38 protein-coding genes and 1 tRNA gene (1 of these 39 running past the window's edge) are annotated in these 57,671 nt (G+C 43.4%); 20 read left to right on the top strand and 19 right to left on the bottom strand.

The genetic code is table 11. The features are described from left to right. Nucleotides 1-275, bottom strand: the beginning of a protein-coding gene (locus tag WCM76_09550; GenBank protein ID MEI6765873.1) for a 4Fe-4S binding protein. Its footprint begins 595 nt before the window's first position; only the first 275 of its 870 coding nucleotides appear in the window; the start codon lies at nt 273-275; the stop codon falls past the left edge of the window. 109 nt (nt 276-384) lie between these two features. Between WCM76_09550 and WCM76_09545 the strand changes: the two genes are divergently transcribed. Then, nucleotides 385-1,059, top strand: a complete 675-nt coding sequence (locus WCM76_09545) for a hypothetical protein (GenBank protein ID MEI6765872.1) — start codon at nt 385-387, stop codon at nt 1,057-1,059. Between the two features lie 64 nt (nt 1,060-1,123). On the opposite strand, the gene WCM76_09540 is transcribed toward WCM76_09545, so the two are convergent. Beyond that, a tRNA-Arg gene (locus WCM76_09540) sits at nt 1,124-1,197 on the bottom strand. Between the two features lie 65 nt (nt 1,198-1,262). Here WCM76_09540 and WCM76_09535 point away from each other — a divergent pair. From WCM76_09535 to WCM76_09465, 15 genes are all read left to right on the top strand, one after another. Further along, nucleotides 1,263-2,054 (top strand): lysophospholipid acyltransferase family protein, encoded by a 792-nt coding sequence (locus tag WCM76_09535; GenBank protein ID MEI6765871.1) that lies wholly within the window; start codon nt 1,263-1,265, stop codon nt 2,052-2,054. Between the two features lie 77 nt (nt 2,055-2,131). Then, entirely contained in the window at nt 2,132-3,784 is a 1,653-nt protein-coding gene (locus WCM76_09530) for a C45 family peptidase (protein ID MEI6765870.1), read from the top strand. Then, nucleotides 3,768-5,015, top strand: coding sequence for a DUF2062 domain-containing protein (locus tag WCM76_09525; GenBank protein ID MEI6765869.1), 1,248 nt, complete (start codon nt 3,768-3,770; stop codon nt 5,013-5,015). The genes WCM76_09530 and WCM76_09525 overlap by 17 nt, the downstream gene beginning before the upstream one ends. 93 nt (nt 5,016-5,108) lie before the next feature. Beyond that, complete coding sequence (locus tag WCM76_09520) at nt 5,109-8,969, top strand: 1-acyl-sn-glycerol-3-phosphate acyltransferase (protein ID MEI6765868.1); 3,861 nt, start codon at nt 5,109-5,111, stop codon at nt 8,967-8,969. Nucleotides 8,970-8,986: 17 nt separating this feature from the next. Next, the gene (locus tag WCM76_09515) at nt 8,987-10,483 is read left to right on the top strand and encodes an NAD(P)/FAD-dependent oxidoreductase (protein MEI6765867.1); all 1,497 of its coding nucleotides are present in this window, start codon (nt 8,987-8,989) and stop codon (nt 10,481-10,483) included. A gap of 3 nt (nt 10,484-10,486) precedes the next feature. Continuing rightward, on the top strand, nt 10,487-12,148 hold the full coding sequence (locus WCM76_09510; protein ID MEI6765866.1) for a C45 family peptidase: 1,662 nt from the start codon (nt 10,487-10,489) through the stop codon (nt 12,146-12,148). A 128-nt stretch (nt 12,149-12,276) separates the two neighbouring features. Continuing rightward, nucleotides 12,277-13,554, top strand: a complete 1,278-nt coding sequence (locus WCM76_09505) for a radical SAM protein (protein MEI6765865.1) — start codon at nt 12,277-12,279, stop codon at nt 13,552-13,554. 8 nt (nt 13,555-13,562) lie between these two features. Beyond that, nucleotides 13,563-13,952 carry a hypothetical protein gene (locus tag WCM76_09500; GenBank protein ID MEI6765864.1) on the top strand — a complete coding sequence of 130 codons (390 nt, stop codon included), beginning with the start codon at nt 13,563-13,565 and terminating at the stop codon, nt 13,950-13,952. 77 nt (nt 13,953-14,029) lie between these two features. Next, complete coding sequence (locus tag WCM76_09495) at nt 14,030-14,449, top strand: acyl-CoA thioesterase (protein MEI6765863.1); 420 nt, start codon at nt 14,030-14,032, stop codon at nt 14,447-14,449. Further along, entirely contained in the window at nt 14,449-15,186 is a 738-nt protein-coding gene (locus WCM76_09490) for an enoyl-CoA hydratase/isomerase family protein (protein ID MEI6765862.1), read from the top strand. The genes WCM76_09495 and WCM76_09490 overlap by 1 nt, the downstream gene beginning before the upstream one ends. A gap of 7 nt (nt 15,187-15,193) precedes the next feature. Continuing rightward, nucleotides 15,194-15,535 (top strand): hypothetical protein, encoded by a 342-nt coding sequence (locus tag WCM76_09485; protein ID MEI6765861.1) that lies wholly within the window; start codon nt 15,194-15,196, stop codon nt 15,533-15,535. 13 nt (nt 15,536-15,548) lie between these two features. Then, on the top strand, nt 15,549-16,241 hold the full coding sequence (locus WCM76_09480; protein ID MEI6765860.1) for an enoyl-CoA hydratase/isomerase family protein: 693 nt from the start codon (nt 15,549-15,551) through the stop codon (nt 16,239-16,241). Then, a complete protein-coding gene (locus tag WCM76_09475; GenBank protein MEI6765859.1) occupies nt 16,228-17,349 on the top strand; it encodes a 3-oxoacyl-ACP synthase in 1,122 nt (373 codons plus the stop codon). Before WCM76_09480 ends, WCM76_09475 begins: the two co-directional genes overlap by 14 nt. A 106-nt stretch (nt 17,350-17,455) precedes the next feature. Beyond that, nucleotides 17,456-19,030 carry a radical SAM protein gene (locus tag WCM76_09470; GenBank protein ID MEI6765858.1) on the top strand — a complete coding sequence of 525 codons (1,575 nt, stop codon included), beginning with the start codon at nt 17,456-17,458 and terminating at the stop codon, nt 19,028-19,030. Nucleotides 19,031-19,043: 13 nt separating this feature from the next. Beyond that, nucleotides 19,044-20,624, top strand: coding sequence for a radical SAM protein (locus WCM76_09465; protein ID MEI6765857.1), 1,581 nt, complete (start codon nt 19,044-19,046; stop codon nt 20,622-20,624). A gap of 3 nt (nt 20,625-20,627) precedes the next feature. On the opposite strand, the gene WCM76_09460 is transcribed toward WCM76_09465, so the two are convergent. Next, nucleotides 20,628-21,641 (bottom strand): ATP-grasp domain-containing protein, encoded by a 1,014-nt coding sequence (locus WCM76_09460; GenBank protein ID MEI6765856.1) that lies wholly within the window; start codon nt 21,639-21,641, stop codon nt 20,628-20,630. Between the two features lie 134 nt (nt 21,642-21,775). Between WCM76_09460 and WCM76_09455 the strand changes: the two genes are divergently transcribed. Next, nucleotides 21,776-22,348 carry an HD domain-containing protein gene (locus tag WCM76_09455; GenBank protein ID MEI6765855.1) on the top strand — a complete coding sequence of 191 codons (573 nt, stop codon included), beginning with the start codon at nt 21,776-21,778 and terminating at the stop codon, nt 22,346-22,348. On the opposite strand, the gene rlmD is transcribed toward WCM76_09455, so the two are convergent. The 11 genes from rlmD to WCM76_09400 form a co-directional block, all read right to left on the bottom strand. Next, entirely contained in the window at nt 22,335-23,738 is a 1,404-nt protein-coding gene (gene rlmD, locus WCM76_09450; protein MEI6765854.1) for a 23S rRNA (uracil(1939)-C(5))-methyltransferase RlmD, read from the bottom strand. The two genes, WCM76_09455 and rlmD, sit on opposite strands and share 14 nt — an antisense overlap. Nucleotides 23,739-23,756: 18 nt before the next feature. Further along, nucleotides 23,757-26,819, bottom strand: a complete 3,063-nt coding sequence (locus WCM76_09445) for a DUF2207 domain-containing protein (protein MEI6765853.1) — start codon at nt 26,817-26,819, stop codon at nt 23,757-23,759. A gap of 18 nt (nt 26,820-26,837) precedes the next feature. Next, the gene (locus tag WCM76_09440; protein MEI6765852.1) at nt 26,838-27,389 is read right to left on the bottom strand and encodes a LemA family protein; all 552 of its coding nucleotides are present in this window, start codon (nt 27,387-27,389) and stop codon (nt 26,838-26,840) included. Between the two features lie 145 nt (nt 27,390-27,534). Beyond that, nucleotides 27,535-28,794, bottom strand: a complete 1,260-nt coding sequence (locus tag WCM76_09435; protein MEI6765851.1) for a GWxTD domain-containing protein — start codon at nt 28,792-28,794, stop codon at nt 27,535-27,537. Beyond that, a complete protein-coding gene (gene rmuC / locus WCM76_09430) occupies nt 28,781-30,157 on the bottom strand; it encodes a DNA recombination protein RmuC (GenBank protein ID MEI6765850.1) in 1,377 nt (458 codons plus the stop codon). The genes WCM76_09435 and rmuC overlap by 14 nt, the downstream gene beginning before the upstream one ends. 72 nt (nt 30,158-30,229) lie before the next feature. Further along, the gene (locus tag WCM76_09425) at nt 30,230-31,117 is read right to left on the bottom strand and encodes a metallophosphoesterase (GenBank protein ID MEI6765849.1); all 888 of its coding nucleotides are present in this window, start codon (nt 31,115-31,117) and stop codon (nt 30,230-30,232) included. Nucleotides 31,118-31,563: 446 nt separating this feature from the next. Next, a complete protein-coding gene (locus tag WCM76_09420) occupies nt 31,564-33,051 on the bottom strand; it encodes a T9SS type A sorting domain-containing protein (GenBank protein ID MEI6765848.1) in 1,488 nt (495 codons plus the stop codon). Between the two features lie 98 nt (nt 33,052-33,149). Beyond that, nucleotides 33,150-35,993, bottom strand: coding sequence for a T9SS type A sorting domain-containing protein (locus WCM76_09415; GenBank protein ID MEI6765847.1), 2,844 nt, complete (start codon nt 35,991-35,993; stop codon nt 33,150-33,152). 214 nt (nt 35,994-36,207) lie between these two features. After that, nucleotides 36,208-37,092, bottom strand: coding sequence for a lipoyl synthase (gene lipA / locus WCM76_09410; protein MEI6765846.1), 885 nt, complete (start codon nt 37,090-37,092; stop codon nt 36,208-36,210). A gap of 13 nt (nt 37,093-37,105) precedes the next feature. Further along, a complete protein-coding gene (locus WCM76_09405) occupies nt 37,106-37,855 on the bottom strand; it encodes a hypothetical protein (protein MEI6765845.1) in 750 nt (249 codons plus the stop codon). A 111-nt stretch (nt 37,856-37,966) separates the two neighbouring features. Then, nucleotides 37,967-38,095 carry a hypothetical protein gene (locus WCM76_09400; GenBank protein MEI6765844.1) on the bottom strand — a complete coding sequence of 43 codons (129 nt, stop codon included), beginning with the start codon at nt 38,093-38,095 and terminating at the stop codon, nt 37,967-37,969. Nucleotides 38,096-38,492: 397 nt separating this feature from the next. Here WCM76_09400 and ung point away from each other — a divergent pair, with 397 nt between their 5' ends. After that, nucleotides 38,493-39,173: a uracil-DNA glycosylase gene (gene ung, locus WCM76_09395; protein MEI6765843.1), complete on the top strand. Its 681-nt coding sequence runs from the start codon at nt 38,493-38,495 to the stop codon at nt 39,171-39,173. A gap of 87 nt (nt 39,174-39,260) precedes the next feature. After that, a complete protein-coding gene (locus tag WCM76_09390) occupies nt 39,261-40,967 on the top strand; it encodes a BamA/TamA family outer membrane protein (GenBank protein MEI6765842.1) in 1,707 nt (568 codons plus the stop codon). On the opposite strand, the gene WCM76_09385 is transcribed toward WCM76_09390, so the two are convergent. After that, nucleotides 40,958-42,856, bottom strand: coding sequence for a menaquinone biosynthesis decarboxylase (locus WCM76_09385; protein ID MEI6765841.1), 1,899 nt, complete (start codon nt 42,854-42,856; stop codon nt 40,958-40,960). The genes WCM76_09390 and WCM76_09385 overlap by 10 nt on opposite strands. A gap of 96 nt (nt 42,857-42,952) precedes the next feature. Here WCM76_09385 and tpx point away from each other — a divergent pair, with 96 nt between their 5' ends. After that, nucleotides 42,953-43,465 carry a thiol peroxidase gene (gene tpx / locus WCM76_09380; GenBank protein ID MEI6765840.1) on the top strand — a complete coding sequence of 171 codons (513 nt, stop codon included), beginning with the start codon at nt 42,953-42,955 and terminating at the stop codon, nt 43,463-43,465. Nucleotides 43,466-43,641: 176 nt separating this feature from the next. Here tpx and WCM76_09375 read toward each other — a convergent pair whose 3' ends face one another. The 4 genes from WCM76_09375 to WCM76_09360 form a co-directional block, all read right to left on the bottom strand. Further along, the gene (locus tag WCM76_09375) at nt 43,642-45,996 is read right to left on the bottom strand and encodes a T9SS type A sorting domain-containing protein (GenBank protein MEI6765839.1); all 2,355 of its coding nucleotides are present in this window, start codon (nt 45,994-45,996) and stop codon (nt 43,642-43,644) included. A 148-nt stretch (nt 45,997-46,144) separates the two neighbouring features. Further along, nucleotides 46,145-51,649 carry a T9SS type A sorting domain-containing protein gene (locus WCM76_09370; GenBank protein ID MEI6765838.1) on the bottom strand — a complete coding sequence of 1,835 codons (5,505 nt, stop codon included), beginning with the start codon at nt 51,647-51,649 and terminating at the stop codon, nt 46,145-46,147. A gap of 1 nt (nt 51,650) precedes the next feature. Further along, nucleotides 51,651-52,082, bottom strand: coding sequence for a hypothetical protein (locus WCM76_09365; GenBank protein MEI6765837.1), 432 nt, complete (start codon nt 52,080-52,082; stop codon nt 51,651-51,653). Between the two features lie 292 nt (nt 52,083-52,374). Further along, nucleotides 52,375-57,660, bottom strand: coding sequence for a T9SS type A sorting domain-containing protein (locus WCM76_09360; protein MEI6765836.1), 5,286 nt, complete (start codon nt 57,658-57,660; stop codon nt 52,375-52,377). Nucleotides 57,661-57,671 lie beyond the last annotated feature (11 nt).

Raw genomic sequence — 57,671 nt, 5'->3', positions numbered from 1 at the left:
GCATAGGCGTCAAAAAATATTTGCGGAAACTGAAAGTTCACCCCAATGACCAATCCCAGCCAAACTAAGAGGAATGAACCAATGGTAAATTGCAGGCACCATCTTATTAGCTGGCGGAATTTCGGAAAATACAAAACCAACGCCCGGGTGCCGAAGTCCAGAAAGCCTATTCCTGTGAACAGGTAGAAATACATCACATTTCTGAATGCCCAGACAACTAATCCAATAATCAAAAAAACACCGAAACTTACGAGGGGAATTTTAAATTTGTTCAAATTCGTTAAATATATTATTCCTCAAAGATAATTGAAATCAAATTTAGTCGTTAATTTAGCATTCCGTTTGAATATGAAATAAATAAACACCTACCTAATCTCTGTTATTATGAATGTACTCAGAATTTATTTACTTGTACCGGCCATTGCATTGTTGTCGGTCATTGCGTTAACATCGTGTCACAGCACTGAAAAAAAAGCTATCGTAAATACTGATTCGATTGCGGCTGCTGCAAAGGATTCTGCTTCACTGAAGCAGTCAGGAACCCTTGATGGTGCTAAACAGCTGATGGCAAGATTTATGGCGAAAGGAGCCGACTATGCCGCGCTTACAAATAGTCTTAAGCCAACTATTGAGGACGCGAAAGCCATCTTTATTAAAGCGGAAGATGCTGAAATTGCATTTAAATATGCAACAAAAACATTTAAAAAAATCAACAAGAAAGGTGATTTTATTAAACCGAAAGATTCAGTTCAGCAGAATTTTGTTATCCTTTCTGCAACAGCAAAAGAGCTAAAAGAGAATACAGGCAATGCGAAAGAGTTTACCGGTGGGATGTTAAAAATTGCGCCTAAATTGAAAGACGATATTTCTTTTTTCGAAAGAAAATTTGTGAAGAAAAGTCCGAAAGACGGTATGAATTTCAATGGATTGACATTTGTGAATAATCATTGGGTAATGTTTTTCAAATTGTGGAAACCGTTTGAAGAAAATAAAAACCCCAACAAACCTTCCGGAAAAAAGAAGGACAAGAAAAAGAAGAAGAAAAAGGCAGACAAATAGATTTCTGTGTAAGGAGTAAATAAAAAGGGTTTCAGTTAATAATTACTGAAACCCTTTTTTCTTGTGACCCCGACAGGATTCAAACCTGTAACCTTCTGATCCGTAGTCAGATGCTCTATTCAGTTGAGCCACGGGGCCTTTAGCGAGTGCAAAGATAATACTTTTTTGTAATTTCACCAGCGAAAATTTTTACCTGCGTTTTCATGAATGTTAATGCTAATAAGAACAGCGCTTTTCAGTATATTTTGAGCCTGATTTTGGGATTCATTTCCTTCATGCTTTTCTGCATTGTCAGCCAGTTTTTTACGTTGAAGATTTTTATTCCTATGCCTTGCTCCCGTGAGAAACGCAAGCGCATCAATAAAAAATTTTTGCAGCTCTTTGCGAAATTTATGGTGCGTTCCAACTTAAATGTAAAACTAGAGATTCGGGGCAATGAAAATTTGGTGTTTGAGCGCCCTGTATTCATTATTGCCAACCATCAGACCTTACTCGATTCGCCCTTGATGCTGATGCTGAATTCCCGCGTCGTACTGATTACTACCGACTGGCTGAATAATACCTCTTTTCGGCTGTTGCTGCGGAAATATGTAGAATTGGTCGCCGTTTCTGATGGAATAGAACATGGATTAGCACAGGTTACAACGGCCATGAAAAGGGGAGACTCGGTACTCGTTTTCCCCGAAGGACCACGCACAGCTCAGGGTATCGGCCGATTTCACAAAGGCGCTTTTTATATGGCCGAAAAACTCAATGCGGATATTCTTCCCGTTGTCCTGCATGGAAGTCCCGGCATACATGGCAAAAAGTGGTATTACCTGAGGCGGGGACGCATGGTGATGAAAATTTGTGAGCCAATCAAACATGACGACGAACAATTCGGGTTCGGTTATGCCGAGCGAACCAAAAAGATTGCGACTTTTTTCAGGGATGAATATGAGAAGATTGACCGCGAGGGTTTACCTCCTGATTCTGTTGCAATAGCAAGCAGTTAAAGGTTCTTCGTTATTACCTTCACCTTTCCGCCATATTCTCGGCTGTTTTAGTTAATTTTGCCGGAATTATTTTTCCTATGCTGCTTTACATTATATTAATACTGCTTGTTCTCATCGGTCTGCTGTTTTTACTCTTTGTAAGGGCGATTCTAGTGAAGCCACCCAAAGCGGATGGCGGAGTCCTTGAATACATGCCCCGGCGTGAAACTCCTGATGGTCTTTACATCTGCGAAAGCGGACGACTGAGAAAAAACAGGGTGGGACTGTGGGAGCTTTACATTGAAGGAGAAGCTTACCGCCGTGGACTTATCACGGGTAAGCTTACCGCTGAGCTTATCGCAAAACAGGAGCAGATATTTGTTGAAGAGGTTAAAAATTTCGTGCCTTCTGCTTTTTACCTTTTCTTCCTGAAGCTGTTTGTTGTTTTTATGAACCGCAAGCTGAACAGAAATGTGGGCGAAGAGTATAATCTTGAAATCTATGGCATTTCACGCTCTGCATCAGACGAATTCTCGAAAATCGGTCCCGCCTACATACGGATATTAAATTACCACGCGGCTCACGATATCGGTCATACCCTTGAAAGCCTTAAGTTTGTTGGTTGCACATCATTTGCTGCCTGGGGCGATAGCTCCGACGATGGTCGTGTTGTACTGGGAAGAAATTTTGATTTCTACATGGGTGATGAATTTTGCAGTGAGAAAATAGTGAGCTTCTGCAAACCTGACCTCGGATATCGATATATGTCTGTCAACTGGGGCGGTTTGACGGGTACCGTTTCCGGGATGAATGAACACGGACTGGCCGTTACGGTGAATGGTGCAAAATCGGAAATGCCTAATAAGTCGGCTATGCCGATAACCATTCTCGTTAAAAAGATACTGCAATACGCAAAGAATATTAATGAGGCATTCGAAATTGCCAAGGCGCACCTTATTTTCGTATCGGAGTCTATTCTGGTGGCTTCTGCTCAGGACCACAAAGCTGTGGCAATTGAGAAATCACCCAGTAAAACGGTGATGTATGATACGGGTAACAATCATATCATCTGTACCAATCATTTTCAAAGCGAAGCGTTTGCCGACGATAAACTGAATAATGAAAACCTGCTTGAAAGCGCATCGCTCTACCGTTTTAAAAGAATGGAAGAACTTTTCGAAGAGCATAAGCCGATATCTCCTTTGTCTGCTGCTGCTATTCTGCGCGATCGTTTTGGCCTGGGCGGCGCCGATATCGGGCAGGGAAACGAAAAGGCCGTGAATCAGTTGCTCGCGCATCATTCCGTCATTTTTAAACCCGAACAGCGGTTGGTGTGGGTATCGTCGTGGCCATATAATTTAGGTGAATTTGTATGTTACGACCTGAACAGCGTTTTTGCGCACTTTCCCGGAATGACCGAAAACAGCGATATAGATGAACACGAATGGGCGCTTCCTCCCGACGAATTTTGTGTGAACGGTGGATTTGCAAACTTTGAACGGTTTAAGGAAATTTGCACTGTTTTAAAAACGGGAACAGCAGGAGCAGACGATAAAATTATGGATGAGCTCATTGAACTAAATCCTGAATATTTTCATACATACCTTGTGCTGGGCGATTTTTGCCTGAAAATTAAAAAGCAGGAAAAGGCATTGGATTACTATAAAATGGCGCTGTTAAAGGAAATTCCGACGACGAAAGAACGAAATGTGATATTATCGAAAGCACGGAAAATTGGATACAAAGACTGACAACGAAAAGGATTCCTATCTGTTGCAATTGCAAGATAAACTGTTCTGTAAAGCAGAAATGGAACGTCTTTGCTGTGTTGTAATTATTCCTACATTCAATAATGCCGCTTCGCTTGCTGCAGTAATTGAAGGTGTGAAGAATTATACTGACAATATTCTGGTTGTAAATGATGGTTCTACCGACGGAACCGCGGCTCTTCTTAATGATATTGCCGGAATTCATGTTATTGCATGGTCTGCAAACAAAGGCAAAGGCTACGGTCTGCGTAAAGGATTTGAAAAAGCCGTTTCTCTGGGATTCCACTATGCCATCACCATTGATTCCGACGGTCAGCATTCGCCCGACGATATTCCTGCATTTCTTGCCGGACATAAGGAAATGCCCGAGGCTATTATTATCGGAGCACGCAATATGGATCAGGCAGGCGTTCCGCGCAAAAGCAGTTTTGGCAATCGATTTTCAAATTTTTGGTTCCGCTTTGAAACAGGAATACGTATTCCCGATACACAATCGGGTTACAGGTTTTACCCGCTTGAGCGCTTAAAAACAATTCACTTTTTTACCCGTAAATATGAATTTGAAATTGAAGTAATTGTCCGTGCCGCATGGAAAGGCGTGAAAGTGGTGAGTGTGCCCGTGAGTATTTTCTATGCACCTAAAGAAACAAGGGTTTCACATTTTCGGCCGTTTCGCGATTTTACACGCGTGAGCCTGCTGAATACGGCACTGGTCATTATTTCACTGCTGCTTATCAAGCCGTTTTACTTTGTTAAGGTGCTGAATCGCAAAAAAATCCGCGATTTTTTCGTGAATGAAGTGCTTGCCAGTCAGGATTCCAATGCTAAAATTACGTTTTCGGTAATGCTCGGGATGTTTATGGGAATTGTACCGCTTTGGGGTTGGCAAATGGCGGTGGCTCTTGTTCTTGCCATGGCGCTCAAACTCAACAAAGTGATAACGCTGGTAGTGAGCAACGTGAGCATTCCGCCGATGATACCATTTATAGTTTACGGAAGTTATAAAATGGGTGGCTTAGTCTGGATTAAAAACAGGGTAATGCTTGAATTCAGTACCGGTATCAGCTTGAAAACCATACAACTCAATGTTTTGCAGTACCTTATCGGAAGTGTAATGCTGGCAGTCGCCATGGGAATTCTTTCGGGAATTGTGACAATTATCTTACTGAAGATATTCCGAAAAGGAAATGTTGTTAAAGTTATAGACCGGTAGTTTTCATGCTGTAATGCATATGTTTTATTTGGTATATTTGCCATCCTAAAATGTTGAATGCTGTAATGAATTATTGAACAATCTGTTGTACTGATGTCTGGTTTTTTCCTTTTTTTATATGATTTTTTCAGTAAGCGACGCTCGTTGCTGCTGTTTATTGTGGTCCTTTTCACTGGGATGGCCGTTTTGCTGTCATCAAAGCTGAGGCTGGAAGAAAATATTTCACGTTTTCTGCCACGCGACGAGAAGCTTAAAAAGGTGAGCGATGTAATGGAGCAGATAAAAACTGCGGAGAAACTGATGGTAACCGTATCGCTTGCCGATTCAACTTCACCTGCAGCCCCCGAAACATTGATTGCTTATGCCGATGAACTTGCCGCAACTCTTAAAAGCGACTATCAGCCTGAGCTTATCAAAGATATTACCTGCAAAATTTCGGGCGATCAGATGCAGGATGTATACAATGCCTTCTATTCCAAGCTTCCATTATTTCTTGATGAAGCCGATTACGAAACAATAGCCCGTAAAACAGACTCACTGCAGCTGGATTCGGCGCTGTCGCGGAATTTCAGAATGCTTGTGTCGCCTGCGGGATTTGTGATGAAAAAATTCATTACCCGCGACCCACTTGGTTTTACAGGTCTTGCTCTGCGGAAACTGGCGTCGCTCAAGGTGGACGATAGCTACATGATTTATAATGACCACATCTTCAGCAAAACAAAAAAGCATCTGCTGATATTTATAAATACCGCGAATGCACCGAATGAAACGGGCCATAACGGTGAACTTATAAAAGGTATTGACAAAGAAATAACTACGCTGACTGCGAAATCAGGAGGTAAGGTACATGCCGAATATTATGGTGCAGCCGCAGTAGCGGTGGGCAATGCCACTCAAATGAAGCGAGATTCTATTATTACCATGGCCATTGCATTGCTATTGCTGGTAGTTTTTCTGGGGTATTTTTTCAGAAGTAAAAGAGTGCTGTTCCTGATTTTGCTGCCTGTTTTGTCGGGTGCACTTTTTGCCATGGCCGCTATTTACCTTATTCGGGGTGAGGTCTCAACAATAGCCATTGGCGCCGGTTCTGTAATATTGGGTATCGCAATTAATTATTCCCTGCACTTTTTTGTGCATTACCGCCATCTGGGCTCTGTTCGTGAAGTTATTAAAGATTTGGCAGGTCCGATGACCATCGGAAGTACTACAACCATCGGTGCTTTTCTGGGACTGATGTTTGTCCGCTCGGAAGCATTAAGCGATTTTGGATTGTTCTCGGCCTTATGCCTGGTAGGCGCTGTATTGTTTGTGCTGATAGTGCTGCCATTTATGGTAAAACGAAACCCGGGCGGCGAAGACAGCTTTTCCCTGTCTGAAATGAATTTTATTGATAAGATTTCGGAGTACGGTTTCGAGAACAATAAACTGCTGCTTGTTGTAATCGGTTTGCTGACCATCGTTTTCTTTTATTTTGCCAACAATGTGCAATTTGAAAGCGATATGACAAAGATTAACTACATCTCGCAGGATCTCAAACGTGCTGAACAGAATCTGGTCAGTATCAGCGACAGCTCTATAAAATCGGTATATCTTGTTTCAACGGGCACTACTCTTGATGAAGCACTTGCCAATAATGAAAAGATAACTTCTGCGATTCGTCAGCTTAAAGCTCGCGGTTTGGTGAAGAGCTACTATTCGGCAGCCTCCTTGCTCTATTCCGATTCGCTGCAGCGAAAAAAACTGGAGCGCTGGAATGCATTCTGGACGGCAGACCGCAAAGAGCATGTAATGCGAATGTTCGAGCGTTCTGCGCAAGCAAACAAATTCAGGCCGGGAGCGTTTAATGAGTTTTACAAACTTCTGGGAACCCGTTTTACGCCCATGGATAAGGCGGAGCAATCAAAACTGCAACATCTGTTTCTCGACGATTTCATTACAGAGAAACCGGGCAAAGTGATGGTTGCAATGGTTATAAAAATAAATGACCGCAGAAAAGCAGAGGTGCTTGCGGCGATTCCCGTAAGTGATAATCTGGTGGTTATTGACAAACAGTTTATAGCCGCGAAAGTCGGAGAAATTATTTCCGGCGATTTTAATACGATATTGTATATCTCGTCATTACTGGTATTATTGTTTCTGTTTGCCCTTTACGGACGTGTTGAGCTGGGTGTTCTTGCATTCATACCTATGCTTATAAGTTGGGTGTGGATACTTGGGCTAATGGCCATTCTGGGTTTGAAATTTAATGTGGTGAGCATCATTATTTCTGCTTTTATTTTCGGACTGGGCGATGATTTCAGCATATTTATTATGGACGGTTTGCTCACGGAATACAAAACCGGTAAGCGTTTCCTTGCCTCATACAAAACGGCTGTATTTCTTTCGGCAGTTACAACCATAATCGGTGTGGGCGTTTTAATCTTCGCGAAACATCCTGCACTGCGCTCTATCGCAATGCTTACAATTATCGGGATGACCACCGTAGTGCTGATTTCTTATACCGTAGCTCCGGTTATTTTCAGGTGGATGATTTATACCGGCAAACGCAAAAGAACGATGCCGGTTACGCTGTATCACATGCTGTATGCCTTGGTTTGCTATTCCTACTTTATTTTAGGTTGCTTCATAACTGTATTGCTTGGATGGACGCTCATTCCTATCATTCCTGCAAAGCGGAAATACCGTAAGCTGGTGTATCATACCATACTCATGTATGTTTGCCGCAGTACAATGTATCTGATGTATTTGCCGAAGAAAAAGTTTATTAATTTCAATAAAAATACGTTTTCGAAACCTGCGATGGTGGTATGCAATCATCAGTCGCTGATTGATATTCCGCTTGGACTGATGTTCTCACCCAAAGTGATTATGATTACCAATGAAAGTGTTTGGAAATCTCCGTTGGTAGGGCTTGTTGTGCGCATGGCCGATTTTATCCCGACCTCTCTCAGCCATGAAAAAGTGCTTGAAATGGCCAGGAAACGTGTTTCGGAAGGCTATTCAATACTGGTATTTCCGGAAGGTACACGCTCACAAACCAAGAAACTAGGGCGTTTTCATAAAGGTGCTTTTTTTCTTGCCGAGGAATTGGGGCTTGATATCTTGCCTATGGTGATGAACGGAACCGGTGATTATATTGCAAAAGGCGAGTACTTAGGACGTAAAAGTTTAATTACGGTAAAATTTCTTGACAGGATAAAACAGGGCGATGCGGCGGTTGGTGGCGATTATAGGAATATGACCAAATTCGTTCAGAAGTTGTTTCATGAAGAATTTGAAAAAATACTTACGTTGTGGTACCGGCATCCTGCGTATTTCCGCGACCTGCTTATCCGGAATTATATTTACAAAGGCCCGATTCTGGAGTGGTACGCCAGGGTGAAGCTCAATTTTGAAAAGAATTATGAGCCCATTCATGAAATGATACCGCTCAGTGCCAACATTCTGGATATGGGATGTGGCTATGGATTCATGAGTTATATGCTGGGTTTCCTGTCTGAAAAGCGCATCATTACCGGTATTGATTATGACGAAGAAAAAATACTGGTAGCACGCAATAACATTTCAGCCTTGCCCAACCTGCATTTTGAACAGGCTGATGTTACCGACTTTCCGCTTGACGGATATGATATCTATCTGCTGGCTGATGTGCTGCACTATTTTCCGGAAGAAAAACAACAACAGCTTATTTCTGCAATAATTGGAAAATTAAATGATAACGGATGCCTTATTATCCGCGATGCGGACACCGGTTTGGTGAAGCGTCAGCGCGGTACCGCGCTGTCAGAATTTTTCTCGCGGCATATTGGATTCAATAAATTTGCCTACGATAACGTATTTTTTACGTCGCGCGACATGATTGCGGCCATTGTGGCAAATTGTGGCGCGGAACTTCAAATTGTGGATAAAACTAAATTCAATTCGAATATTTTTTATATAATCAGAAAACCCTGACAAATACGATAGTTTTGATGGAAGAGTTTGACGTACTTATTATTGGTAGTGGGCTGGGTGGCCTTCAATGCGGTTATATTCTCAGCCGTGAAGGATACAAGGTGTGTATTATTGAAAAGCATCATCAGATTGGTGGCTGTTTGCAGAATTTTGTCCGCGACGGCTGCATATTTGATACAGGAATTCACTACATCGGTGGATTGGAAGAGGGTCAGGTGCTGAATAAGTATTTTCGCTATTTCGGCCTGATGGATAAACTGAAGTTACGCCGCATGAATCCTGATGCTTTTGATATCATCAGTTTTGGAGATACCGGTAAGGAATTTCCCTACGCATTCAGTCATAAAAACTTCATTGATGTCCTTTCGGAATATTTTCCGGAAGAGCGCGCCAATCTTGAGAAGTACAGCCTGAAAATGAAAGAGCTGTGCGATCATTTCCCGTTGTACAATCTTTCTGATAAGCAGATGGATATTGCAGAATCTCAGTTTTATGAGGAAAATGCATACACGTATATTAATTCTATCACGCAAAATCCGCTGCTGCGCAGCGTACTTGCCGGCACCAATCCATTATACGCGGGTCTTGCCGAGAAAACACCTTTGTATGTTCATGCCCTTGTCAATAATTCGTTCATTGAAAGTTCATGGCGCATTGTAGACGGAAGCTCGCAGATTACCGATATTCTTGTCGAAAGTATTGAGGCAGCCGGTGGAACACTCATTAAAAATTGTGAAGCCGTAAAGCTGGATTTTGAAAAAGACAAAAACGGCATCGTGCATGCAGCTGATGGCAGGCAGTTTTCCGCAAAATACGTGATTTCCGATATCCATCCGGCACGGACGCTGGATATGATAAACCTCGGGCATATCCGCAAAGCCTACCGCGACCGCATCTGTAATCTTGAAAATACGACATCAAATTTTTCGGTGTACGTAGTTTTCAAAAAAGATACATTTGAATACCTGCCGCACAATCTCTATCATTATCGTAACGATAATGTTTGGTCGGCACCTAATTATAAACCCGAAACCTGGCCTGAGAATTTTTTATTTATTACTCCGGCTGTTTCGCGGTCAGAGAAGTACACCGACGGCGCCATCATTATGAGCTATATGAAATTTGATGAGGTGAAGAAATGGGAACATACCCGCGTTGGACGTCGCGGAAGCGATTATCTCGAATTCAAAAAAGAGAAAACAGAAATACTTCTCGACCTGGTTGAATCAAAGATTCCGGGATTCAGAAATTGTATTAAAAGTTATACGAGCTCTACACCTCTTACGTATCGTGATTATACGGGCACTATCGACGGCTCTCTTTATGGTATAATGAAAGATAGTACAAATCCTCTGAAAACATTGATATCACCCAAAACAAAAATTCCCAATCTGTTGCTTACCGGTCAGAATGTAATTCTGCACGGTGTGCTGGGAGTTACCATTGGGGCTGTTACCACCTGCTCAGAGATTACCGGGCTCAGCTATATTGTTGATAAGATTAATAAAGCATAGCTGATGATGAAAAAGGCTCTGATAGCAGTTTTCGTGCCTGTGGCTCTTCTCTCGGTAATCGGGTATTATTGTTTTTTGTGGTTTGTTATCATGCTGCCTCCGGCTGAAAAGGAAAATCATTTTTCGGAATTGCCTGTTATAGACAAGGGAGACAGTACGTTTACCTGTGGTAACAGTTGGTCGCGCAAAAATATGGATGGTCTGTATGATGTGTTTACATGCGGAGGTCCTTATGAGCGTGGCGTCACAATTGGAAAGCTCACGAAGAAGCTGATATACAAACAGGAAAAAGCCTTTCTTGACCAGATAAATAATATGGTTCCGTCGCAACCCTATCTGGAATTTCTGAATTACGTATTATCTATTTATAACCGCAAGCTCGACAGCTATATTGATACTGAATATCTGCAAGAAATAAATGGGATATCACAATCAGCTTCAGATGAATTTGATTATGTTGGCAGCAAGTATCAGCGGATGGTTAATTATCATGCTGCGCACGACATCGGGCATATGGCACAGATGTATCATCTGGTTGGCTGTACGTCGTTTGGCGCCTGGGGCAGCAAAACTCCCGACAGTTCACTTATTATCGGACGCAATTTTGATTTCTATGCCGGTGATGAATTTGCAAAACAAAAAATTGTTGCATTTTATAAACCCGACAGCGGCAACTGTTTTATGATGATTACCTGGGCGGGCATGTGTGGCGCCGTTTCAGGGATGAATGATAAAGGACTTACGATAACCATCAATGCGGCTAAATCGTATATTCCCGAACAGGTTGGTTCGCCGGTTTCCATTGTAGCACGGCACATACTTCAATACGCGTCGGATATTGATGAGGCACTGCTTATAGCAAAATCATACCGTACTTTTGTTTCTGAAACTTTTCTAATTGGATCGGCCAAAGACAATTCGGCCGCCATCATTGAAAAAACACCTTACATGACGGCTCTTTTGAAGCCTGAGAAAAATGATTTTATTATTTGTACAAACCATTTTCAAAGTAAAGAATTTTCGTGGAACGATCTGAATCAAAAAGATCTGCGCGAATCGCCTTCATTGTATCGTTACATTCGCATGCAGCAATTGATTAAAGCTTCCGGTCCGATTGATGCTACGGCTGCCGCAAAGATTTTACGCGACCAGAAAGGCATCGATGGTAAAGATATCGGAGTCGGTAATGAAAAGGCCGTAAATCAATTAATAGCGCATCATTCGGTGATATTTGAGCCCGGAAAGCAATTGGTGTGGGTTTCCACTTCTCCTTTTCAGCTTGGTGCCTATGTTTGCTATGACCTGAACAAGGTTTTTGCATCGCGACTTATCCCCGGAAAGGGCTCTTATATGCGACCTGAGCTTATGATACCGGCTGATTCTTTCGTTACGAACGGTGGCTACCACGCATTTGTACATTATAAATATCTGCGTGATGAAATGCGGTCGGCACTCCGCAACAAGGGCAGTCAGTTGCCTGACCCTGCTGCTCTGATAGCTTCTAATCCACAGTTTTATTTAGTGTATGAGCTGGCAGGCGACTATTACAAAATGCTTGGTAATAAGGATGCCGCCGCAGCCGAATATAAGAAAGCACTGCAGAAAGAAATTCCCTGGACAACCGATGCACGAACAATCGAAAACAGGCTGCGGGATTGTCGTTGAAATGCTCCTGACTTAGGTCATAATAAAGCGGTTGCCTTATATAAAACTTTATTGTAATTTTGCACTCTTAATTCCGGGCAGAATTGTAGGATGATGTTGCGGAAATAAAAACACATTAATCTCATAATATGAAGTTTAAGCTAATTTATCCCACCTGGGAAAAACTCGCGGGACAAACTATATTTAACCTGCCTCCTCACGGACCTGTAGTGATGGCTGCTGCACTTCCTTCTTATGTTGAAGTAGAATTTTCCGATGAAAATGTTGACACTTTCTCTTATGATGATGAATGTGACCTTGTTGGGATAAGCATGATGCTTACAAGCCAGGCAAAAAGAGGTTGGGAAATTGCTGACGAATTCAGACGCAGAGGCAAAAAGGTAATCTTTGGCGGTATCGCAACCATGCTTCATGCCGAAGAAACGATGGAACATGCCGACTCTATTTTTTTGGGTGAAGCCGAAGGTCGTATGGAGACTGTATTCAATGATTTCAGAAATGGCAAGCTTCAGAAAGTATACAATTTTCTTACGCAGATGCCAGACATCAACGCTATTGGTCCTGCCAGACGCAGCATTCTTAAAAAAGAATTGTATTATCACAAAGGTGTGCGCATGGTTGATTTGTTTCACGCTTCACGCGGATGCAAATACAACTGTTATCCTTGTGCCGTCGCCTATCTTGGCGGCAAACAATTCCGACCCCGTCCAATTGACCGCGTAGTTGAAGAATTGGCAACTATTGAAAACAACCGGCTTTTTATTGTCGATAACTCACTTGCTCAGGATAAACAGTGGGAACTTGACCTTTTCAAGGAAATGATTCCTTTTAAAAAGAAATGGTGCTCACATCCTATCGAAGATGATGACAAAGTTCTTGATCTTGCGGCACAGGCAGGTGCATGGTTTGTTTATCAAGCAGTATTTGATACATCCGATTACATACGTGACCGCGTAAAGCGTTATCACGACCATGGTATTGCGGTTGAAGGAACCATTTTGCTCGGAACCGATGATCATACTGAAGACGATATAAAAAGACTGATTGATTTCTTGCTTGAGATTAATCTTGATCTCGCTGAATTTACGGTTTTAACGCCCTTCCCGCATACAAAAGCGTATGATGATCTGTTGCGTCAGAACAGAATTTTCAACCATAACTGGAATGATTACAACGCGGGTAAAGTGGTGTTTCAGCCAAAGCAAATGACTCCTGACGCATTGCAGAATATGTACCAGTATGCCTGGGATACGTTTTACAAAGATGAAACCCAATCGGAAAAAATGTTTAAATTGTTCCGTCAGGTTATCATGAAAGAAATTGCCGATGGGACATATACTCCCATCAGGGAAGAGCTTTCGCAAAACAGTTTTGGAAGACAACTTAACAGAGGAACTAAAAAATAATTTGTTTTATGATCAAGAACTTCAATATAGAGTTTAATTCGAAGTACTTTGACCAGGTATATGAATACAAGGGACAATGGGATGTTCCTTCCCGTTGTGGATTAAAGATTGTCAGAAAAGAAGACCGCGATATTGTGTTTGCAACCGAGCTGTATGCCGAAAATCCCGGAACTTCTGTAACACAATGGTGCTCGCAACTGGCCGCTGCCGTGTGCAAAGATTTTGATCTAAAATGCGAACGGCTGCATTTTATTGTGCACGCACCTGATACCAAATCGAAGCTTACTTTTCTGAATGAATCGTTTTCGCTCGTGCGTTTTACTTTTGATGGCGAAAAATTTTTGAACCCACGATGGGAAACTATCACCGGTAAAGACGTTGAGGCGTTACTCTCCTGAAATTTGATGGAGATATGATGCAATTTTTTGCTTAATAAGTAGCAATATTTCGGTTTATAACCTTTCACGTTTATCAAATGGTTTTTGAATATAAACTTACAGTACGTGGCTATGAGCTTGATTCGTATAATCATGTGAACAATGCCGTGTACATGAATTATATGGAGCAAGCGCGTTGGGAAATGCTGAAAGACGTTGGTTTGCTTGATGAATTTAAAAAACGCGGGCTGTTGCTTGTTGTCACGGAGGCTCATGTTCGTTATTCTCAGGAATCAAAAGTATTTGATAAGCTGGTTGTGAAAACTACTGTTGAAGCTAAAGAGCCGTATATCATTTTTAAACATAAAATTTTTACTGAAGAAACCGGTATTAAACTAACTACTGCTGAGGTAAAATCATTGCTTATTGATGGAAATCGCGTTGCAGAAAGTATTCCGAAAGAATTTTATGAAATGTTCGGTCAGGCATCAACGGCAGATAAACCGGAGAAGGAATAATGGCAAGTCTTGAAAAGCACAAAAATACGGCTGTCTTGCGACTGGATAATCCTCCGCTGAATTTTTTAGTGCAACCTGAATTTATTGATAAGCAAACACTATCCGATTTTTTGACTGATGAATCAATAACCGGACTCATTATTGCCGGAGTTGGTCGCCATTTTTCGGCAGGTGCTGAGTTAGAAGGTTTGCTGCGGAAAGCGGCCGATTTTAATTTTCTTGAAGAAGAAATGAAGCGCGGTCGTGAATTGCTCGCATTAATTGAAAATCTTGATATTCCTGTTATTGCAGCTATCAATGGCGCCTGCTTTGGCGGAGGACTTGAAATTGCACTTTCATGCCATATTCGGTTGTGTTCGGAACGTTCGCTGTTCGCGTTTCCTGAAGTAAATCATAATTTAATGCCGGGTCTCGGCGGGACGGTGCGTTTGCCGTTTACTGCGGGAATCAGCGAAAGTATAATCATGATGCTTGGCGGTGATACCATCAATGCTGAAAAAGCTTTATCGTTAGGAATTGTTTATGCGGTGGAATCCGGTGATTCTTTGGTTGCAGCATTTGAACTTATGCGAAAGATGACTGAAGATAAACCAAAGAAAGTTATTACTTCGATAATGAGAGCGATTCATAATGCGCGCCAAATGTCATATTCAGATGCACTGGCCGCCGAAACTCAATTGTTTTGTGAGCTTGCCGTTGACGAGGCATCACGCATTGTTAAGAATCCAATAAAATAGTTTTTCTATGCGGATGTTTTCAAGACGCATCAAAATATCCGATTTTATTAGCTTTGCTGAAAACAGGCTGGATGAATATTTTACGGAATGGGAGCGAAGCACATTTAAGTTGCCGGTGAATGCAGGCAGTCTGGCGGCACGATATATTCTGAAATCAATGCTGAATGAGCATGCCGGATGGACCGGTCTGTTTACGAAGATTGAAATAATCAATGATACCAATGGAAAACCAATGTTAAAAGTATTTCCTGTGAAGGCTGATAATTATGATATTGGCTGCATTGATACGGTTCAGTTTTCACTCTCGCATTCAAAAGAATTTGCGGCAGCGATGCTTGTAATTAATTGAAAAGAAACATACGATGGCGATAGAATTCAATACTGTTAAATGGGAAGATTGCGATGGCATTGGTCTGTTGCAGTTATGCCGGCCACCATCGAATGCTATGAATCGTTTGTTTTTTACTGAGCTTAGTGAACTTACTGCACATATTAAGAATTCGGGTGTGAAGGCAATTGTGATTACCGGAAGCGGGCGGCATTTTTCGTCCGGCGCTGATATTGCCAATTTGCTTGACGCCACGCTTGAAGACGTGATTACCCGTACTCAGCCTGGAAATGGACTGCCTGATTTTTTGGTTCAGAACAATCGCTCATTCTCATTTTTTGAACAACTAAAAATTCCTGTTATTGCTGCCATAAAGGGTGTTTGCCTGGGTTCCGCACTTGAGTTGGCACTATTTGCCCATTTTCGTTTTTGTGGAGAAGGTGCTCTGTTAGGACTTCCCGAAGCCACATTTAACCTGATGCCGGGCTGCGGTGCTTCACAGACCTTACCTCCATTATGCGGGAAGGCAAAGGCGATGGAATTGATACTTACTGGTGCAAACTTTTCGCCTGCCGATGCTGTTGCGTGGGGCATTGCAGATAGAATTTTCCCAAAGAAGGAATTGGTAAGCGCATCCTTAAAATTTGCTGCTGAAATTGCTGAAGGATATGAAAAAAAACTGAAACCACGGTATCTGAAAAAATATTTTCCTGATGGCGCATCTTGATATTGTACCTGTTATGATTGCAGGTTCCGGTTCTTTCCTTCCCGGGAAACCGGTACCTTTTAACGATGCAGACCTGTATCTGGGTGAAATCACCGAAGCGCCTGCCTCCGTTCAGAAATGGTTTACCCGCATCAAACCGCTGATGAAGGAGATGCTCGATATTGAGTATTATCATTATGCCATTGATCCTGAAACACGCGCCTTTACCGAGGATAATATTACCATGAGTGTAAAGGCGGCACGCAAAGCGCTGGAAGCCGCTAATATGAAGGCTTCTGAAATTGAATTCATTGCATACGGAAGTGCGCATCAGGACCAGATGCCTACTGCAACAGTGCGGATACAGGAAGCATTGCAAATTGAGCAATGCGGAGAAATCTCTATTCATGCCAACTGTACCTCGGCATACAAAGCGCTGTTGGTCGCTTATGAATTTGTTCGCACGGGTCGATATAAAACGGCGCTGGTAGTGTCATCCGGTATTTCTTCTTCAGAATTGAGAGCTGAGTATTATAATCAAAAACTGCTGCGTAAAGAAGAACTTTTCTTGCGTTATTTTTTATGCGATGGCGCAGGAGCACTTGTGTTGCGTGCTGCCGAGGAGCATGAGCACGGGCTGTTCATCGAAAACGTGATGATTGAATCTGTTGGCGGTCTGAAACCGGCGGCCATGCTGAATTCCAGACCTGCATATTATATGAATCCGGTCGACGAATATAATGGCGGACATCATCATTTGGCACAAATGTTCAACGAACAATTACGGGTGCATTTTCATGATGAGGACGGCTCCGTATTTATAAAAGGCCTGAAAAGACTGATAAATCGGTATCATGTTGATCCTTCAAAAATAAAATATTTCCAGGTGAATTTTCCTTCGAAGCACATTTCTGAACTTATCATTGACGAATGTGCTGAGCTTGGAATTGACAAGGAGATGCTTTATTCACCAATGTCAACGATGGGTTACGTGGGACCTCCCATGGTGTTTATTTGTCTCGATAAAATTCTTAGAGAAGAAGCACTTATTCCCGGCAATCTTGTGGTAAGCTTTGTAACTGAAGTCAGCAAGTTCATGCAGGCAGGTTTTACGCTTGAATGCCGCTAAATACGCTCTGCCATTTATCAGCAGGAATTAAAATAGAAAATGTGTAACTTTGTAGCTTGTGCGGCTGTTTTGGTTGCTGTGCTGAAATATTGTTTTCTGTTGAAATATGGCACAATCCGACAATAAAAAATATAAATTATTACTCATTAATCCGAAGCAGAAATATGTGAATTTCTACGCGCAGACTGAGTTGGCACGTATACTCAGGAAAAAGAAATTCATGATACCACTCTCACTTCCGCTAATAGCGGCACTTACACCGTCTCATTTTGATATCAGTATTGTTGATGAGGAAATGGAATCAATTCCTGACGGTGACCTTCCCGATATTGTCGGTATAACTACACTTGCATCTACCGCCCGTCGTACCTACGAAATTTGTGATTTCTATCGTTCAAAGGGAGTGCCGGTGGTGGTTGGCGGACCGTACGTGTCATTTCTTCCGGATGAAGCATTGCAACACGCAACCTCCGTGATTTCAGGCGAAGCCGAAGGTATATGGCAGCAATGTCTTGCTGATTTTGAAAGCGGTGAACTAAAACCGTTGTATCGTAATTCTGAGTACTGCAGCTATAAAACGTCGCCGGCTCCGCGCTGGGATTTGGTTGATACACATAATATTTTTCAGCTTGGAGTTCAGGTTTCGCGCGGTTGTCCTTATAAATGCGAGTTCTGTGTGGTTACAAAAATGTTTGGGCATAAAATGCGTTACCGCGAACTCGACGATGTTATGAAAGAGCTGGAATCATTGCCCTTACGTCGCGTTTTTTTTATCGATGATAATTTTACGGTGAATAAGAAATACATACGCGAACTCTGCGAGCGCATTATTCCGCTTGACTTTTCATGGGCATGCATGGCAAGTATAGAGATTGCCGATGACCGTGAATTGCTTGATTTGATGGCTCGTGCTGGCTGTTTCAATATACTGATAGGTTTTGAGTCACTTAACCCTGAAAGCCTTGCCGAGACTCATAAAAAGCATAACCATTCGGCAACCGGCTATAACGAAGCGGTTCGAAAAATTCATGAAGCCGGCATTCATATCACGGCCTCTTTTGCTGTAGGTTTTGACAATGATACGCTGGATGAATTTGACAATATTCTTGAATTTACTACAGCAACAGGACTTTCGTACCTGAACATGAACCTGCTTGGGGCTCCTCCGGGCTCTGAACTTTTCTACCGGCTTGAGGAAGAAGGTCGATGGTTCAACATTCCGGCCGATTACCGCAGTGGACTTTTTCCGTGTATTCATTACATGAATGTTTCTCAAAAAGATTTATTCATGAAGTATATCGATACGGCTGAAGCTGCCTATTCATGGAAGGTGGTTTCGGAAAAAATTCCGTTGCTGTTTGGCAATGGGAAATTTTTGAGACCTTATGGTGGCGAACAGCTGAGCGTGGGAATACGCTTCAGATTTATACGTATTTTATTTGGTGAATTGTTGTTTACTTTAAATAAGTATAAACGCAGAGCCCTGTGGCGCACCATACAGTTAATGGCACAGAATAAACTGGCGAAAGACAAAGGATTCAGCTATTTGCTGTCGATGATGAGTTATAACCGGCACATAAAAAGTATTCGAAATAATATGGCCGAATACCTTGGTATCATTGATAAATATGATAAAGGTCCCTGGGCTGAAATGACTGAGCAAGAGCGCAGAACCGGCTGAAAAAAATATTATGTTGAGCGATAAAGAAAATATTCGACCTAAAAAGTACCTGCTGTATCTTATCAATCCGAAGCAGAAGTACGTGAATTATTACGGGCAAACGGAACTCAGCAAATTGCTGGGTGTTAAAAAGTTTATGATTCCGTTATCGATTCCGATGGTGGCATCGCTCACCCCCGATAATTATGATATTCGCATTATTGATGAAGATTACCAGAAGCTACCTGCCGTGCGACCTGATATTGTCGGTATTTCTTCATTGGCATCGACTATAAACCGTTCATACGCCCTTGCTGATCACTATCGTTCCATTGGAGTGAAAGTTGTACTTGGCGGTCCTTATGTTTCATTTAAAACAGAAGAAGCGCTGCTTCATGCTGACAGTATTATTGTTGGTGAAGCTGAAGGTCTCTGGGAGAAATGCCTTGCTGATTTTGAAAATGGCAGCATGCACGCTATTTATCGCACGGATGAATACATCCGCTTTGATAAAATTAAACCGCCCCGTTGGGAGCTGATTGATAAAAAGAATTTTTTCCAGGTTGGCGTGCAGGTGTCTCGCGGATGCCCGTACAACTGCGAGTTTTGTTTGGTTACCCAGCTTTTCGGACGCAAAATGAGATATCGCGAAATCGATAATGTGATCGCCGAAATAGAATCATTGCCTGTTAAAAAGTTATTATTTGTCGACGATAATCTTACCGTTAATAAGCGTTACGCTCGGGAATTGATGGCAAGGCTTAAACCCCTGAAGATTTCGTGGGGGTGCATGAGCAGCATCGAAATTGCCAATGATACGGAGCTGTTAAAGGAAATGGCTGAGGCAGGATGTTTCAATATTCTTATCGGATTTGAATCACTGAATGTTGAAAGTCTCAATGAAACACATAAAGACCAGAATAAATCGGCATCCGTGTATCGCGATGCAATTCAGAAAATACATGCTGCAGGTCTTCACATCACGGCTTCTTTTGTAATCGGGTTTGATAACGATACTGTTGATGAATTTGATCGTATTTATCGTTTTACACAGGAAACAGGACTGACTTACATTAACTTTAATATACTGGGCGCACCTCCGGGAACTGAACTGTATTACCGTTTGAAAAAGGAAGGACGCATTTACGATATAGACCCTGAAATGATCAGTGGGTTATTTCCGTGTATGCACTATAATAAAATGTCGCAAACCGAGCTGTTCGACAATTATATTGCAACGCTGGAAAAGATGTACAGCTATAAATCACTTCACGAAAAGGCTGTTGTATTGTTTGGCAATGGCAGTTTTCAGAAAGCGTACAATGATGGCTCACCGTCGTTCGGGTTTAAGGCTAAACTGGTTTTTTGGCTACTGAAGGAATATATTTTTACCACAGATGCTGATAAACGACAGCTCTTTCGATATATCATTTCACTGATACGCGGGAAGAAAGTTGTGATTGATATGGGCCTCTCGTTTTTAATATCGATGATCAGCTACAACAGGCATATTGCGAAGCTGCGAGCAAATATTAATCATTACAGACAGCTCATCAGCAAATATGATTTAGGCCCCTGGGAAAAACTGGAGCAGAAGCCTGTGCCGCACGATTAGCTTTTAACTGCCATATTGCGGATGCCGCGCTGCTGCCATCATTACAATGCTGCTGCAAAAGATTCCATAATCGTAACCTGCAATTTCTGCAGCGGCGGCCATACTTGCTTCGTGGCTAAGGTCGGCATTCGGGTTGATGTCAAGGACATGAAATTCTGTTCCCCGCAAACGCAGGTCGAGGCGTGCATAATCGCGACAGCCGAAAGCTGTATATGTTTCTGTAACTACGCGTTCAAGTTCTTTATACAGGGTATCATCGAGAGGTGCCGGAAGCAATGTTTCAATTTTTGTATAGTGCTCGGAACCGGGTTTATGCTTGGCTTCGTAGGTACACAGGCGGTCATGAAAATCGCTGAATGCAGAAAAATCCATCTCTGCAGGTGGCAGCATTTCGGGCTTTTCATTCCCCCAAACAGTAACGTGAAATTCCCGACCGTCAATAAATTCCTCTACAAGTGCCGGCTGATGAAGGCTTTCAATAGAAGCGCGAATGGCTGCTTTTAATTCTTCTGCATTTGCAGCAACCGATTTTGAGCTGATGCCCATACTGCAATGTTCGTTGGATGGCTTAACGATACATGGATAGCTGTTCCAATCGCCGATATCATCACTTTCAAATACTTGGTAGGCAGGAGTGGGGATACCACGTGGAATAAGGAATTCTTTAACAGCTTCTTTATCGCCCGAAAGATCTAATACTTCAGGGACTGAGCCGGTATAAGTGAATCCCATATCTTCGAGAATCTGCGCTGCAACACCTTCGCTGTGCGGCATTCCGGGGATGTCTTCGCAGAGATTCATTACAACATGCGTTGCAGTGTCAATGTTCTCTAATGCGTCCACAAAACCAAGGTCGCGAACCTGTACTACAATAACTTCATGACCCTGTGCGCGAAGTCCGTCACTGATAACATCACCACTGGTCAGCACTTCGTTTTTATCTACTTCGTCCCAACTTTCATCAATATTGTATAACAGTACTACAGGCACTGCTGTTGTCTTTCCTGACGTGTCCATAAAAAATATTTTATTCAAAAATACCATTTATAATTCAGAATTTGGCATTTCTTTTTGTGTGGTCTATGAGGCGATTATTTTCTTTCATTTACTGGTCATGTTTTCATAATTTTACATTGTAATAAATAGAAGCAATGGATTTTCGTTCACCTGATTTTAACCTGTCGAATTCAGATTTTGATCATGCAAGCCGCTTGCACGGCGTTATGCATACATACCGAGTTATGTGTCACGTTTTAGTTTTGGGAAAACTGGAACAATTAGGACGTACCGCAATACTATCTTTTTGTGCTGCTTATATTCATGATTTATCGCGCCGGCATGATGGAATCTGTTTGAAGCATGGACCACGTGCGGCTTCCGAGAAGCTTCCGTTGTATGAAGAAATGTTTGTGCGGCACGGAATCAGGAAGGAAGAAATTGTCGGTATTGCGCAAGCTGTGGCTGCTCATTCTCAAAAAAACGAAGTTCCGGCTGACAATGTGTGGTATAAAGAATGCATCCTCTTAAAAGATGCGGATGCGCTGGACAGGTTGCGCTTAGGCTCATACAGGCTTGATCCGAAATATCTGCGTTTGCAGAAGTCGCATACCTTGCTTGATTTTGCGCAGGACCTACTGGATACTACTAAAGAAGTTAAAATTCTGAAATTCTCTGAAGTGCTTGATATTGCCGAAATGAAATTAGGTTTTTCTATTTCGCAATAAGCAGCATTACATTTTCAACGTGTTGCGTATGGGGAAACATATCCACCGGTTGCACTTTTTCAATCGTATAAAAATCCTGCATCAGAGCAACATCGCGTGCCTGTGTTGCTGGATTGCAACTTACGTAAACAACACGACGCGGTCGTATTCTGATTATCTGATCCACCACATCTTTGTGCATTCCTGCACGCGGCGGGTCGGTAATGATAATATCGGGACTGCCATATTCATTCACAAAAGTTTCGTTCAGCGTTTTGGCGATATCGCCGGCAATGAACAGCGCATTTGTGATATTATTAGCCGCAGCATTTTCTTTTGCATCTGTAATTGCTGATTCAATGTATTCAATGCCTACGACTTTGTTGGCCTGCCGTGCAACAAAATTCGCGATGGTTCCCGTGCCTGTATAAAGGTCATAAATAACATCCTCAGGCCCGGCCTGAGCAAATTCACGAACGATTTTATATAGCTGATAAGCCTGTGTCGGGTTTGTCTGGAAGAACGAAAGCGGACCAATGCGGAATGCAAGGTCTTCCATAGTCTCTGTCATTACAGGAGAGCCATGATACAGAATCGCGAGCTGGTCGCTGATGGTGTCGTTTCTTTTGGTGTTGATGATGTAAAAAAGAGAGGTGATTTCAGGAAAGTTTGCCACAATATAGTCGAGAAATTGTACGCGTTCTTCTTCGTCTTCAAATCCAAAAACGGCAATTATCATCACTTCGCCGCTTAGACCGGTGCGTATTACCAGATTGCGCAAAAAGCCTTGCTGCTGTCTGGCATCATAAAACGCCAAGCCTTTTTTAATGGAATATTCGCGCAGGCTGTTCCGTAATTTATTCGAAGGTTCATCCTGCAGATAACAGAAATCAATATCCAGAACGCGGTCGAAATGCTGCGGCAGGTGAAAGCCAAGAGCATTCATGTTGCGGTCTTCCGTGGGCGTTTTCATGTCTTCGTCTGTGAGCCACCGTCCACGTGAAAAGGTATATTCCAGTTTGTTGCGATAAAATGTGGTGCGTTCTGAACCAAGTATTGGCAGCATTTCACCGACTTCAAATTTGCCGATACGCTGAATGCTGTCGGTCACTTGTTTTTGCTTAAAAAATAGCTGATGTTCGTACTTCAGATTTTGCCACTTGCAACCCCCGCACAATCCGAAATGTGAGCAGAATGGCACTTCGCGCATTGTCGATGCCTTTTTCAGGGCATGCATTTTTCCTTCAATAAATGATTTTTTTTTGCGCGTAACGAGCACATCAACAACATCGCCGGGAACGGCGTTTTTAACGAATACAATTTTTTCACCATAACGTCCCACGGCAACACCTTCAGCGCCTGCATCAAATATCTCAATATCTTCCAGAATAACTTTTTCGATTTTTCTCATGAGGGCAAAGGTAGTTATTTACCAGCTTCTGCCACCACCACCACCGAAACCACCTCCTGTATAACCTCCACCACCAAAGGCACTGCCGCTAAAAGAAGAGTGACTGCTCAAGCCGCTTTGCCCGGAATAACCGTATCTCGATGATTGCGCATAATGGTAATTCAGGCTGTGATCGAGGCTGTGCATGCTGAGAATGACAGCATTTACAAAGATGCCTGTATCAAAGTGAGGGTGTTGCCCGCTATACCATGTTGGAGGCGATGTTATCAGCGGTTTAAATTTTGCTGCCCATTGCTTTCCAAGCCCCAGAACAATTGCATAGGCCACGGTTTCATCAAAGTAGGCGGGGTTTTCACTGAGCAGTTCTTTGAGTCTTGATACTTCTGATTTTTCGATAAACTCTCTGAATCCCTTGAGCTGTGTGTACTTTTCAGCGCCGAAGTGTCCGCGTTTGGGCATGATATTGCCAAATACAAGCAGCATCACAAATAGGGAAATGAAACAGAAAAATATCTGAGCGAAGTTATTGTCGGCATTGAGCAAAACGAAAAGCCCTGTTGCGAATTCTGCCCAGGCTGTGATTCTCAAAGCAAGGCTGAACCCACGCGTACCGGGAACATAGAATTTTTTATACCTGCCATATTCATCAAGCTCTCTGTTAGCTTTAATCATGTGACAATAAAAATTATTTTTAAGATTTGAAATCAGAACGCTTGTTCGGTTATGAAACAATGCAGAGAAAATAGTGTGTTCGAAACTCCGGGCGCTTTCGGGAAGGTCGCGCAATCGGGAGAGTTCGTAATCGTTTTCCTTACCGATTCCTGTTGCAATTTCTCTAATTGTTAGATAGCCGTTTCCCGCCCAATAATAGATAAGTGCAACCAGATCGCGACGATGGAGTTTGTTATCCCACAGGAATCCTGCTTCGGCAGGTGTAATATCGGCGGGCGGGCGGTACTGAACAATCAAATTATTTTTTCTGTCTCTGCCGGTGTAATACCATATTATGTAGAGTATGAAAAAGAAAAGCAACGGCAACAGCAGGAAGAAATTGTTTTTGAAGAGTAATTGTAAATAAAGAAAGAAACTGTTTTTCGTTAGAAATGCTTTTGGAAATGTAAGTTTAAGAACAATAGTTTGCCCTGATTTGAGACCGTGAGTGAGTTGTCCGTGTATTTCATTTCCATTAATGATTAATGGTATCGATTCGCAAATCAAATCAGTACCTTGTATGCAGGCTTCACACGAAACAGGCTCGAGTCCTTTCACTTTTGGCAAATGAACAGCGATCCGGCCTGCAGCAATTGGTTCATCGAACAGCCCAGTAAGTGGAAAATTAATAATGTAATTGGAGCCGAAGCTTTGCAAAATTGAAAATATCCGATATTCATTACTGAAAACCGAGTCGGGAAGGAGTGAAGGAGCCGGTCGCCAGATAACGCTTTTTGAAAACTTGTTCCAGTCGGGCAAAATGCTGACATTATTGCCTGAAGCGTGGTCGTCCATTAAAATTGCCTTGTAAATATTGCCCATCATACTCCAGCGTGGAAGCGAGTAATTGATGCCTGTATAGTTTTTAAGATCATGAGGAAACACAGAACGAACCTGTGTACTGAATACGTTGGTTTCATTTTCCGGATCAGTAAATTTAACCGTATAAATGTGCTGCATTTTAACGACACCGTTTGGTTCAACGGTAAGATCTGTACTGAAATTTCGTATCACAAAGTTTCGTGCAAAAATATCATAAGGAATAGTGGATTCGGTGAAGGCTGATTCCTTAAAAGCCGCTTTGAGCGTGATGCTGCTATTGTTTATTATAGCCGATGGATAGGTTCCTGAATAAGTATTGGTGCCTTTGTTCTTTTGAATCGCAATGAAAACAGGTTGTGTGGCGTTGCTGTAGAAATTAATAATTTCTTTATGAACCTTCATGTAGGAATCGGCATTCAGTTCAAAATTTAATTGTGTACACGGTTCATTCATGGTTCCCGGAAAAATGTCCCATTGGAGTTGTGCTACGCCGCTGTTGAAGCGGAAAGCGCCCCATGCTTTATAGCTAATTGTAAACTCAAGCTTCCCATTGAAGCTGCCCTCACTCTTTTTTATAGTGATGTATTTGTTTCGTCCGAACCCGGATGAGGAAAATGTTGTTTTTGTTCTGTTTATTGATGATTCCGATGCGGTAATATTTGTGAGAACAACGTCTTGATAGTCCTGCGGAAGTATTTCATATTCATCCGGACGCTTAAACTTTCGTGTAAAACTGTTGCAGGGACGCGTAAATTCGACTTCATATCGTTCTTCAACATTGAGTGATGCATCCGGTTGAACACGCATTACCGAAGTGCATTTTCGTATGATGAAATTATGCGCATACGCTTCAAGCGGGATTTCTGTTGTGGTGAAATATTTTTTTGGCAAGCGCACAGCTACTGTTATTCCGTGAAATGGAAGCAGGGATGCATTGCTTTGACCTGAAACTATGTTAGAGGAGGCGGTTAATTGCAAGGCCTTGCAGGTGGAACCGGCTTTTCCGGTGAACCCAATAACATCGTCTGCACTGAGTTTTATGCTTTTTGCACATGCGATGCTGAATGATGCTTTGTTAATTTTACAGCCCCAGTCAGGTCCAATAATATTCCAATAGAACTCGTTATGGTCGCTGAACTCGTTGATAGCGCCCCAAACCGTATAATGTATCGTGTAAAGTTTTTCGCCGCTGATTTTTTTATTTTCTGATCCTGTTTTTATACTGGTGATTCCGTTTTCTTCAGTAACAGTGAATTCATTGTCATCCACGCTGATATTGCGCACAACAATATCGTAGTATCCTGAATTATTCGTGCTCTGGGCATTGTCGAATGCTCCCGTTTCATTTTGTTTGTAATGGCTCGGGATATCTCTTATAATGCCTCGGCTTGCTTCGTTAAAATTCACAAGTATTGATTCTGTAACATCAAAAGATCCATTGGTATTGATGGCTATATTTACATCATAATTCCTGATATCAAAGGTTTCGGCCGATGAAATTACGGCGCGGCTCAACAGTAACAGAAATACTATGATGATTCTTTTCATATTTTTTTCTGAATTTGTTTAATTCAATTTTACCCTGATTACTTCTTTTTCCAAAGGTTCTGTCTCGAAGAATTCAGCAGTTTTAAAACCGTAAATACCTGCAAATACAAGTCCTGGAAAGGATTGCACAGCCGTATTATTATCGCGCACTACGGCATTGTAGTACCGTCGGGCCATCTGCAGCGTGTCTTCAATTTCTACCAGATTTTCTTGTAGTTTAATGAAGTTTTCATTTGCCAGCAAGTTCGGGTAATTCTCCACAACAGCGAACAGATTGCGCAATTGACCCGTCAACAGCGTATTTGCTTGTGCTGATTCATTGATGTTGCCGGGCGCAAGTGCCATTGACCTTGTACTGCTTATGTTTTCGAACAGCGTTTTTTCATGGGTTGCATATCCTTTTACAACCTCCACTAAATTCGGAACCAGGTCGAAGCGCCGTTTCAGCTGAACGTCGATATCACTCCACGCGCTTTTTATATTGTTTCTGAATTTCGTAAATTTATTGAAATACAGCACCGCAATTATTACCAGCAATGCCAATGCTCCGCAAACAATTCCTGTTATCATTATTTCTTATTTTTGAACTATAAACTTAAATGTGCCTGAAGTGCCTCCAGTGATGAAAGTTTTCATCAACAATTTTTCAAATTTTCAATTTATTCTTTGTGACATTTGTAAATTCTCAAATTGCCTAATTTTCAAATTAATCTTTTTATTTCCTCCACGTTTCAACAGCAGTATACCATGTGTCTTTATATTCTGCCGATCGCTCCAGACTATAATCATTATCTGAAAACTGGTTGTTTACTTTGTTAAATGTAAAGGTAGTAGAAAGTATGTTCCTGTCTTCACCGTAAACCCAGGTTTCTTGTGTTGCCGATTTATACAAAGCCTGCGGTGGTCCGAACACTATATAAATCATGCCACGGTCCGATTTCCACCCTTCAAGATAGGATGTGAAATATTTGTTTGCATCCTGAACTCTGTTATAATAGCGGACAATCATTTCCTTTGCCCGTTCTACGGTTCCTGCCTTGTCAAGCCAGAATTCGTCAACCGCATGCTTAGCATTCTTCATCATTTTAAGGTCGTTAAACTCATTTTTGGTTGAGATGTACCGCACAGGCGCCAGCATCTGTTCAGCCGTAGTTACCTTCGGAAAACCTTCGTAGAAAGTAAACAGCGTCAGTCCTTCTTTCTGAGTTGTATCGGATTGGAAATGATAAATACTGTTACTTTTTAATCGAAGTAATGTGCTTGTTCCGTTTTCCAAATCAATTAAAAATGCTGAATCAGGTTTCAGGCTATAAGCAAGCTCCCTGTTTTCTAAAAATGGTGGAAGAGCAATCGGATAATCACTTCGGTAATAGCGGACACACAATCGAAACAGATTTTTATTATTTGTTGTAACGGAAATATCTTGCCCGGGTTGCAGAACCTCTTGGTTAATTAAAGCTCCGGTTGCCGATCGAATACAGAAATTTTGACGGCTATGCGGATCATCACGCAATAATACAATGCCGGTTTCAATTTCGCTTTTTTTATTCAGGTCGGTAATTGTAAGATTAAGCGTGTATTTCTTGCTACGTAAGCCGCCAATATCGAAACTGTCTAAAATATCTGCAGTTTTATTGAAGAATAAAGTGTCAGAATATTCAAAGGTTCCGCTGTCCTGAAGGTTATTCGGTTCATCAAAAGGATGCAGCTCATAATGTGCTCTGTAATGTGCCGCGAATGTGGTGCCGGAAGTTTTTTTGATGTATAATAGCGAGCCCGTATTTATTGTGAAAAATATCCTGCTGCAGCTGTCATTGATGTGATAAACGCCGGTAATCGGGGCAGAAAAACTCGATTGGTGATTGTAGGTAATTGATTTGGTAAGGCTACGGTAAGGCGCCTTGCTGTTGCATGATATCAGCATAATGGCCAGAAGCGTTGTGGCGCATAAAAAATGCAAATCAATTTTCTTCATGCTCATTTTGTTCGTCATCAGCCAGCTTGAATTTTTCAGGCAGGTTTTTTTTGGTAGTTACGCCCAGTTCTTTTAAAAATGTTGCCTTGCTTATAAGATTACCTCGACCGGTGCTAAGCTTGCTGAGCGCATTCGACCAGGTATCTCTGGCGCCGTCAATTCCTTTTCCCACCTTTTCCATATCTTCAACAAAACCTACAAATTTATCGAGCATTTCGCCGCTTCTGCGTGCAATTTCCTGAGCATTTCGTGCGTGGTATTCCTGTTTCCACATTGATTCTATGGTTCGCAGCGTGGCAAGCAGTGTTGAAGGGCTGACCATAACCACTTTATTATCCCATGCGTAGTTAAATAATTCCTGATCGGCCTGAATGGCCATGCTGAATGATGATTCAATAGCTACAAACAGCAGAACAAAATCAGGTGTATTTAAATCGGGAGACGTGTGGTAGTGCTTCTCGGAAAGTCCGCGTATGTGCGTTTTAATGGAGAGTAAATGCTCTTTCATAAACTGCGCCCGGTCTTCATCGGTTATGGCATTCACATATTTTTCATAAGCAACGAGCGAAACTTTTGAGTCAACAATCAGATGTTTTTTGTCGGGAAGAAATACTACCACATCGGGTTGTATGCGGCTGCCTTCCGCATTGGTCGTGCTTACCTGCATTTCATACTCGCGACCCCGGCTCAACCCCGAACGCTCCAGAACGCGCTCAAGCACCATCTCGCCCCAGTTTCCCTGTTTCTTCACATCGCCTTTCAATGCCCGCGTTAGGTTATGTGCTTCTTCGCTGATACGGTTGTTCAGTTCATACAGTTTTTTCAACTCTGCCTTTAAATCGGTTTGGTCCTTCAATCCTTTTTCATAGGTGTCTGATACCATCTTTTCAAATGTTCCCAGCTTTTCCTTCAAAGGTTTAAGCAACTCATCAATATTTTTCTGGTTCGACGCGGTAAATTCAAGGGTATTTTGTTTCAGAATTTTATTGGCAAGATTTTCAAATTCAGTAATGAGCTTTTTCTGCACATCTTCCATTTCCGATTTTTGAAGCATAATTTTTTCGTTGAGGGAAGCCTTTTCCGCTTCAATCCGCGACAGCGATGCGTTCAGCACTGAATTCTTTTCACGTTCGGCAGCCAATTGCATTTCTTGTTCCGACGATGTTTTTTCCAACTGCCCCAGGCGATCCTGCGCGATACTTTTTTGCTTGTCCATTTCTGCCAGTGCTGAACGGCTTTCAGTATCCAGATTTTCTTTTTCCTTTTTCAGTAATTCGATATTTTTTCTGCTGATAATATAAATCACAGCTCCACCAATCGAAAATCCGGCTGCTACACTTATCAGTATATACACAAGAGTCATCGCGAGTATTATTTATATGGGTAAAGATAGTAATATTCCATCGTGGAATGAATACCGTAAGACCAATAATCTCTAAGATTTTTTTCTTAACGTAATGATTGTGACTTCAGGTGGTACACCAATACGACCGGCAAATCCAATGAAGCCAAAGCCCGGATTTACATACAAATACTGCATCCCCGATTCATACAGACCCAGATATTCTTTGTACTTCAGGAAAATCGGGCTCCAGCGAATATTGCCATAATCAAAACCAATCTGAAATGCATGCGTATGGCCTGATAAAGTCAGCGCTACCTTCGTTTTTGAAACCACCTCTGCGTCCCAGTGTGATGGATCATGCGAAAGCAATATTGTAAAGGCATTCGGACTGATACCCGTTAACGCCTGATTTAGGTTACCGTATTTTTTAAAAGGAGGAAGACCCCAGTTATCAACTCCAGCAAGTACAATTGAATCACTGTTTTTATGCAATACGGCATGGGCGTTGCGAAGTACGGTGAATCCCATTGCAGTTTCAATAGTTGCCACGGCATCGGTCCGTGAATGCTGACCTTCCAGTGTATCCCATTTCATGTAGTCGCCCATATCGTGATTTCCCAAAACGGCATATTTTCCGTAAGCAGGCTTGAGATTTTTAAACAAATCCACATAGTGGCTGGCTTCATCAGACACGACATTTACCATGTCGCCCGTCATTAATATCACATCGGGTTTTTGTTCATTCAAAAGGGATATTCCTTTTTCAACACTTTGCTGATAATAGAAACTCCCTAAATGAACATCTGAAATTTGGGCAATTCTGAATCCGTCGAATGCAGCCGGCAGATTGCTGTACGTAATGCTTACCTCTTTTACCCTGAAATTTGTCGTGCCTTTGGTTATTCCATATAGTGTGAAAAAAAAGAATACGACACCGGTCAATATGCCGAAATAGCTTAATAATCTGTATCTGCGCATAAAAATGGTAAATTTTGTGCGCTGATTTTTTTCAAATATTTTAAGAAGGAGAAAAATGGTGATATGGAGCAAATCGTCCACAAGAACAAAAAATGCGCTGATTAATTTAGGAAGGTACAATAAAACAAAAATGGCAAATACAACGAAATAACTGCGGTATTTCACAAAGTCGTTGCCCGGAATTCCTATTATGCAAGCATGGATAATAAAATATAGTACAAATGCCAAGCTGATTGCCCAGTATATAAAGCTGAACTTTCTAAGACTGCTGCTGCCGCGATGAAAAAATGTTCGTCTGCACCCTGAATAAACTAATAAATCCGAGAGGATAAGCATCAGCAGAAGCGATAAAAAACGGATAATCATAGGGAGGTGCATAAGCTGTTTGCAGGTAAAAAAAAAGCTGCCGCCTGTTGGCAACAGCTCTTTTATGAAAATTAAAAACCTTATTTATCCAGAACAATTTTACGCGTAATCGCATTTCCTGCATTAATAACTTTTACAAGGTATATGCCATTGCCTGAATTGCTCAAATCGAGTTTGATGTTGTTCTGACCGTTACCTAATGAATGCTTTTCATTATAAATATCCTGCCCAAACAGATTGGAAACAATAACCGTGATTTCTTGCTCCAGATTGCTGTTTACCTGAATATAAACCATGCCGCTTTTCGAGGGATTCGGATAGATGCTGATATTATTAAGACTAACCGAATTATGGCTGATGCCTGCGCCTCCATTGGTTTCAAATGACCTGCCTGCGCACCATGATGTCGTATCGGTGGTATGGATTGCACGTACCCTCCAGTAATAAGTGGTATGAGGCAGCAGTTCGGTTGTAATTATATAATGTACGGTAGTGTCTGTAGTATGAAATATTTGCGGATTACTGTACACCATTGAAGTGTCAAGCTGAATTTCAAAATTGTCTGCACCTGCAACGCTCCATTTTAATTCAGGCAATGTACTTACTCCGGTGGCCAGATTGGCGGGAAGTAACATTGTTACACAGTCGAGTGTTTTGAATTTACGTACAGCACTCCACACTGAGGTTCCCCATACATTGGTACCACGAACCCTGAAATAATACTGGGTGTTGAAGGCAAGGTCTTCTTTTGTTGTCACTAATGTATCTATTGTTCCGTTGAAATAAATATGCGTGCTGTCAACATTGTAAATCACTTCTGACGCAAATGCGGAATCTGTTGCAATACTTACTTGATAATCTTTCGCACCATTGTATTTCCATTGGATTGCAACGTTCGAAAAGGTATTCACGGTATCGTTTGCAGGCTTTTTCAGATATACGGTATCGATAGTCCAAACATGAAGAATATTGCCCCATCCCGATGTATCAGCTGCATCTTTTGCACGCATCCTCATAAAATAGAACCTGCCGAATTTCAGGGCATTTGTATTCCCTTTAATTTCAGTGCCTACGAATGACTGTGTCATATGCAACGGGCTGTCAAAGGTGTTTACGGTATCAGCTTCATATTCATAGGTAGATACACCGGCAATCGAAGTCCACTGAATGGGAAGTGTGGTAAAACGATTGTGTGTGCTGTCAACGGGCTTTACCATTGTGACCTTGTCTGTGGTGGTAAATTTGAAAGTTGCCGACCATGCCGATGAATCGCTTACACCATAAGCTTTCACCCTCCATGAATAAACGGTACCAAAAAATAAATCATTGATGGTTGTGGCTGTAACCGCGCACAGTATTACGCTTGCATTCGTAAACGAAGTATCTGAAGTGTATTCAACTTTATAACTGATGGCACCCGGAACTGCATTCCAGTCTAATAATAATGAAACTGCTGCGCCTCCGGCGTTATTGGCGGGAGATACAAGAGTTGGAGCATAAATATTGGTAGCTGAAAATGCCACTGCCGACAAAATAGTTAACGCCAGTGTGAGTAATTTTTTTCTCATTTCTTTTTCAATTTATGATTGATTCCTGTCTGATTATTTTTAATGAAAAGAGCCGACAAGCCTTACCCGCGGCTCTTTTCAAAATATGCTTTTATGTATTATCTTGTTACAATCATTTTCGCGGTTTTCCGTTCGCTTCCGCTTACAATTCCTACAATGTAAGTGCCTCTGCTTAGCCCGCTGACATCAATGCTTGATGTGTGGTTTCCCTTAGCTGAAGTGCCGATTTTTGCTGATTTTACTACTTTTCCGGTGATGTCATAAACATCAATGCTTACATCGCCGGTTTTAGTGAGTGTGTATGCAATGTTGGCTGTTTCCGAAACAGGATTGGGATAAATACTGATTGTTGACGAAATATTAGCGGCAACATTCGTATTCGGGTCTATACCCAAATAGTTGGTGCTTTCAAAAAAGCCTCTTCCGTGTGTTCCCAGATATATAGCACCATAATTGGTTATGCCGGGTATCTGATACACCTGCTGTCTGATCATGAACACCGGTACTTTGTCCATACCTGCATTTTCTTCTGTCCACTCTATCTGGGCAGGGCCGGCCAAAATATTGTCGGTTGCATATATTCCATACTCAGTTCCCAAAAGAACCCTGTTCGGATTGCCCATTTCTATTATGCAAGAGTAGATTGGCATTTTCGGCAATTTCTTTCCTGTCGTAGTTCCTTGTTTTGACGAGAACGTCGGTGAGGAAGCAAGTGCATCTCCGGAGAAATAAATGTAATCATCATTGCCATAATTTCCCAGTGTAACTACAAGCCTGTTTGCATCATTCGGGTCAACACCAATTGAAGTAACGGCCTGACCGCTGAAACTCTTGATAACTTTCTGCTCAAGCACACAATAAGGGCTGTTGTATGTTGCGCTTAATGAATCATTGGCAATAAGCAGATTCGATATTCTGTATACCTGACCATTGGTCATTCCGGCAAAAAGGTAATTGCCGTCTTTAGAGATGGTGATGGTTTGTGCATTTGCAATGCTGCTGATTTTATACCATTTTGGAACCACGGCAAAATTCAGAGGCTCACGTGTCATCCAAATACCACTTGCCAAACAAATAAAATATTTACTTGTAACCGGATCCTGAATCTTTACAGAGTCGCCTATTCCTAAATTATCTTCCATAATATGCATGAAAGGGAAAAGAGCATTGTGCGATTTGGCAATAATGGTGTCGCCTGCTGTAAGGTTGGTGGTTGCTTTATACAATATAGAATCCGTGTTGTAAATGTCTGCTACGCTTTCCCATAAAACCAATGGAGTAACAAATGGAGCATAACCGAAATCGCCGGGGGCCGGGGTGGCAGGTGATAGCATTGCTGCACTAAAAAATTCGGGTTTGCCGTCTGTTGTTGAAGCCACTTTATAGGAGGCAGCTTTATCTGGTGAACGCCATGCTGAAGCACATTGGGCTGTTCCAAAGAATGCATCGGGGTTGATATATGAAAATGCAGCCCATCCGCCATCACCGCCAAAAAGAACGTCGGCAGCTTTGGGGTCAATTCCTGTGCGGCTGACGTAAGGGCAACTGTTGTCCTGAGTTCCTCCCATTACGGCTCCCTGATTTGACATCGCAACTGCATAAAATTGTGTTACGCTGTAATTCTTGTTAATATGTGCAAAAGTGCCGCCGCCATCTATTGTTTTTGCAATACCACCGTCGCATCCAATATAATAGATGTTGGGATTCGTGCGGTCAAAAGTAATGCAGTGGAGGTCAACATGAAGTTCATAAGATGCTGATATTTGAGTAAAATTACCACCGTTGAACCATTCCCAAAGGTCAATGCCACCAACAATAACGTGGTTAGGGTTATTCGGGAATACGCCAATAACATTGTCGTAATCGCCCTGATTATTATCGCCAAAAACATTAAACGCTGGACCTCCCGGAGGGCCAATGAGTGTCCACGTGAGACCTTTGTCTGTTGATCTGAAAACGCCTACCAATGCACCGGTACCACTTGCAGAACATGCATAAATGTAATTCGGATTGGATGGGGCAACAGCAACTTCTGTTCTGTCTATTCCGGAAGCAGGGTTTCTGTCAAAAAATGTATGAGGATTGCCGTTACCGGTTCCTCCTTCAGAAACCATAACGTCTGTGCCGATATTTACAACTACAGTTCCGTCAGAACCAACTGACAGGCTTCTTACAGCGCGTTTGTCGGTAACAGTACCTGTGGCAAAAATAGGGTTAACCCAGGCTGAACCACCCTGATCCCAGCACTGAAGTCCTTTGTTGGTGCCGGCATAAAGCCTGCCGTTTGCGTCGAAGGCAATACGGTTCACAAACGCCCATTCGGTGGCTGTTGCATTGGTAATGCTGGGTGCCGCATTCTGAAAAATGTGCCAGCTTGTACCACCGTCTGTTGATTCATAAAGTCCGCTTCCAATAAATCCCGGTGTGCCGAAGTTAGTGCCGTCAACGTTTGCATAATACTCACCGGTTCCTACATACAAATACCCTGTGGTAGGGCTTTGTGCAATACATGCAATGCTCAATTCCGGGAAGCCGCTAATGCGCACCCACGATGTTCCGCCGGTTGCCGATTTGAACAGTCCGCCGCTTACACCACCCGCAAAAAGAAGATTATGGTTGTCTTTATCAACCATAATAGCGCGTGTTCTGCCTCCAACATTGTTAGGCCCAAGTTCCTGCCATTGTATGCCTAATGACTTAGTGTGCATCATCGAAGCAATTTCTGCACGCGCATTAAGAATATCCATTGGGTTCACTTCCCCGGTGGTTTTATTGTTCCGGATGGCCGCTAACCATTCAACAGCTCCTTTGATTCCATTCTCAGAAACGGAATTGCGCGGATGATACTGTTTTACCGGGGTATGATTTAATATAGACATGGCCACCACGGAGCCGATAAAAAACACTAAAGTTAAACTGATAAGTAAATCTCTACGTCTCATATTATCAACTAATTTTGTTTATGTTAGTATTTACTAATTACTCGATTTATACAATACTATTAATAAAAACGGCGCAAGATACATATTTTTTGAAAAAACACGAAAAAGATTTATTAAGAATTGTGCCATTTTTTTTGGAAAGATTTGATTACCAAAAATACACATTGGTGATTACTTTTCAAAGCGAAGTCAGTTAACGGTAACGGAATATCAGTTAACGGCATCTTGATTTAATGTGTTTTTCAGCATGGTACGATGATCTGACAAGCGGACCGCTCTCGGCTATCTCAAATCCCATATCAAGTGCAATCTTCCCCAGCTCCTCAAATTCAGCCGGTTCCACATAACGTTCAACGGGAGTGCAATGGCGCGCCGGCTGAAGGTACTGTCCAATGGTTATTATTTTACATCCTGTCTGCAGCACGTCGTTCATGGTTTCAATAATTTCTTCTTTTGTTTCGCCTAGTCCCAGCATAATCCCTGATTTTGAACGAATACCTGCCTGAGAAATGTTTTTAAGCACATCCAGACTTAATTGATATTTGGCTTTTATACGGATACGTGGAGTAAGTCGGGCAACCGTTTCTAAGTTGTGTGAGATAATATCAGGCCCGGCAGCAATAATTTTATCCAGACTGTCCTGCTTTCCGTTAAAATCAGGTATCAGCGTTTCAATCGTAAGTCCCGGACATTGAGTGTGCAGTGCTTCAATTGTTTGTGCCCAGATTTCCGCACCACCATCGGCCAAATCATCGCGTGTAACGCTTGTAAGCACACAATGTTTAAGTTCAAGCCGTTTAGCTGCTTCAGCAATATGCTGGGGCTCGGCACAATCGGGTGGCAAAGGGGTGCCTTGTTCTACACTGCAGAAACGGCAGTTGCGTGTGCAGGTATTCCCGAGAATCATAAAAGTAGCGGTTTTTGCTGACCAGCATTCGCCTTGATTCGGGCAATTGCCGCTTTCGCAGATTGTATGAAGCTGCAGCTCTTTTAAATGCGCTTTTATGTTTGAATATTCATCGGCTCGGGGCAATTTTATGCGCAGCCATTCGGGCTTTCGTAAGTGGGGTTTGGGGGCGGCCTCATTCATCGGGTCCATCAGCAGGGGTCCATTAGTTTTTTCTTTTGCCTATATGCAGCGAAAGATAGAGCGATAAAAAGTAGTTGTTATTTTTATTGAATGCCATGATTGGGACTGCTTTAGGATAGATATCTCCGGCAATACCACATTCTAGCGATTTCAGCAGCCTGTCGTCGGCACCGTATTCAAAGCTCAGTCCTGTTTTAAAATAGGCTCCCGGATAAACGGACATCTTGTCGAATCCTTTAAAAAACGAGGCACGGCCATAAATATCGGTGATTGCATGATTGTATGGGTCGTATCGCTCTGTTACAATATCCTGATTGCCGTTTTCGTCAATATACTTGACAATATATAAATATACAGGCTTTGCTAAAGCAATAGAAACGCCGCCAAACCATAAAAAACGCACTTCAACTCCGCCCCAGTAAGGCTTTCCGTTCAGTACGCGCTGGCGCCCGTACCCGCCGCGCAATATGAAAACGCTGTTCAGCTTACCGTATATGAAGTTGCGCGAATTTTCGTAATACGATGTTATTTTAAGTTCCTTGGGATGTTTCATCCCGATGGCTTCAAATTCGAACATCCGCTTTTTATAGCCCGTAATGTGCTTGCCGGTTCGATAACCCAGTCCCCAGCCTCCCGTATGAACCTCAATAAAGGCACTTCGCTCTTTTCTATACAGGATTTTATTATCAATATTTGATGGTGATTGCGACCATGAAACGGCACAAAATCCGAATACAAAAAGAAAAACGAAGAGGATACGGAAGTTTTTCATGGTATGAGCATGCTAAAGCACAGACAATGCAAATATACGAAAGGGCAATGGTTCTTTTATCCGTACAGAAAAAAAAATCCCATGAACAATATCATGGGAAGAAAAATTCTATTATCCTTTTTTCTCCGTGCCTGCCTTGTTGGCTTTGCTATATGCGGGGCATAACTCATGCGTGCGGCACGAAAACAGACCAATTGCTATAAACATCAACAGTATTACTATGAGGCTGGTTTTTTTCATTGTCGTAAATAATGTGTTTAATACCTGTTTGAGTAATTTCCGGGGTGCTTGTAGGCATCACATCTTGTAGTAGTCTTGCATGAAGAGTAAATAAAACAAACAGCAAGTGCAAAAGCTATCAATACCAGGATTTTTTTCATATCACAAATTGCTTAATATAGCTGCAAAATAAGGCACAAAGTTACAAAACAGTGAAGTGATGGTCAAATATTTATTAAGAAACTTATTAACATCAACCTATGGGAAACCTGCATTTTAAAACAATTCTATAATAACTATATTTTATTCATTGCATCCTGATAGTGACGGACCTGGTTCAAATCAACAGTTACTTTATGGCATTTATTAACGGTACATGATATTGGCTAAACGTTAAAATTATTCGTAAAATTGCAACATGGTAGCAATCAATCCAAAAATAGACGAGAGTTGGAAAACAGCCTTAGCCGCTGAATTTGATAAGCCATATTTCAATGGTATCAAGGATTTCCTTATTTCCGAAAAATCAAAGTTTGAGATTTTTCCGCCGGGCGCTCAGATTTTTGCTGCTTTTAATCATACTCCTTTCAATAGTGTTAAAGCCGTAATTCTTGGTCAGGATCCGTATCATGGACGCGGTCAGGCCAATGGGCTTTCATTTTCAGTTGCCGATGGGGTGCGGAAACCACCCTCGCTGGTGAATATTTTTGAAGAACTTAAAGATGATCTTGGCATCCCCATATGTGAAAACGGGAATCTTGAAAAATGGACCGGACAGGGAGTGCTGTTGCTCAATGCGTCACTTACGGTTCGTGCGAATACTCCAATGTCGCATAGCCGGATTGGCTGGGAAATTTTTACCGATGCCGTTATTAAAGCAATTTCTGATCAGCGCAAAGGGGTCGTGTTTTTGCTTTGGGGAAAATTTGCCCAGAGTAAGGATATTTTAATTGACACCACTAAACATGTTATCCTCAAAGCAGCACATCCTTCGCCATACTCCGCGCGAAATGGATTTTTCGGATGCAAACACTTTTCAAAAACCAACGAAATACTGGATGCTCAGGGCATCGAACCGATTGATTGGTCACTCGCATAATTATCATGATAAATTTGCGTTCTTTATACCTGTTATAATTCTGTCATGGGTCGAAAAATTTGTTGGGCATTAGTATTTTTTGTGTTGATGATTCCTCTGGAAAGCCTTGGACAGAATCGCTTTTCACTGAAGGTTCAGGGTGCTGACAGTATTTCAAAGAAGCTTGTGCGAAAAATTAATTACGATGCTGCAGTACAAAGCAAAGAGGCCGTTCAGCAAGTTCTTGGTGCATTCCTTTCCGGCTTTTACGAACGCGGATATCTTGCTGCCCGATTTGATACGGTTATTTATGATACGGCATCGGCCACAGGAATCTTTACTGCAGGTATGCAGTACACCTGGCTGAATCTCAGTCATGGTAATGCCGATGCGGAATTATTGCACGAAGAAGGTTTTAAACAGCACCAGCTGAAAGGAAAAAAAATCAGTATCCCGGAACTGATGCGACTTTCAGACAAAATGATTCGCTACTGCGAGAATAACGGATATCCTTTTGTTTCGTTTCAGCTTGACAGCGTTCGTATCGACAGCAACCGGATTTCTGCAGCAATCATGCTCAAAAAAAATGATCTTGTTAAAATTGACAGTATTTCAGTGAAAGGCAATGCCCGCATAGCCCGTTCATACTTTTATTATTATTTAAAAGTCAGACCCGGTAATTTGTATAATGAATCCATAATTTCAAAAATACCGCAGCGCACACGCGACCTGCAATTCCTTACGGAAAAGAAACCAATGGAAATTGTGTTTGAACCCGGCAAAGCAAAAATCGTAATGTATCTCGACCGCAAAAAAGCAAGTCGTTTCGATGGACTTCTTGGTGTGATGCCGAATAACCGTACAACCGGTAAGCTTATGCTGAACGGAGAGCTGAAACTGGCACTGCTCAGCGCTTTTGGTCGGGGAGAGCTGATTGATTTGCAATGGCGGAAATTAGAGAAAGCAACGCAGGACCTGAAAATTCATTTGATATATCCCTATATTTTTGCAACACCTTTGGGTATTGATGTTGCTTTTAAACTTTATAAAAAAGATACTTCGTATCTCTCGGTCAATACCAACATTGGTATTCAATATCTCTTTTCGTCTGATGCCTATATCAAAGGGTTTGCTGAAATTGCATCCTCGTCGCTTCTTAAAGCTACAGGACTCGGGAATGCAACCGTGTTGCCCGATTATGCCGATGTTTCATCCGTTCTGTATGGTATTGAACTCAGCAAACTGGATTATGATTACCGTTTTAATCCTCGCAAAGGCTATGGAATTAAGCTTTCGGGAGCTGCAGGCAACAGGCAAATCAAAAGAAATGATCTGGTGAATCCGATTCTTTATGACAGTCTTGATTTGAGCTCTACTCAGTATAAAGGGGCGTGTTATGCCGATTTATTTATTCCGCTTGCACGAAAAGCAACACTCATGATTGCTTCCGATAACGCATGGATTGTCGGAAGCGAACTGTTCGACAACGAACTTTTTCAGTTTGGCGGTCTGCGCAGTTTCAGAGGTTTTGACGAAGAATCATTCCGGGCATCGTACTATTCAATCGCTACCGCTGAACTGAGATATCTTTACGAGAAAAATGCCTATGTCAGTCTGTTCTGGAATGGTGCGTATTACGAAAAACGTACTGTGAAAGATTTTATTCACGACACGCCTTACGGATTTGGCGCTGGTTTGAGCTTCGAAACACGTATCGGTATTTTTTCAATCAGCTACGCATTGGGCTCACAATACGGAAGTCCCGTACTGTTCAAGCAATCAAAACTCCACTTCGGAATGATCAGTTATTTCTGATGTTCTGCGAAGGCACCGCTGCCATAAAGCAGTGTTGCGTATTCATGCGAAGGCGATGTAATAAAAGTGCCCAAACCAAGTCCATCCCATTTCTCATCAATGGCTTTTATTGTGGCATCATCCATTACAATTACATTGGGCCATGAGCGTCCGAAATTATCAAACGCTCCGGTCTTACGGGTTCCATCAATGAGTATGCACGTCCCGCTTTTGTTTTTCATTTCATAAATGTCACGTTGCGGGTCCATATTATTTGCGGCATACCATGCTACAATGCCCGTTGCGTCTATGTTTACGCTCTCGTCAACAAACACAATAAAACGAATACCTTCTATAAGACTTGATATTGCTGTATTTGTTGCAAATTCTCTGATAAGTCCTGCTTGCTCTTTTTTAATTCCAACTATCAGAATTGAATTTCCTGATGCAACAAAACGGCTGTTAACTGCCGTAATCCATGGATATTGCTGTATGAATGACTTGCCGTCGAAGGTAATTATTTTATCCTCTTTAACCGATTGAACCATTTCATCTTCCAGCTTAGCGGTAGCGTCAATTCCCATCTTTCCGCTGCTTGCATAGCGCACTGATGAATGGTCAAGCACATCGGCAGGTCCCTTACTCAGGAATATATCACATGCTGTATTCGTATTTTTCCGGACAGCATCCAGTACTGCATCATAATTGTGGATGTCCGTATGTTCATCGGTTACAATCATAATTTTGTTGAACATCATCTGCCCTGCGCCCCACAATGAATTCATAACTTTAAATGCCTGTCCGGGATAGGTTTTCTTAATTTTTACAATCGTGATATTATGAAATACACCTTCAGGAGGCATATTCATATCAAGTATTTCCGGAACCATCGTCATCCGAAGCGGAGTAAGAAATATGCGTTCCGTAGCTTTTCCAATCCAGGCATCTTCCTGTGGAGGTGTTCCTACGATTGTTGCCGGATACACTGCCTTTTTTCTGTGCGTGATGCAGCTTACATGAAATACCGGATACAAATCGGGCAATGAATAGAAACCGGTGTGGTCGCCAAACGGACCTTCCGTTACAAGCGCTTCCATTGGGTCAACAAAGCCTTCTATCACGAAATCGGCGTCGGCAGGCACTTCTATATCATTGGTAATACATTTTACCAGCTCAACTTTTTTCTTTCGCAGGAATCCAGCCAGCATAAATTCGTCCAGGTTATCAGGCAGGGGTGCTGTGGCCGCATACGTACATGCCGGGTCACCACCCAGCGTAACGCTTACGGGCATGCGTTTCCCTAACTTTTTATATTCGTTGTAGTGCCGTGCTGAGTTTTTATGAAGATGCCAGTGCATACCTGTTGTATCGGGCCCGAAAATCTGCATACGGTACATGCCTGTATTCCGAACACCGTTCACGGGATCTTTAGTGTGAACCAGCGGCAGCGTTATGAAAGGACCGCCGTCGTAAGGCCAGCAAAAAAGAACCGGTAACCTGCCCAGGTCGGGTTGCATGTCAATGACTTCCTGACAGGCTCCTTTCCCTTTTATCGTTTTGGGCATCCACGACGAAAAACTTTTAAGCAGTGGCAGCATTTTCAGCTTGTCCTGAAAGGACTGCATGGGCGAGGATATTTTTTTAAGCAGGCTGTCGATTTCTCTTCCGGTATCGTCAAGATCGTGAACCCCAAGCGCCATACACATGCGCCTTTCAGAGCCCATGGCGTTTATAAGAACCGGAAAATCCGTTCCGGTATTCTCGAATAAAAGCGCTTTACCACCGGCTTTTGATATACGGTCGGTGATTTCAGCAATTTCCAGATGCGGCGAAACATATTCACTGATGCGTATCAGCTCGCCGGCTTTATCAAGTGCCGTAATGAATTCAGATAGGTTACTGTATGCCATTGATTTTTGTCAATCTTTAATATTCGTGTAAATGCCTATGTTTGCATCCTGAACGTAAAAGTACTGCAAAATCATTAATTAAATAATATCACAGAAATGATAAAGAACACCGGGATTATTACATTTGGCGGAAATCCGCTTACCCTTTTGGGCGAATTAACAAAAACAGGAACCAAAGCTGTTGACTTTACGGTTCTTTCAAATGATCTTAAACCTCATACACTGAGCGAATACAAAGGAAAAGTAAGAATCATCAGCGTTGTGCCATCTATTGATACGGGCATCTGCTCGGCCCAGACACGACGTTTTAATGAGGAAGCTGCAGCTTTGGGCGATGTCGCCATTCTTACAATTTCATGCGATCTTCCGTTTGCACTTGGTCGCTTTTGCGCTGCTGAAGGTATTGACAAGGTGGTAACCTATTCCGATCATAAGGATACCGACTTTGGTATTAAATATGGGTTCCTGATTGAAGAACTCAGAATACTTGCACGAGGCATTATCGTTATTGATAAAAATGATACCATTACTTACGTGGAATACGTTAAGGAAGTGGCTTCACATCCCGACTACGACAAAGCCATTGCTGCAGCAAAAAGCTTGCTTTAATCAGTGATAATATGATTTTGCGAAGCGAAATCATTTAGTAGTACTGATCCCGAGCCTGTCGGGAGATTATCGGGTTTTATTCCCCGTCGCTCAAGGCGTAATAAGAAAGCGCAGAGAGATTCTTAATTGAATTTGGTTTGGTTTAATGCTGTTCTGCGAAGGCGGAACGGCATTTTTTATTGTTTGATGAAACGTGCCGTTCCTGTAGTGGTTTCCGACTTTACACGTATCATGTATAATCCCGCGGGAAGGCCGCTCACATCAAGGCTGATTGTGGGCTGTGCCGCGGCTGAAGCGGTCCTTTCAAAAACTGTTCGGCCATTCATATCGTAAACGTCTAGTATAATTGATTCACCGGGGATAAGGCTGCAATCCAGATTTACAATATTGTGTACCGGGTTTGGATAAATCTGAAGCGCCGTTTGTCTGTTCGTTTGTAAGGAAGTAATGAGTTCTTTTTTCCCAATCCAAATCGGATTTGTAAAACTGTGAAAGTACTTGAATGGTCTGCGATACAGACTTTCCTGCGAGGAGTAGTCTTTATAGGTCTGCAATTCGGTGCGCACAAAAAAGTATTCACCTGCCGACAGCGAGTCACCATTTGTCATTGCATGAAACAATGAATCTACAGGGTAATAATAATCACCGGCATAGTTCCCTGAAGCAGGAATTTTTATACTATAAACGAATGATTCAGTAGCAAGCACCAGTGTAATGGTATCCGGAATTCCGAATTCAGGATTAGAAAGTGTTTTGATGTGCAGTGTGCAGTGGGTAAAATCACTTTCACTAAGCGAAGTATCCCTTCCGGGGAAGAGCCTGTCGACGGTGTCGTTGTTGAAACGCAATGATATTGTCGCCAATGGACCATCACTCATTATCGTATTGCCGTTTTTAAGGGCTTTTAAAATATGATTTCCATAATGACCCATACCATCGGGACAATACGCTACCGTGCTCAGTTTGCCAATGGCATTATCATCAATATGCCCGGTAATTCCCAATAAAAAACTTGTGTTAGAATAGTTGAAAGAGCCGTGTGCATCGGTCCCTGCAGACATAAAAAACTTGTAGTTGTTCGACAGTGGATTATTGTTTTTCATTGTAAGACCGCGTCTGTTCATAAAGTCCGACACTTTCAGTCCCGTTTGCAGCCTGTACAAATGATTGTCGGTGTGGTCATTTGCAAGTGGCGCCAGGGGAGTGATGCCGTTATCATTGGTTACGTTCCATGGGTCAGAATAATCATCGGTGGTTTCCATGCTTGTACCGCAATTCCATATCTCGCCTCCGGCGAAATTATGCCGAAGCAATCCGTTTGCTGGATTTGGATTAAACATGTCGCTGCTTGTTGCTAAATCGTTGCATGAAATCGTTCCAACACCCGGAACCACGGTCCCGTTGACGAAGAACCCTGTATCACTCACATTCCAAAGCCCGCCATTGCCTGCCGATGAAAGTTTATCACCTTCGGCATACGGATGGGCGGCATACGCAAAACCGCCGGTAGGAGCAAGCGCCAGAAGAAAGTCTTCTATGATATCATGTGTTGTCACGATGTCGCCACCACCATCGGCAACAAAATTCATCATGTATGGATTATTGGCCGACGGATAATTCAGCATATGCACTAATTGTCCGTCGCTGTTCAGTTGTGACGATTCCAGCCCGCGGATAAATACAAAATCAGAATCCTGACTGTTCAGGTCAAGAATCTCGTAACCCTGCTTAGCCCAGTTGGTCTGCATATCAGATCCGTAATTATCATAATCGGTTGAATGGTCCGTTACGGTAATCCAGTCAAGGCCGACCTTTTTAGCGGCGGTTCGTGAAGCATTTAAAGGCAAGCCGAATTCAATCTGATTCTGAGTATACATTGAATGAAAATGCGTGTCGCCACGATACCATCCTGCAAATCGCGGAATATCATTGCCCGAACGGAAAACCCTTAAGCGTGTTGTGTTGTCCGGCTCCCATCGCAGTTCAAAATCAACCTGAATATCAATGATATCAGAAAATCCGCTGAGCTTATCGGGCGGAATGGTAAATGTGAAATACCAGAATTTGTGCGTTACATCCACGTAAGTGCAGGTGAAAGGCCAGCCGCAGTTGTTGGACGTAAACACAATGGTTTTAGCTGCATCTTTTACCGGAAGACTTGCGTCGAAGGATTGGCAATCCAGTTGATTATCAGTAATGGATTTGTCTGAAAACAACGCCAAAAACGCCGAATCTGTGTAATTATTAAAGGTGAGGGCGTTTCCGAATGAATTATCGCTTGCATTCTTCAATGAAATATTCACTGAAACAAGTTCTGCATTAGCGCCAAACAGGTCTGCATCATCAATAAATATAGTTACGGGTAACCCGTTTAATACACCTGCAGTATCAGCTATTAGCATTCTCCAGGGTGCATCTGCACATACTTCCTTACCGTTCATATCAGCCTGCTTGGTCTGACCGGTCTGCGCGGAAACCGTCGCTACCACTGATAAAAGGGAAAAAATATATGCGGAAAACGTTTTTGTCATGAGCGGAACATTGTGTTAATTCAGAACTTAGCAAAAATAGTAAAAACTTCGAAAATTTTTACTGCTTTGCGTCAGGTTTAATGCATTCTGCACAACACAATTCGCCAATCTATCATTAAAAAGCGTTAATATGCGTAAATATGAGTTATCAATTTTTCACGATTTTCACCACATTCACCATCTCATCCGATAGGTATTCGAGATAATATATTCCCGGTTTTAAACCTGATAAATCCAGTATTTCAGATTGCTGATTCACAGGATTCTTTTCCATTATCAAACCTCCTAACAGGTCATATACTTTGAGGCGGGCATTGGCAGTTGAACGGTTTGGAAATACAATGGTAATCCTGTCGGTGAAAGGATTCGGGAATACCAACAGCTCGTCAGGGCTGTTTTCCGGACAACTCACCGTCAGGGTGTTGAATACACTGATTTTGCCATCATAATCTGTTTGCAGAAGCCGGTAATAACTGCTGCCTGAATATGCGCTATAATCTGTATAAGAATACTGTTGAATCGTATTACTGTTTCCCGACCCTTTTAGTGAAGCTGTATATTCCCATTCTTTGTTATCAAGACTTCGTTCAATAGTAAAGAAGTCGTTGTTTGTTTCAGTCATTGTGGCCCAATTTAACTTGGCGTTGTCGTTCAGACAACTTCCTTTAAAATAGAGTAACTCAATCGGCAATGGATTGGATGCCCCTGATTTGGCTCCGAAGGCCATCGGGCTGTAACTGGTGAACGGTAATGTGCTTTTTATGGAGCCTGATACAAGTGTGCCGCTGATACTTGCACCTTTATTAACCCAAACTACATGTCCATTGTACAATTCTCTGTGAGCCAGAACCAGTCCATTCAGGTCGGTAATTCCGCTGCGTGTGCCGTTGAACCAATATAATGTAATAGCAGGGTAGGTGCTGCCACTTTTTCGCTGTATGTCCCAGTATTCAACGCCGCTTGCATGATCCACACCCGGTCCCATATCCCATGGTTCCCAGTTTAATGGAGCCGTCGTGAAGAAATATTCTGCCTGGAATGCATCGCCCGGATTGCTGCCCGGATCATCGATTCCTACAGGTGCATAAATATCTCCTGAAACGCTGTTCTTTCCTGTTGGGAAAATAAAAGCATCATCGCCTACTTTTTGTACCGGTCCTTTTACAAAGCTGCTGTCGGATGCATTGATAGCGCCTGCACCATCCTCAAAACTAATTAAATTGGTACTTGTGCTTACAATGCAACCTCTTGTAAAATCCATTTGTCCGGATACGCTGATGGCATCATTCAGAATAACGTTTTTACCTTTATCTTTCATCAAACGGACGTTTTTAAAGGTATTATTACCACTGATTGTTGAGTTGCTGTTTCCGTCAAAAATAATGGTTCCTTGATTTGCACTGAACGTGCCGTTGTTTGTCCAGTTACCATAGAGCGTTAATTCATTTGTGCTGTTCAGGCTGAATGATGCTCCTGCTTGTATGAATAAATTCCCGCATGCGGATCCCGGCGTTTGAATGTCCGGGTAAGAATATACGCAGGTAGCGTCCGGTCTGATAATTACATTAATAGTTGAATCGGGCAGGACGCCGGGTATAATAAAGTTACTTCCATTATATTGCAGCCAGTTATTCAGGGTACTCCAGCTTCCGTTTGAACCGGACCATACGTAGTCGCCTGATGCGATTCCGGTTGCCGTTGGCTCAACAACATTCCACGAATAGGTATTGCTGGCAGAAGCGCACAATGCACCGCTGCAGTTTCCCCTGATAGCTTTAATTTCAATGCTGGTATGGCCTATGGTGCTGATGCTGGTTCCGGGAGTATAGGCATTCCAGCTTCCGCCGTCTGTACGATACTCAAAGCTGTCTGAGCAGCCTGCACCACCGCTTCCTGCGCTGCTCACTACTGCCGATACATTTTTGCCGGTACACGCATTTGCTGACGGCGTGAGCGCCATTACCGGAGCCGTTGCCTGTGTTATCGTCCACAGCAACTGTCCATTTCCTGCCGGTGTCCACGCACTGTTATTGCAATCGCTTCCGCTGGATGTTCTCCTGGTTTGAAAGTAATAATCACCTGTAACATTAGCGGTTATTGGTCCTGAATATGTTGTCCATCCACCGGAAGTGCCAATCCGGTACTGAATTTCATCGGCTATGGTGCCAATACCTCCGGTAGCCCCTGTAACCTGTGGTGTCAGAACGTTACCCGGACAAAGCACATCATCTGTTGGCGTTGAACGGCTCACCATACCGCTTTCAGGGTCATCGACAACATTCCATGATACCGCGTATGCCGGCGAAATATCACAGCCGGTGCCATTGCAGTTTATCCTCATTTCTATTTCCGCATTTCCACTGGCCGTTGATGTAAAATTTGGAACGCTGCTTCCCCACGACGACCAGGTTCCGGCGGGGTTTCGGTAACGGTATTCATTACCGCAGCTGCCTGCTCCACCTGTGCTTCCGCTCACGCCTGAAACGCTCAATAATTGCCCTTCGCACACATCGGCAACAGCCGGGATGAGCGTGGCTGTTGTTGGCGCAGTAGGATCATTATTAATGGTGAATGAAGAATAGACAGGCTTGCTCCAACCGCAGCATTGCTCACGCAGCCTGAGTCGTATGTTATAAGTGCCGGATGAAGAAATCGTGAATGAGGGCGATGCAAGTGAGCTGTTCTGAAGCGGAGTATTGGCATCGGTGGTAAAAATACGCCAGTCATAATCTACCGTAGTGCCATAAAGTCCTGATGCGGAAAGTGTGATTGTGCCTCCTTCGCAAGCCGGAAGTCCTGAAATATTAATGGTAGGCAGTGTCCTGTCTGTAGTTTTAATAAGGTAGCTGTTGTAAGCAGAAGCATTTGTGGTAAGATTCAGTGATACCGGCAGGGTGCCGCCGTCTGCAAGAATAATTATCGGGTTGTTGCTTGTTGAAGTATATGACGAAGTACTGGAATTAACGTCCATTACGTATGTTGCTCCTGTGGGTAATGTCCAGCTGCCCGCGGCACTGCGTCCGATAGTGATTTCGCTGTTTGAGCAAACGCTGTTTGTTCCGTGTGAAACTGTAACAGTAACCGGGTTTGGGATGCTTCCACCGGACGTGGATGAATTAATGGTTACAAATCCAGCCGGTGATAACGTAGGTGCTGTTCCTCCATTTTGCTGACAGATGGCGTAGCGTAAACCGATTGCACCATTTCCACCGTTTCCGCCTTTACTTCCTGCCGAACCACTGCCGCCTGCACCTCCGTTTTGCTGGTCGCTGCATCCCGACACAATTGAACCACCCGAGGCTCCCGAGCCACCTGTCCCACCGTTTCCGCCAAGTCCACCTGTTCCTGCTGTTCCTGTGCTCAATGAGCAATTCGTAATCGCACCACCCGTTCCTCCTGCCCAAATAAAAATTGCGAACGAAGAGCCACCGCCATAGCCGCCTTTTCCGGCACCGCCACCACCGCCACCGCCGCCGCCACCTGAGCCGCCGTTACCCGCTTCATTCTGTCCATTGGCATCGCCTCCGCCTCCACCGCCTCCACCACCTCCTGAACCACCTGTACCGGCAGAACCATTACCGCCGATTCCCGGTACAAAATATCCGGTGAGATAACTGTTACTTCCTGCGGAACCGTTCGACCCGTCAGTCGGGCTTGTTGCATTCCCACCGGCATAGCCTCCATCCAATCTGCAGTTGCAGTTTGTGCACAAGCCGGCAATGCCTGCACTTCCATTAGTACCGCCTGCCAGCGTGCCTGCTGTGCCACTAAAGCCAGGTTTTACGCCATCAGTGCATGCGCCGTCATGATCATCACCACCGGTACCTCCGCTGCCGCCTGCTCCGCCGTTACTTCCTGCGGCAACAGGACTTCCGCCTCCATTGCCTCCACCGCCTCCACCGCCGCCTGAGCCGCCATGGTCGTCCCACATGCTGCAACCTCCCGTTGAACCGCTGCTTCCGGTGCTACCGGCGTTTCCGTTGTTGCCATCATACGGGTCGGTTGCCATGCCCTGCCAACCGGCGGTTGCTCCGTTTCCATTAGTGGCATTGCCGGGATTAATTGCACAACGGCTGATTGAATAACTTGAGCATCCGTTTATCCAGACGCCATAAGAAGATTGGCCGTTCCCCGAGGTTGATGTCCCGGTTGGAGATGTAACATTGATGGTCAGGTCCTGGAGTTTCCATCCACTGGTACTGCTTCCTTTAAAACCAATTGTGTGAGCGCTGTTAACTGTGGGCGATTCTGTGCCATTCATGTTGAGCGTTGTGGTTGCTGCACTGCTTTTTGTCCAACTGCCTCCTGCGAAGGAATAACCGCCATCAATAATTACGTTGTTCATTAAATTGATGACATTATTTTCTGTATAGGTTCCCGCATCCATCCGTATGTAATTTCTGGAACCGCTCACCAGAGCCATGGCGCGGGTGAGCGTTTTTACCGGACCGGTTGGCCCTCCAAGGTTCAGATCGTTCCCGGAGTTCCATGATGCGTAGATGTAATTGCAGTCGGGTTGTGACACGGTAAGATTGCATGATGAATAGGCATTTGCAGCAGCGCATCCATCTCCATAAGTAACAGATACACCGTAATTGCCTGGCGTTGCAAAAGTGATGTTCGTTGACATGGAATTTGGATTGGAAATAGTCACACCTGCCGATGGGCTGGTGCTCCATGTATAGGTAACATTAGCAGCCGCTCCCACGGCCGGTGTGGCCAGGGCTGAAAATGCAGTGGCAACGTTCGGTAGAATGGTAGTGCCGCAGGCGGAACTTTGAATGGCCGGTGGGTTATCACCGCTGTTGGCTCCGTTCATAGGGTTATATGTAACGCGGGCACAGTTTGACGTTGATGTATATGAGCTGAAATCTGCTGTGCAGTTGGCCGTTGTTATTACTCTGTACAATCTTGTTCCGGCTGTTTGCGGAGGCGTGTATGACGAAGATGTGGCTCCGCTGATATCGGTCCATCCGCTTGCTCCGCTGCAATCGGTATTGGCTGATTTTTGCCATTTAATATTCTTGTACATGGTATTTCCATAGGCATCATTGCAGCTTCCCGTGCTGAATGTAACGGTACTTCCGCTGCAAAGCGCATTGTTAGCAGGTGTTATGGAAGGGGTACAGGTGGGTGCACTTTTAAAAGACCAGTAGTAACTGTATTCTACCCAATAACTGCCACAGTTGCCCCAGCCGGTGTGCCATGTACACGGACTTTGATTTCTGAAATTAATCGTGGTCATGCTGCCATTAGTACAACGATTGTTATCGGCATTCAGGCCGAGGTTGCAAGAGGTAAATGTTTCAGGTGGGTCGCAGTCGTTTTCCCATGCATCAATTCCAAGTGTAAATGAAGTAGCTGTTGTAGAACTGGTATTTATAACATAATCTTCCCAGCCTGTGGCTACCAGATCCCAGGAGTAACCGGGCATTTCTGAATATTGCCAACCTTTGGTATAGGTGCCCCCGCCGGTTCCGTTGTGCGTTCCGCTTACATACCATGTTGGGTCAGGGTTGCCGCAGCCCCAGCAATCACTGTTGTAGCGCTCCAGTGTGATTACCCCTACATACAGGTAGGCTAATGGTTGTGAATACAATGAGCTGCAGCTCATCAATATACTGACGAAAAAGAGTGTAATTATTTTTTTCATTTTATTTCTTTTGGAGTTCAATAATTGAAATATGTTCTCCTTTTTCAAGAATAAGCCGGTATCCTTCTTTTATTGGTTCAAGCTGATAGGTGGTTGAACTCAATGATGGAGATTCGGTTTTCTGCCCGCCAAATTTGATTGCTGTGCCTGTGGTAAAGTAGAAGGTGATAAGGCCTTCGCCTGCCTGATAATGAGCGCTATTTTTTTTATCGAATGATAAGTACGCTACCGAATCTTTTGAAAAGTCTACTGCAATGTTTTGTTTCCAGTTTTCATAAAACAGTACAGAATACGGTTCGGTCATTACTGTGCCTGCTTCGGTGCAGCTGATATTTTGAACCAGATATTTCCCTTGAATTGTGGTTTGGCCAAATGCTGATGCCATGAAAAGCGGTACTGCTGCGACCAAAGCCGCAAGTATGTTTTTTTTCATTGTGAGTGTTTTTTTAATGACAGGGCAAAAATAATCCCAATAACAGCAAAACGCAAGCTTTTTCACTATTAATAATTCACATAAATATCAACAAATCAATAAGTTAAAAGTTGAATATACAGGTTCGTAGATGAAAAATAGCGTTATAGCCAATCAACAAACAACTTGGTATAAGATGTAAAAAAAGGATATACGAAATCGATGATATAGCTCGATATCGTGGTTGGGTGCAGATGAAAACAAAAAAGACCTTCCCGCAGGGAAAGTCTTTTTTATTCGGAATGGAAAATGATTAGTTCTTCACTATTTTTACCACATTCATCACTTCATTTGTGCGGAATTCAAGATAATAAACACCCCGTGCAAATGCTGCTACATCAATGCTGAGCAGCGACTGATGCGGATTTACCTGTTGTATTTCCTTCACTAAATTACCCATAATGTCATAAATGCGAATGCTTATATTGCTGTATTTCCGACTTGGATATTCAATCGCAATTTCATCAGTAAACGGATTGGGGAAAACTGCAATCTCACTACCCGTAGGGTTTTCGCAACTTACAGAAACGGAATTGAAAACTGTTTTTTTGCCATCGTAGTCGGTTTGCGACAGTCGGTAATAATTGATACCGTCTGACGGTAATAAATCCTTATACGAGTAGGCACGGATTACATTACTGTTCCCTGCGCCGCTGACAGTCGCGGTTTTCTCCCATACTTTGCTGTCCCGGCTGTGCTCAATAGTAAAGTAATCGTTGTTGGTTTCTGTCATAGTTGTCCATTCAAGGGTCACAACATCGTTTTTACAAACCGCATCAAATCCAAGAAGTGATACAGGGAGCGGATTTGCCCCCAATGTTTTACTTCCAAATGTTATCGGACTGTAACTGGTGAAAGGCAATGTGCTGCTGATTGCGCCCGATGCCAGGGTTCCACTGACAGCTTCACCTTTATACATCCATCTCAGGCTGCCATTATACATCTCACGATGAGCCAGTACCAGATTTCCTGTATCCACGATGCCGCTGCGCGTCCCGTTCATCCAGAATATCGTTATACCCGGATAGGTGCTGCCACTTATCCTTTGAATGTCCCAGTATTCCACTCCGCTGGTATGGTCAACGCCCGGTCCCATATCCCATGGATCCCAGTTATTCGGAGCCGAACTGTAGAAATATTCTGCCATGAATGCGTCTGTTGTATTCACACCCGGATCGGTAATAGCAATCGGTGCAAATATTCTGCCCGAAACACTGAAATCGCCTGTTGGGAATGTAAATGCGTCGTCGCCCGTTTTTTGAACCGGCCCGTTCACAAAGCTGCTGTCTGAGGCATTGATTACTGTTGAGCCATCTCCCATATTGAGCAGGTTGGTGGCCGAAGAAATAATAAATCCCCTGCTGAGGTCGAGTTCACCACCTACAGAAATATTTGAACTCAATATTACCAGTCTTCCTTTTGCTTTTTTAATGGCAAGGTCATGGAAGCTCGTGTTGCCCGAAACGTTGGAATGATTGGTTCCCCTGAAAGTCACCTTCCCCGCATTCGGATTCAATATTCCGCTGTTGCTCCAGTCACCATAGACATCCAGGTTGTTTGCTCCGTTAATGGACAGCTGCGCCCCGGCAAGGATATTTATCGTGCCGCACACCGGACCGGTTGACTGAATATCAGGATACATATAAACACAGGTGGAATCGGGTCTGATGATTACATTTGAGTTGGTATCGGGTATTACCACGGGAACCACAAAATTAGTTCCGTTGTAATTGAGCCAGTTGGTCGTTGTACTCCATACACCGTCGGTTCCCGACCATACGAAATCGCCTGAAGCAACACCCGATGACGATGGCTCAACAATATTCCATGTGTAGGTATTCGAAGCTGATGTACACAGATTTCCGCTGCAATTGCCTCTGGTGGCCCGTATTTCAATGCTGGTATGTCCTGTAGTATTTAACGTACTGCCCGGCGTGTAACCGCTCCAGCTTCCGCCATCAATGCGGTATTCATAGATGTCAGAGCAACCAACGCCTCCACTGCCCGCAGTGCTGATACTTGCTGTGATGTCCTTGCCGATACACGCATTGGCCATATTGGGTGTGACGGCCAATACCGGCGCGACAGCCTGACTTACAGTCCACAAAAGCTGCCCGTTTCCTGCAGGCGACCATGCGCTTGTGTTGCAATCATTGCCGGTGGCAGTTCTCCGCGTCTGGAAATAGTAATCGCCTACAGTGTTGGCGGTAATGGATGATGTATAGGTTGTCCATCCACCGGATGTGCCAATACGGTATTGTATCTCGTCGGTGATGGTGCCGGTTCCGCCTGAGCCTCCGGTGACCTGCGGCGTTAGCACGTTGCCCGGACAAACGATAATATCTGTAGGAGTGGAGATGCTGACCACGCCGCTTATAGGATCAGGAACAACATTCCACGAATAGGATGTTGCAGCCGATGCTCCGCAACCGCTTCCGGTACAAATTCTGCGTACGTCAATAGTGTTGGTTCCAACGGTTGCCGCATAGGGACTGAGTGCACCCCATGCACCACCGTTATTGGAATATTGGAAGCTGCATGTGCCGGTACCTCCGCCATTATCTGTAACGTTAATTAACGATAAGACCTGTCCTGCGCAGACATCAGAAACATTTGGCGAAGGCGTTGCTGTTGGTGCCGCCGGCGCTGAAACAACGGTAACGGTCGCGATGTTGCTTGTGGCCGGATCGCAACCACTGCCTGCCGAAGTAACGATGCAACGGTATTGATATCCGCCTGTATTGCTGATTCCTGATACAGATAATGCCGTGGAGGTTCCACCTGTATAAGTTGACCCTGTGGGACTGCCGTCAGCAACGTTGTTCCAGCTGCCGCTGTTATATTGCCATTGATATGAAAGAGGTGCAACACCGTTGGCCGCCGTAACACTCATGCCTGCCGTTCCGCCTGTGCAGATATCTGCCGGTGAAACCGGATGTGTGCTGATTGAAGGATCGGCAACAACGGTAACACTTCCGGTATTTGAAGTAACGGCACAACCGGAGCCGGTTTGTGTAATCATGCAGTAATAATATTTCGTACCTGTTATAGAAGTAACCGGTGAATACGTATCTGTCTGAGCTCCGTTTCCTGAACCGAGGCTGCTGCCGGTTGTATTATTGTTCAGGGTATTGGAATACCACTGATAGCCGAATGTTCCGGTGCCACCTGTTGCTGCAACACTTAAGCTTGGGCTTCCGCCGACGCACACTGTTTGTGATACCGCCGGCTGGGTTGAAATCACGGGGTCGGCAACAACGGTAACAGTGGCGCTGTTGCTTGATGCAGTAGCACAACCATACGCTGCTGACCGATACTCACCACGGTAATCATAGGTGCCTACAGCTAAGCCCGAAACCGAGAATGAACTGCTTGTACTACCTGTATATATTGCTCCGGATGGAGTTCCATTAGTTACATCTACCCAGCTTGAGCCGTTGTAATATTGCCACATATAGGTCGATGATTGCCCGCCGGTACCCACAACGGTCATGGATGCTGTACCGCCTGTGCATATGGAGGAACTTGCGGGATGTGTAACAATACCCGGCTGAGCCGCTACGCCCACAGATGCAACATTGGATGTAACAGACGAACATCCGGGAAAAGAAGAACTAATCACGCACTGATAATATATTATTCCTGCACTTGTTGTGGGTGGTGAATATGAATTAGCAGTAGCTCCGCCGATATTACTGAAAGTGCCGGCGTTTCCGCTGGGTGATGTTTGCCATTGATAGGCTGGGGAAGAACCACCACCTGTAACGGCAGTGGATAGCGATACTGTTGAACCTATACAGGTAGATATTGGTATCGGCTGTGAAGTAATATTCAGTGCCGGATAAACTGTCACGGTTGCGCAATTCGACATCAATGGATCGCAACTTCCACCGTTCTGAGCTATTGCACAACGAAAATAATAGGTTCCGGAAGCTGCTGTTGGAACAGTGTACGATGAAGAAGTTCCGCCTGTTGAAACATTGGCCCAGCCTGATGAACAACTGTTTGTTGATACCTGCCACTGATAGCTGAAAGTACCTGTTCCACCTGATGCATCGGCAGAAATAGTACAGCTGAAATTCGGGCAGCCACTTGCATCGGAAGGTTGTGTTGACATTGCAGGATCGGCAACGACATTCCATGTGTAAGTAGTAACGGGCGAAATATCGCAACCGCTGGCTGAACAATTTTTGCGTAATTCAATTGTATTTGTACCGACTGATGCAGTATAACTCGGTATAGAAGTGCCCCATGAACTGCCGTTAGCGCGGTACTCAATAGTGCATGTTCCGGTTCCTCCGCCATTATCGGTAACACCGGTAATGGTTAATGTCTGCCCGTTACACACCGTTGTTGCGGCGGGCGATTGAGTGGCAGTTGGTGATGAAGGATCGGCAACTACTACGACCTGCCATACTCCGCTTGAAGCGGTATAGCTTAAGTTGCATGCGCCGTCTTTTGCCATTCTGCGGTACCATGTTGTTGTTATCAATCCGGAAGGCGGATCATAGCTGCTGCTATTTGCTCCTGAAATATCGCTAAAGCCCGCAATATCGCTTGTTGTGGATTTTTGCCACTGATAATAATAGGAGCCATTTCCACCTACCGGGAGCGATAAACTGCTGATGTTCACAGGGTCGCCGCCGTTACAAATAGTTTCGCCGGTCATAGCGATACTGCCTGCGGTAAAATTGCTGTAAACATTTACAGTGTAGGTAGCTGTAGCGGCCAAACAAGGACTGTTTGAAACAGTCATAGTAAGAGTTACTGTATTGCCTGCATCACCCAGAGCTGCTGTATACGTTGGTGTCAGCGTAGTTGCGCCTGATGTAATTGAACCTGCACCGTTTTCTGTCCAAAGGATGGTTCCGTTACTCGAAGTGGCGCCGCTTACTGTTGCTGTTGCATTGTAGCAAATAGTCTGACTGCCGCCTGCAGATGCTGTAGGCTGCGCATTAACTGTTACACTTGCAAATACAGGACGGCTCCAGCCACAGCATTCGTGGCGTTCGCGATAGCGGATAATATAGGTAACCGGAGTATTAAATACCGGCGTCGTAAAGGTACTGGTTGTACTGCTGAACAGCGGAGACGTAGGAACTGACGTGTATATTTTCCATTCGTATTCGCGTATTTCCGTTGGCATATAGCTGCCGGTAACACTCAGACTGATATTGCTGCCCTGACAAATTGTTGCGGCGCTAACTACAATGGTAGGAAGCGTGCGCGCCGTGGTAGCTACAATCAGATAGTTTTTATATAAACCGCCATTTACGGTAAGGTCATAAGCCCCGGCCGTATTGGTTGTTGTTTTAATTGCAAGATTTGAAAGCAGGTATGATGTTGAACCTGATGTAATATCATTTACTAATGTTAAACCCGAACCGAGCGACCAACTGCCCGAAGCAACAGATGCAGCCGACAGGTCAATTTCTGAATTTATACATGCTTTGCCCGGAATATAACTTCCGGCAATGCCGCTGTTTCGTGTATAATTAATCACTGTTGTCCGGTAAAAGTTTGAAAGAAGCCGAAGCATAAGCCCGGCTT

The organism is Bacteroidota bacterium (assembly GCA_037133915.1).
In the GTDB taxonomy this organism is placed as follows: domain Bacteria; phylum Bacteroidota; class Bacteroidia; order Bacteroidales; family CAIWKO01; genus JBAXND01.
This window is presented reverse-complemented; position numbering and strand designations above follow the sequence as displayed.

Bases quoted from the DNA above. Each gene is read 5' to 3' on its own strand.
- WCM76_09520 (MEI6765868.1), top strand. From the start codon at position 5,109: ATGTCTGGTTTTTTCCTTTTTTTATATGATTTTTTCAGTAAGCGACGC.
- WCM76_09365 (MEI6765837.1), bottom strand. From the start codon at position 52,082: ATGAAAAAAAACATACTTGCGGCTTTGGTCGCAGCAGTACCGCTTTTC.
- WCM76_09535 (MEI6765871.1), top strand. From the start codon at position 1,263: ATGAATGTTAATGCTAATAAGAACAGCGCTTTTCAGTATATTTTGAGC.
- WCM76_09505 (MEI6765865.1), top strand. From the start codon at position 12,277: ATGAAGTTTAAGCTAATTTATCCCACCTGGGAAAAACTCGCGGGACAA.
- WCM76_09435 (MEI6765851.1), bottom strand. From the start codon at position 28,794: ATGAAGAAAATTGATTTGCATTTTTTATGCGCCACAACGCTTCTGGCC.
- rlmD (MEI6765854.1), bottom strand. From the start codon at position 23,738: ATGAGAAAAATCGAAAAAGTTATTCTGGAAGATATTGAGATATTTGAT.
- WCM76_09490 (MEI6765862.1), top strand. From the start codon at position 14,449: ATGGCAAGTCTTGAAAAGCACAAAAATACGGCTGTCTTGCGACTGGAT.
- rmuC (MEI6765850.1), bottom strand. From the start codon at position 30,157: ATGACTCTTGTGTATATACTGATAAGTGTAGCAGCCGGATTTTCGATT.
- WCM76_09515 (MEI6765867.1), top strand. From the start codon at position 8,987: ATGGAAGAGTTTGACGTACTTATTATTGGTAGTGGGCTGGGTGGCCTT.
- WCM76_09375 (MEI6765839.1), bottom strand. From the start codon at position 45,996: ATGACAAAAACGTTTTCCGCATATATTTTTTCCCTTTTATCAGTGGTA.
- WCM76_09460 (MEI6765856.1), bottom strand. From the start codon at position 21,641: ATGGACACGTCAGGAAAGACAACAGCAGTGCCTGTAGTACTGTTATAC.
- WCM76_09400 (MEI6765844.1), bottom strand. From the start codon at position 38,095: ATGAAAAAAACCAGCCTCATAGTAATACTGTTGATGTTTATAGCAATT.
- WCM76_09470 (MEI6765858.1), top strand. From the start codon at position 17,456: ATGGCACAATCCGACAATAAAAAATATAAATTATTACTCATTAATCCG.
- WCM76_09385 (MEI6765841.1), bottom strand. From the start codon at position 42,856: ATGGCATACAGTAACCTATCTGAATTCATTACGGCACTTGATAAAGCC.
- WCM76_09485 (MEI6765861.1), top strand. From the start codon at position 15,194: ATGCGGATGTTTTCAAGACGCATCAAAATATCCGATTTTATTAGCTTT.
- WCM76_09370 (MEI6765838.1), bottom strand. From the start codon at position 51,649: ATGAAAAAAATAATTACACTCTTTTTCGTCAGTATATTGATGAGCTGC.
- WCM76_09480 (MEI6765860.1), top strand. From the start codon at position 15,549: ATGGCGATAGAATTCAATACTGTTAAATGGGAAGATTGCGATGGCATT.
- ung (MEI6765843.1), top strand. From the start codon at position 38,493: ATGGTAGCAATCAATCCAAAAATAGACGAGAGTTGGAAAACAGCCTTA.
- WCM76_09390 (MEI6765842.1), top strand. From the start codon at position 39,261: ATGATTCCTCTGGAAAGCCTTGGACAGAATCGCTTTTCACTGAAGGTT.
- lipA (MEI6765846.1), bottom strand. From the start codon at position 37,092: ATGGACCCGATGAATGAGGCCGCCCCCAAACCCCACTTACGAAAGCCC.
- WCM76_09415 (MEI6765847.1), bottom strand. From the start codon at position 35,993: ATGAGACGTAGAGATTTACTTATCAGTTTAACTTTAGTGTTTTTTATC.
- WCM76_09440 (MEI6765852.1), bottom strand. From the start codon at position 27,389: ATGATAACAGGAATTGTTTGCGGAGCATTGGCATTGCTGGTAATAATT.
- WCM76_09495 (MEI6765863.1), top strand. From the start codon at position 14,030: ATGGTTTTTGAATATAAACTTACAGTACGTGGCTATGAGCTTGATTCG.
- tpx (MEI6765840.1), top strand. From the start codon at position 42,953: ATGATAAAGAACACCGGGATTATTACATTTGGCGGAAATCCGCTTACC.
- WCM76_09405 (MEI6765845.1), bottom strand. From the start codon at position 37,855: ATGAAAAACTTCCGTATCCTCTTCGTTTTTCTTTTTGTATTCGGATTT.
- WCM76_09445 (MEI6765853.1), bottom strand. From the start codon at position 26,819: ATGAAAAGAATCATCATAGTATTTCTGTTACTGTTGAGCCGCGCCGTA.
- WCM76_09455 (MEI6765855.1), top strand. From the start codon at position 21,776: ATGGATTTTCGTTCACCTGATTTTAACCTGTCGAATTCAGATTTTGAT.
- WCM76_09420 (MEI6765848.1), bottom strand. From the start codon at position 33,051: ATGAGAAAAAAATTACTCACACTGGCGTTAACTATTTTGTCGGCAGTG.
- WCM76_09425 (MEI6765849.1), bottom strand. From the start codon at position 31,117: ATGCGCAGATACAGATTATTAAGCTATTTCGGCATATTGACCGGTGTC.
- WCM76_09360 (MEI6765836.1), bottom strand. From the start codon at position 57,660: ATGCTTCGGCTTCTTTCAAACTTTTACCGGACAACAGTGATTAATTAT.
- WCM76_09500 (MEI6765864.1), top strand. From the start codon at position 13,563: ATGATCAAGAACTTCAATATAGAGTTTAATTCGAAGTACTTTGACCAG.
- WCM76_09545 (MEI6765872.1), top strand. From the start codon at position 385: ATGAATGTACTCAGAATTTATTTACTTGTACCGGCCATTGCATTGTTG.
- WCM76_09530 (MEI6765870.1), top strand. From the start codon at position 2,132: ATGCTGCTTTACATTATATTAATACTGCTTGTTCTCATCGGTCTGCTG.
- WCM76_09510 (MEI6765866.1), top strand. From the start codon at position 10,487: ATGATGAAAAAGGCTCTGATAGCAGTTTTCGTGCCTGTGGCTCTTCTC.
- WCM76_09475 (MEI6765859.1), top strand. From the start codon at position 16,228: ATGGCGCATCTTGATATTGTACCTGTTATGATTGCAGGTTCCGGTTCT.